Below are 56799 nucleotides of genomic sequence, written 5' to 3' on the forward strand. Positions count from 1 at the left end.
ATTCCTCTTCTACCCGTCCTGGGTCACCGCCTGGCGGCTGACGGGCGACGACAAGTGGCGCACCGGCGCACTGCGGGCGGCCGACTCGCTGATCCAGCGGTACAACCCGCGCGGCCGCTTCATCAGAGCCTGGGGCGCCCTGAACGACAGCGGAAACGCGGGCCGGGTCATCATCGACACGATGATGAACCTCGACCTGCTGGCCTTCGCGAGCGGTCAGACCGGCGACGCCAAGTACCTGGACATCGCCGTGGCGCACGCGAAGACCGCGCAGCGGGTCTTCCCGCGCGCGGACGGATCGACCCCGCACGTCTACGACTTCGACCCGGCGAGCGGCGCCCCGATCGGCCCGAACACCGTGCAGGGCTACAGCCCCACGTCGTGCTGGTCGCGCGGCCAGGCGTGGGGCTTGTACGGCTTCATGACCATGTACCGGCGCACCGGGAACGCCGAGTTCCTCGCCACGGCCCGCAAGCTCGCGGACTACGCCATCGGGGTCCTCACGCCGGACCACGTCCCCGTCTGGGACTACCTGGCCCCGCAACAGCCGTACGACATCAAGGACGCCTCCGCCGGCGCGATCATGGCATGCGGTCTGCTCGACCTGGCCGCGGCCACCGGCCGGCAGTCCTACCGTGAGGTGGCGCTGCGGCTGCTGACCGCGCTGGCGGAGACCTGTCTGACGCGTAACTCGGCCCGCGCGGACGCCGTCGTCGCCCGGTGCACGCGCAACCGGCCGAGCGAGGACGGCGTCGAGATCTCCCTCCCTTATGCCGACTACTACCTGCTGGAAGGCGTCCTGCGGGTGCTCCGCCCGCAGGACGTCGACCGGGCGATCGACCTGTCCACGGTCTGAACGGCCCTCGCGGGCGGACCGGCCGGCGCCGGTCAGCCCGCGATCGAGTCCAGCTGTTCCGCCGCCGGGCGCAGGGCCCACAGGTCACCGCCCGGCGGCTCCTGAAGCAGCGGTACGGCCCGCTGCGCCTGCCGGTCCCCGGCGTCGGCGGCGGCATGGACGACGTCGGTCGCCGCGAACCTGTGGAATTCCAGCTCGGGATGGGGCCATGCGGCGGCGCCCGTAGCTGCGGGCAGCAGATAGTCCACCGCCTTGAACAGGCTCTGTCCCTCAGGCCCTCGGTAGGCCCACAGGTTCACGCCGACGTGCCGGCCGATGGCCGCGAGCCGGGTGTAGGCGACCAGGTCGAAGGTCGAGTAGTGCCAGCTCCTGGTGCGGGTCAGCTCCTGGGGCTGGCTGCCGTCGGCGGCGATCTGCGGCGCGATGCGCCTGGTCCGGGAGTCCAGGACCGTCCGGCGGGCCAGGTCCTTGTCGCCGGTCGCGTAGGCGAGGGTGGCGAGCTGCATGTCGTAGAAGGTGCCGTGGTTGTTGGTGGCGGCGGCCTCCTGCTTGCCGAAGTCGCTGTTCTTGAGCCAGTCACGGAAGTCGGTGTTCCACTTGGCCATGGCGGTGCGGTCCCTCGCACTCCAGCCAGGGGCGCCGGTCTCCAGGAGGGCGATGGCGTCGCTGACGCTCGTGTACGACTGCGAGAAGTCGATGATGCCGATGGCCCGGCCGTCGTACTTGCACGGGATGAACTGCGCGTGGTTCAGGTGGGGGTTCATGCGGGTGGCCGGATCGAGGAACCAGGTGCGCAGCACCTGCCCCGCCTTCTCGGCGTACCGCTCGTCGCCGGTGTAGTACCAGGCGAGGGACAGGTCGTAGGCGGAGTCGAAGGTCTTCTCGACGTCCTGGCGGTCGGTGCCGGAGTCCACCTCCGGGTTGCGTTCGCCGTCGCGTTGCACATAGGGGCAGCCCCAGGGGTTGTCCTGGGTCGGCGCCTTGGAGGGCCACCAGTAGGGGGCCTGGCTGAGGTAGTCGTGGACGTCGCCGCCGGGCGCGGGCCGGGGTTTGTCGACGACGGTCCACGGTCCCTGGTTCAGCCATTTGTCCGCGCGGGCCGTCAATGCCCCCACCACACGCTGGAGTTGGGGGTCGCCCCGATCGAGGCGGATCTTGGTCTGCTGGAGCCGGGCGCCGTCCAGGACGGCGGTGTGCGGGACGCGAGGCGTGTGCCGTGACGCCGCGTCGGCCGTGGCGGCGGGGACGGCTCCCGCCGTGAACGCGGCCAGGGCCACCAGCAGGACGCCCGGTCGGGGTTGTGCTCTCATGTCCGCCCTCCATGCCGTTGTTCATGCCATGCCGTTCCGCATGATTGTCAGATATATGAACAGCATTCATATGTGCGAGCGTGCTGCGCGTGAGCATGACATGGCGGTCCGGGGAGGGGAAAGGGGTGTGCCGGATCCGGTCAATCGCGCGAACACAACGGTTAACTGATCCTCACCTTCTGGTGACCACGGGGTGAGGGGTGAATGATGGGCGCATGACGTTGGCCGCGCGAGCCTTCGCGCAATTGGCGACCTGGCCCGACCTCACCGAGGTGGAACCGAGCTGCGGAACCGGCCGGGCACTGGCCGCAGCTCACGGCGACATCGCACACTTCCATTCCGACCGGGACCTCGACCTCTGCCTCACGGCACGGGTCATCCGACGGTTCGAGGAACACCTCCGGGCCGCGACCGCGGTCCGGCTGGTGCCCGGCTCGCACTGGGTGACGGTGCGCATGGAGGTCGTGGCGGACTTCGACCTGCTGATGACCTTGGTGAGCCTCGCGCTCCGGGCCCAACAGACCTGGCCGCTTCCCGATCACGAGCCACACGCCGGATGCAATGACCTGCGCAGCGCGGTTGTAGCGCGCCAAAGTCTCGGCGCAGACTGAGATTCGGGGCTTCCCGGCAGGTCGTACAGGCTTTGGGCACGGTGCACTGTGGCTGACAACGCACGCGAAGAGGACGCCATACGCGCAGTGGTGGAACGCCTGAAGAGCGCTTTCGGCGCCACGCACAGCCCGGCCGAGGTCGAGGAGGTCGTCTCGAAGGCGCATGCGACCTTCGCGGGCCGACCGGTGCGCGAGTTCGTTCCCGTACTGGTCGAACGCAGGGCCCGGATCATCCTCAGCGAATCGGCGGGCTGACGGGGCCGGACAGGCCCGCGGCCTTCGCTACCGTTCCCAGCCGTCCGGCCCACTGCCGCGCCACTCGATCAGCGCGGACCGGCGGACCCAGTCGTCGTCGACATCCTCCAGGCCCGCCAGGCGCAGGAATTCGACGACGTCGAGCAGGCCGTACGCCATGCCCACGAACCGGTCGTCGACCCGGACGCGTCGCCCGCCGTCCGCGGCGAGTGGGTAGACGACGATCGGTTGCGCGGCGGCCATGGCACCAGGGTGCGGCCGACACCGGGCGGGCGCATGCGGAGCGCGCGCGTCACCCGGGGCGGACGGTGATCGTGCACAGCCGCTTCGTGGCCCTGGTGAGGCTCACATAGAGGTCGCGTTCCCCGCTGCCACGTGCCGCGACGATCTCGTCCGGGTCGATGACGACGACGCCGTCGAACTCCAGGCCGCGCGCCTGGGACGCCGGTATCAATTGCGCCCATCGTGTGATCCCCGCCGAGCGCAGCCCGTCGGTCCGGGCGTCGGCGCAGATCACTCCGAGCAGCTCACCGGGGTGCTCCGCCGTCTGGGTCCGGAGTTCCTCGGCCAGGGTGGCGGTGAGGCTGTCCGGGCGGGCGGTGAGGACACGAGGAGCCTCGCCGTGCCGGATCGAACGGCTGGGCGTCTGACCCGGAGCGATCCGGGCGAGAAGATCGCCGGTGGTCTCCAGGATCTCCTGCGTGGTGCGGTAGCCGACGGTCAGGGTGTGCAGGTCGAACCGCGGGCCGAGGGCCGGACCGAGCGCCTCGGACCAGGTCCGTGCGGTCGAGGCGGGGCCCGCCTGGGCGAAGTCCCCCACCAGCGTCATCGACCTGGCCGGGCACCGGCGGACGACCATCCGCCACTGCATACCGGTCAGCTCCTGCGCCTCGTCCACGACGACATGCCCGTACGTCCGCCGGGGTGGCCCCTCGACCAGGCTCGCCGCCTCGTCGAGCAGCGGCACGTCCGCGTCGGACCAGGGCGCGTCCGGTGCGCGCAGCAGCAGCGCCCGCTCCTCGCCGGTGAGGTGCGCGAGGTGCTCGGCCGGCGCCGCGGGGTCCGTCAGCAGCGCCCGTACGACGTCCTCGGGCGCGAGCCGCGGCCACAGCGCCTCCACGGCGAGGTCCACATGGGCATCGTCCAGGAGGCCGGCCCGCACGGCGTCCGCGTCGAACGCGTCCGCCGGTGCGGCGGCCGGCCCGTCGTCGAAGCCGAGGTTGCGCAGGTCCTCCGCCGCGGCCCGGTCCAGGTCGAGGCCGGTCGCCGCCGCCACTTCGGCGTCGATGCGCTCCAGGGCCTCCACGGCCCCGCGCTCCACGAGGTCGGTGACCGCGTCGATCAGGAGCCCCTTGAAGATCTGCCGGGCGCGATTGTGTCCCAGGCCCGAGGCCACGGCGCCGTCCCGGGCCCTGACGACGTCCCGCTCCGGCAGCCGCACCCATTCCTGCCCCAGCCGGACGGTGAAATCGCCGGCCGCCGCCTGCCGGCCGCGCACCAGCCGGGCCAGCGCCTCCGCCAGCACCGAACTCCCCTTGAGTCGTGCCACTTCCCCGTGCTCGACCGCCTGCGGCTCGGTCCCGGCCAGCTCCTCACAGGTCGCCAGGACGACATCGTTCTCGCCGAGCGAGGGCAGCACCTGGGAGACGTAGTCCAGGAAACGCGCGTTCGGCCCCAGCACCAGGACACCGCGCTCGGCCATGCGCGGAAAGGCGTACAGCACATACGCCGCCCGGTGCAGGGCGACCACCGTCTTGCCCGTGCCCGGTCCGCCCTGCACCACCGTCACTCCGCGGTGCGGCGACCGGACGATCGCGTGCTGTTCCGTCTGGAGCGTCGCGACCGCCGCGCCCATCCGCCCCGTCCGCCGCGCCTGGAGGACCTCCGCCAACGGGTTGTCGTCCAGGACGTCGTCGGCGGTGGCGGGGGAGGTGTCGAGCAGTTCGTCGCTCACCGCGCGGACCGTGCGGCCGTCCACCCGCAAGTGACGGCGCCGGCGCAGTCCCATGGGATGGAGCGTCGTCGCCTCGTAGAACGGCCGCGCCGCCTCCGCCCGCCAGTCGACGAGCAGCGGCAGGTCGAGGCCGTCCGTGTGCAGTCCGAGCCGGCCGATGTGCAGGGAGCTCCCCTCCGCACCGTCGATCCGGCCGAAGACCAGCCCCGTCTCGGCCGCCTCCAGCCGGCGGACCTCCGCCGTCCAACGCTCGGCGGCGAGATCACGCTCGTACACCTCCCGCCCGCTGCCGGCGCTGTCGACCGGTGACCTGAGCACAGCCGCAAGCTGTCGCCGCGCCTCGCCCACGCGTTCGTCGAGCAGGTCGTACACGGTGGTCACATGGTCCTGCTCCGCCTTCACCTGGCGCGCGGCACCGTCGCCGAACTGCGACAACAGGGGGCCTCCTCTCGGTGCGGCTCACCACTATGCGGTCGGACCGCCGCAAAGGTAAGTCTTGACTTACCTGCGGGCGTCAGCCGCCCGGAGCCGCCGGCTCCCCTCCCTCTCCAGGGTTCGGATCGTCTCCACTGTGCGGATCGGGGGCTTCCTCACCGCTCATAGGCGGCGAGGAAGCGGAGCACCTTGTCGACGTGCGGCTGCACGCGCTCGGGGACACCGCGCTCCTCGATGACGGTGCGGTCGCTGGTGCGGTAGCCGGCCGCGATCAGCGCGGGGAGGTCCTCGGCAGGCAGATGGGCCTTCTTGAACTGCTGGTCGAGCCAGCACACGTACAGGCTCATCGTGGAGATCGCGTCCGCAGGCGACCGGTAGTCCTTGTCCCCGTCGCCGTCACCGTCCACCGCCCAGGCCCGGAACACCGACGGCGTCCACATGGCGATGCCGTACTCCTCGGCCTCCGGACGGGCCGCGTTCACGTCGAACCCGCTCTCCGCCTTGACCAGGGCGGCCAGCAGCGCGGGTGTGACCTCCTCGTCGGTGCAGCGCCGGGCGGCGTCGACGAGGACGGGGCGCAGCGCCTCGGGCACGTCGGAGTCCTCCGGGATCTCCCCGGCGGCGGCGATCGGCGCGCCGGTGACGGTGGCCGGCGCCTCCCGCCTCGGGGCGTCACCGCCGTCGCCGCCGCCGAGCAGCGCGAACCCGGCCACGGCGGCGGCCGCCACCCCGACGACCGACAGCGCCGCGATCGGCAGCAGCCGGCGTCGGCCACGTGTCCCGGAGAGCTGTCCGATCCGGGTCACGAGGCTCGCGGCGGTGTGGGGGAGGCGGGTGGTGTGGTCCGGCGCCAGACAGTCCCCGATGAGCCGGCGCCAGTTCTCGTCGAGTCCGGCGTCCAGGCGCAGCGGTGCGGTGCCGCGGGCGTACGCCTGGGCGGCGAGGGAGCGGGCGCGGGCGGTGGCGCCGGGGAACGGGTGAAGGCCGCCGGTGAGCACCTGGTGGGCGAGGACGCCGAAGGCCCAGATGTCGGCGGTCGGCCGTACCACCGTGCCGTCGGCTCCGGTGCGCTGGGACCACCACTCGGGCGGCAGGTGGTCGAGCGTGCCGAGCGGGGGCAAGTGGGCGTGGGTGCCGTCGAGTTCGGTGGCGAGGCCGAAGTCGGCGAGCCAGACCTCGCCGTCCGCGCCCTGCAGCACATTGGCGGGCTTGAGATCGCCGTGCACCCACCCGGCGCCGTGCATATGGGCCAGCCCGGCGGCGACGCCGCGCAGGATCCGCACCGCCTCCGGTACCGGGCGGCCGGTCACGGCGGAGTCCAGCACCTGGCGCAGACTGGCCTCGGCACGGTCCATGACGAGCGCGAGCGCCCCGTCCAGCGCGGGCAGGTCCGGCGCCTCGACGGTGCATACGGCCCGGGTCCGTACGAGGTGCGGATGGTCCGCCTCGGCGCTGAACCGCACCTCACGCGCGACCAGTTCACCGAGCGCGGCCCGCTGACCGGGGGCCAGGGCGCCGGTCGGCAGCACCTTCACCGCGGCCGTCGTGCCGTCGGTGACCGAGCGGGCCTCGTACACGGTGCCCCAGCCGCCCGAGCCGATGACCGCGCCCAGTTCCCAGCCGTCGACCCGGAATCCCGCCGGCAGCCGCGGCGCGGTCAGGGCGCTGTCCTCGGCGCCCGGGAAGGTCATGCGCCGGTCCCCTGCGGCACGGCCCGCTTGCGGGACGGCAGCAGCGCGAGATGTTCCTCCCGCACCAGGCCGAAGCGCAGGGCGAGGGAGGCCAGCCTTGCGCGCTTGGCGCCGGTACGGCCGTTGCCCTCGGCTCCGGGGTCGTCGCCGACGTCCAGGCGCAGCTTCGCGAAGGCCAGATAGTCGATGTGGTAGTTCACGGCGGAGCGGGTCAGACCACGGCAGCTCTCCAGCGGACGCAGCCGCTCCGCGATGTCCCCGGCACCCGGCAGCGCGGCGTCCGACACCTCGCGCAGCCGCGGCTCGCACAGCGCGACCAGCACCAGGAAGTACTTGGCCGTCACGTCGAGGGCGTAGGGGTGCACGGTCTGCTCGCCTGCACCGGGCGCCGACCGCTCGTCCAGATAGGCGTGCTGCGGGGCGAACACCTTGAAGTCGACGGTCCCGTTCAGCGCGGGCAGGACGACCCGGGAGAACTCGAAGGGGACCGGCGCGCCGAGCCGCCCGGGCGCGACGGTGAGGTATTCGCCGGCGCCCTCCAGATTCTCCACCACATACGCGGTGTCACGGCTGAAGTTCGAAATCCGCCAGTAGTCCTCGGCCGCCTCCAGCCGACCCGCCCGCCGCGAGATCCCGGGATCGGGCAGGACGATGGCGACACCCCTGCCGCCCGGCAGCCCCCGCCCGAAATCGGCCATGTCGCCCGGGCCCATGTGCAGCAGTTCGGACTTGCCCGCCCCGGGGGCCGCCGGCCCCGAAGGGCCGGGCGGCTGCACAATGATCGTTTCCATGCCGGCTCTCCCCCGAAATGGTCGTCAGGTCTCCACGGGCGGCTCCGGTGGCCGCCGTCCCGGCGAATGGCGCGTGTACGGCTGCCGCGCTCCCGCCGACGGCGGATGGTCGGTCCGCCCAGGTCGCAGCAACACCGAGAGCATCACCGCTCCCGGCGGCCACCGCAACCACCTGCGCCGGTGCCGCCGCCCTGTGTCCATCTTTCCCGACGCCGATCATGTCTGTGCAGTTCCCGGCCCGCGTGCGCAGACGACCTTGCGGGCGTAGTCGGCCAGTTGGGTCCGCAGGAGCTCGCGTGGGACACCCTCCTCGCCGGCCAGGCGCTCGACGAGGTCGGCTCGGACGGCGGCGAGCAGGGCGTGGGCCGTGAAACCGGGGTCGGTGACGTCGGGGATGTGCTCCAGCGCGGACCGGAGCAGATGGTGCCATCGTTCGTAGTGCCCGGCCCGGTACGGGCTGCTGCTCCCGTGCTCCTCCAACGCCAGCACGAGACGCCGGTTGTCGAGCTTGAAGCACAGCACGGCGTCGAGCAGCGCGGGCACCCGCTCCTGCGGCGGGGTGTCGGGCCCGAGAGGCGGCGGGCCCGATTCCACGGCCTCGCGGACCGGTTCGAGCCGGGCCTCGTACAGCGCGCGCAGCAGACCGGCGCGGTCGCCGAAGGCGCGGAACACGGTCCCCTTGCCGACCCCGGCCGCCGCCGCGATGTCGGCCATCGTGAGGTCCTCCGGGCTCTCGGCGCCGGCGAAGAGAGCGTCGGCGGCCTCCAGAACGGCCTGCTGGTTGCGGGCAGCGTCCTTGCGGGCTCTGCGCTCGGGCTCGGGCACGTGCCTCCTCCAACTCCTCCGATTGAAAAACGGACCCGTAGTCCGTATCGTCGATCGAAGCGGACCCGTGGTCCGTATTGTATGAGACGGAGGATACCCATGTCCGTACCCGTAGCGATCTCTCCGGCGGAGCTGTACCGGCACAGCCTGCGGCTCCTGCTCGACAAGGACATTCCCGGCTGGACCGGCCTGTGGGCCGAGGACGGCGTCATGGAGTTCCCGTTCGCACCCCCGGGCCGGCCCGCGCAGCTGGAGGGGAGGGAGGCCATCGCCGAGTACATGCGGCCCTACCCGGACCACATCGACCTGCACGACTTCCCGGAGGCCGATCTGCGGATCCACGAGACCGTCGACCCGCGCACCGTCGTGGTCGAGATGCGCGGCGTCGGCCGGCTCGTGGCGACCGACGGTCCCTTCGACATGAAGTACATCGCCGTCGTCACCGTCGAGGGCGGGCGCTTCACCTCCTACCGCGACTACTGGAACCCGCTCGCCGTCCTCGAACCCGGCGTCGACTTCTCCGGGAGCACCCGATGACCGGGCCCGACGCCGTTCCTGCCCTCGGCATCACCCTCGTCATCGGTGCCACCGGGACCACCGGCAGCCGCACCGCGGCCCGGCTGACGGCCGCCGGCCACGCGGTCAGGGCTGCCAGCCGCAAGGCGGCACCCGTGCCCGGAGCCGAGCCGGTCCGCTTCGACTGGTACGACCCCGGCAGTCATCCCGCCGGCCTCGACGGAGTCGACCGCGTCTACGTGATCCCGCCCGTCGGCGACCCCGACCCCGCGGCGGTGGTCCTGCCCTTCCTGCGCCGGGCCCGTGCGGCCGGCGTGCGGCGCGCGGTCCTGCTCAGCGCCTCGTCCATCCCGGAAGGCGGGCCGGCCGTGGGGCAGGTGCACGCGGCGCTGCCGGGCATCTTCGACGAGTGGGCGGTGCTGCGGCCGTCCTGGTTCATGCAGAACTTCACCGGCGACCACCCGCACGCCACCGGCATCCGCACCGAGGGCCTCATCCGCACGGCCGCCGGCACCGGCCGCGTCGGCTTCGTCGACGCCGAGGACATCGCGGCCGTCGCCTTCCACGCCCTCACCGACGACCGCGCCCCCGACACCGACCTCGTCCTCACCGGACCCGAGCCGCTCGGCTACGACGACATCGCCACGGTCATCACCGAGGTCACCGGCCGGCCCGTGGCCCACCGGCCGCTGTCCTACGAGGAGTTGCGCGACCGGCTCGCCGCTCAGATGCCGGAGGAGTTCGCCGCGATGCTCGCGGACATGGACCGGGCCATCGCCGGGGGAGCGGAGGACCGAGTCACCGACTCCGTCCAACGACTCACCGGCCGCCCTGCGGGAAGCTTCCGGGCCCTCGTGGAACGGGAGTTGCGTCCCCTCGTATGACGGGGCGCCCCGGAGTCAGATCGTCCGGCACAGACGCGCGGCGTCCAGCATCGCCGCATGGACGTTCCGGCTCGTCACCGCGTCCCCGATCCGGAACAGACGGAAAGCACCCTCAGGGTTGCGCACCACCCCCTGGGGTTCGCCGGCCAGGAGGTGGGTCAGGTCGACGGCTCCCAAGTTGGTGGAGGAGCCGAGCAGTTCGTCGTAGAGCTCACGGACGGGGTCGGTGCCCATCTCGGCCACGACGGCGTCGAAGGTGCGGCGCTCCCGGAACGGGAAGCCGTCCATGCCGAGTTCGGCCTCCAGGCCGCCCCGCGCACTCCTGGTGACCCCGTGCAGTCGGCGCAGGAGCGTGACCGTGACACCGCTCTCCGCCAGCGAGTGGAAGTAACCGGACGCCGTGAGTGACCCCACATCGGGCGAGAGGGGCGCTCGGGCGTGACGATCTCGACCTTCGTGCCCTCCCGGACCAGGGCCTCCACCGCGTCGAGGGCCTGGTTGCCGCCGTGGTCGTCGTAGACCAGCACACGGCCACGCGGCCGCCGGGCCCCGGCGAGCACGTCCCAGGTGTCGTGGACCAGGTCCGCCCCGGGGATGCGAGGGGCCGCGGGCGTGCCGCCGGTCGCCACGATCACGTCGTCCCACCGCTCGTCGAGAAGCGTGTCGGCGTCGACGTAGGTGTTCAGCGTGATCGGCACGCCCAGCCGGGCGAGTTCGTCTGTCCTCCAGTCGACGATGCCCCGCAGGTCGCGGCGCCGAGGCGCCTTCGACGCCAGCAGCAACTGGCCGCCCACCTTGTCGGCGGCCTCGAAGAGGCGCACGTCGTGGCCGCGTTCGGCCAGCACACGGGAGGCCTCCAGGCCGGCCGGCCCGGCTCCGACCACCGCGATCCGCCGAGCCGTCCCGGCGGGGATGATCCGCTGCGGCACATCGAGCTCGCGTCCGGTGGACGGGTTGTGCATACAGAACGCCGCGCCGGACGCGTAGATGCCGTCGATGCACATGTTGGCGCCGACGCACGGCCGGATCCGGTCCGCGCGGCCGTCGCGGACCTTGTTCGGCAGTTCGGGGTCGGCCATCAACGCCCTGGTCATACCGACCAGATCGAGGAGCCCCTCCGCGACGGCGTACCGCGCCGTGGCCACGTCGCTGATACGGGCCGCGTGCATCACGGGAACCGACAGCTTCTGCTTGATCCGCCCCGCGAACTCCAGGTGCGGGGAGGCGGGCGTGGACATGGGTGGGATCGTGCGCGCCAGGTCCGCGTCGGTGCCGATGGAGCCCTTGATCAGGCTGATGAAGTCGACACCGGCGGCGGTGATGTCGTCGGCGATGCGCAACGCCTCACCCGTCTCCAGACCGCCCTCCCGCTCCTCGTCGAAGGTCATGCGCGCACCGATCAGGAAGTCCGGACCGACCGCTTCGCGTACGGCACGGATGACCTGGAGCGGGTAGCGCATCCGGTTCTCGTACGAGCCGCCGTACTCGTCGTCGCGGTGGTTCCAGAACGGCGTCCAGAACGAGTCGAGGAGATGGCCCCACGCCATGAGCTCGATGCCGTCGAGCCCCGCCGACCGACAGCGCTGGGCGACCTCGACGAAGTCCCGCAGCACTCGGTCGAGGTCCCACTGCTCGGCCGCCTTGGCGTACGCGCGATGTGCGGGCTCGCGGACGTCGCTCGCCGAGATCGCCGGCAGCCAGGTGTCGGTGTAGTTGCTGGTGCGATGGCCGAGGTGGGTCAGCTGGGTCATCACCGCCGCGCCCTGCTCGTGGACCTCGTCGGCGAGGCGGCGCAGCCAGGTCTCCGACTCGTCCTTCCACAGCTGGAGGTTTCCGAAAGCGGGCGCGCTGTCCCGGCTGACCAGCGCACTCCCGCCGATCATGGTCAGCGCGACCCCGCCGCGGGCCTTCTCGACGTGGTAGGCGCGATAGCGGTCCTTGGGCAGGCCGTCCTCGCTGTAGGCCGGCTCGTGGGACGTGCTGACGATGCGGTTGCGCAGCGTCAGGTGCTTCAGGACGAACGGGCTCATCAGAGGGTCGTCGGCGCTCACGGCACACCTCCTTTGGTCGGACGGGATCATCGCCCGTGGTTGTGCATGACGTGCTTGGTCCGCGAGTAGTCGTCCAGGGCGTACAGCGACAGGTCCCGGCCGTAGCCGGACCCCTTGAAGCCGCCCCAGGGCACTTCGCTCGCCAGCACCAGATGGGAGTTGACCCAGACGGTCCCGAAGTCCAGGCGCGCCGCGATGTCGTGGCTGCGGCGCGCGTTCTCGGTCCACACCGAGGCCGAAAGGCCGAGCGGTACGTCGTTGGCCCGCCGTACCGCCTCCGCCTCGTCGGTGAAGGTCTCGACCGTGACGACCGGGCCGAAGATCTCCTCGCGGGCGGCCTCGGCGCCCTCGGGGACGTCGACCAGCACGGTCGGGGCCACGAAGTAGCCGGGCCCTTCGAGGGGCCCGCCGCCCGTCGCCACGCGTAGGCCGTCCTCCTTCGCGCGCTCCAAGTAGCCCGTGACCCGGTCGAAATGGGCCTTCGAGACCATAGGGCCGACCTCGACGTCCTCACCGGCGGTCGGTTCGCCGACCACCAGGGCCCGCACCTCGCCGACGAGCCGCTCGACGAACTCCTCCGCGACCGACTCGTGCACGAGGATCCGGCAGGCGGCCCCGCACTCCTGCCCCGAGTTCCAGAAACCGGCGACGCGCAACGCCGACGCGGCGGCCGGGAGATCGGCGTCCGGGAAGATCACGACCGGGGCCTTGCCGCCGAGTTCGAGGTGCACCCGCTTGAGGCTGTCCGCCGCGGCCCGCGCCACGGCCCGACCGCTGTCGACCGAGCCGGTCAGGGCGATCATGTCGACGTCCGGGTGCTCCGTCAGCCGGGCGCCCGCGACCGGGCCGTACCCGGTCACCACGTTCAGCACGCCCGGCGGCAGGAGATCGCCGACCAGCTCCGCGAGCTTCAGGGTGGTCAGCGGGGTCTGCTCGGAGGGCTTGACGACCACGGTGTTGCCCGCGGCGAGGATCGGCGCGATCTTCCAGGCCGCCATGAGCAGGGGGTAGTTCCACGGGGTGATCACGCCGATCACTCCGAGGGGCTCCCGCAGGATGACCGAGAGATGGTTCTCGGCGTAGTCGCCGGCGGCCATCGAACCGGTCGCGCGCACCGCACCGGCCATGAAGCGGAACGTGTCGACGGTCATGGCGACGTCGTCCCGGGACACCGCGAGCGGCTTGCCGGTGTTCGCCGACTCCAGCCGGCTCAGCAGGTCGTCGTGCTCGGCCAGCCGGTCGGCGAGGGCGTGCAGCACCTCCGAGCGCTCCTTCGGCACCAGCCGTGCCCAGCTGTCCCTGGCCGCCAGGGCGGCCGCGACGGCTCGGTCGACGTCCGCAGCGGTGCCCTCGGGAATCCGGGCGAGGAGGGTTTCCGTGCTCGGGTCGACGACGTCGGTGAAACGGTCGCTCGACGCGTCGGGGGCAGCGCAGGTGCCCACGAACCGCCCGTCGACGAAGTGCCGGGCCGGCGGCAGGTCCGCCGGGGTGATCAGGGGCGGTGCGTCCGGCGTGCGGCGGACCGTGGCTGTCGTGAGGTCGGCGGAGGCGGTCATGAGGGTGACTCCCTGGATGTGGTCGGGTGGAACACCGGGAGCGGGCCCGGTGAGTTCGGGCGGCGGTCGACGACGTGCGCGTCGGCACGCCGCCGCGTGCGCGCGGCACACGCTCCGGAACGTGCCTCGGCGTCAGGCCGAAAGCCGCGGCAGCGCCCGCACCAGGGCGGCGATCCTGGCCGTCGTCTCCGCATCGAGGCCGAGCAGCGGCTCGCGCGGGCCGCCGACGGGGAACCCGGCCGCGTCCAGGGCGGCCTTGACCGCCGGGATGAACGGCGCGGACATGATCGCGTCCATCAGCGGATGGATCCGCGCCCATTCGGCCTGGGCACGGGCGAGTTCGCCGGCGCGCAACGCGCGGTCGATGGAGACGAGTTCGGCCGGCATCACGTTCGCGGTCCCCGCCATGACCCCGGCGGCGCCCTCGCAGATCGCGGTGAGCAGAAGGCTGTCCCAGCCGATGAAGGTGGAGATGACGTCGCCGTGACGGTGGATCAGCTGACCCGCCTGGGCCATGTCGGCACTGGTGTCCTTGATGTACCGGATGTTCTCGACCTCGCGGGCGAGCTCACCCACGGTGTCCGGTGAGAGGTTGACGCCGGTGGCCCCCGGCAGGTTGTAGAGCATGACCGGGATGTCCACGGCGTCGGCGACCGTACGCAGATAGCGCAGCGTCTCGTCGAGCGTGAGCGGTTCGTAGTACGGCGTGACCACCATCAGCACCGAGGCGCCGGCGGCCTGCGCGTGCCGGGACAGTTCGACGGCCTCCCTGGTGCTGAGCGCACCGGTCTGCGCGATCACCGGCACGCGCCCCGCGGTCTGGTCGATGACGGTCTCGACGAGATGCCGCCGCTCCGCGCCGGTCATCGCCGCGAACTCACCGGTGGAGCCACAGGCGACGACGCCGTCGACCCCGCCGTCGATGCTGCGGTCCACCAGGCGGCGCAGTGTCTTCTCGTCGATCTCCCCGTCCGGCGCGAACGGGGTGGCCAGGGCGGTCAGGACACCGCTCAGCTGTGACGACATTTCTTGCAACTCCTCGGATGAAGCGGGGATATGGGGTGCTCACGACGCGGCGTGCGCCGGCGTCAGACCGTGTCGCGCGCTCTGCCGGCCGGTCGCCAGCAGACTCCGCGCCTCCTGCGCGGCGGACAGACCGGTCTGGATCGCGGTCTCGGTGTAGAGGGTGCCGAGATAGTCGCCGGCCAGGAGGACGCGGCCGCTGCGGCGGGTCAGCGTCTGCTGGAGCCTGCCGCGGCCCGGGAAGCAGTACGGCGCACCCGTGGGCCAGCGCTGCACCTCGGCCTCGACGACATGGGCGGCGAAGCCGGGCAGCACCTGGTCCAGGTCGTCCAGGTAGATCCGGCGGATCGTGTCGTCGTCGTGCTCCAGCAGTTCGCGCGCCAGGCTCCCCGGCGAGAACGTCATGATGCTGCTGCCGGGCCGGCGCTCCCGCTCGTAACCGTGCACGACGTTCGACATGTTCAGCGCGACGTTGAAGGACCGCTTCGGCGTGGCGATGCCGTAGGCGTCGTCCCAGACCCGGCGCCCGGTCTCGTCGCTGAGGAACGCCGCGCTCACATAGGGTCCGTAGACGATCTTCGACAGGGCCTCGCGGACGTCGCGGTCGAGGTCGACGGCGATCCGGTGGCTGACGGTGGCCGGCGTCGCCAGGACGACGCAGCGTGCCTCGGCCTCCCGCTCCACTCCGTCCTGCCGGTAGCGGACGACGACGAAGTCCTTCTTCTGGACCACCTCGTCGACGGTCGCGTTGAGCCGCACCCGGTCCGACAGGGCCGCGGCGATGCTCTCGGTCAGGGTGGACGGACCGCCGAGGATGCTCTGCGAGAGACCGGCGCCGATGTTCCACACCAGGCTGAAGTAGCCGACGCCCGCACCGGCGGCGAGCTGGTCGATGTCCGCGGCCGAGCGGGTCACCGTGGGCTTGAACAGGGCTTCGGCGTCCTCGGGCAGATCTCCGATGAGGTCCTTGAAGGAGCGGTCGTTCATGAAGTCGTAGATCCGCTGCTGGCGCTGGGCCTCCGTCTCGCCCCGCCGCCGCTGCACGATCCGGGCGTAACGGGCCACGTGCAGGGCCACTTTGGCGCCGGCCCTGACCATGCCGACGCGTGCCGACATCGGCATCGGGATTCGGAACGGGTAGCTCTCCACCCGGCCCTTGAGCAGCAGCTTGCCGTTCATCGACAGGCCGGCCAGCGAGCCCGGCACCGCCACCGAGTCCACGCCGGTGTTGTCGAGCAGCCAGGACGTCGCCGAGTTCCCGCCGGCGTAGACGTGCCCGCCCCAGTTGAGCCAGTACGGTCCGCGGCGTTCCGAACGGATACGGCCGCCGACCCGTCCCTCGGACTCCAGCAGGAGCGTGTCCCAGTGCCGCAGTCGCCAGCCCGCGGACAGTCCCGCGATGCCGCCTCCCACGATCACTACGTCTTTCATCGGTGCCCTCCTGCGGGTTCACGGGTGAGGAACTCGGCGGCGCGCGGCGGCCGTTGTTCCCTGGACCTTCGGATGGATCGCGTCCGCCCGGGCCCCCACCGTGCGGTGAGGGCCGAGCAGGTCGTTCAGACGCTCGCGGGGCGGCCCGTCGGCTCGCTCCGAGCGGGCCTGGGGTCGAGTGCGGCGGCCTCGTGCAGGGCCATGCCGCGGGTCTCGGGCGCCCACAGGACGGAGACGACGGCACCGACGAGGCTGATGGCGGCCGCCGCGAGCATGGTGCCGCCGACACCCCAGCCGGTCAGGGCCATGGGGACGAGATAGGTACCGACGGCGGCGCCGATCCGGCTGGCCGAGGAGGCGAGACCGACGGCGGAGCCGCGTACCTCGGTCGGGAACAGCTCGTTGGGGTAGATCCACTGGAGGATCTGGGTGCCGCCGATGATGACCGCGTACAGGGCGAACAGGGTCATGATCACGCCCCAGGGGGCCTCGGGGAAGATACCGAGCAGCAGCAGGGCCAGGCCCGACCAGATGAAGCTGTGGATGACCAGCGGACGCCGGCCCACCCGGTTGACGAAGAACAGGGCGACCACACAGCCGACGAGGAACATCACGGTGATCATGGCCTCGCCGATGTTGGCCAGGCCGCCCTCCAACCGGAGCGCGTCCAGGATCTTCGGGCCGAAGGCGTAGATGGCGAAGAGCGGGACGATGGAACAGGTCCAGAAGACGGAGATGTAGAGCATCCGCCCGCCGTAGCCGGAGCGCACGATCGCCTTGATGTCGACGTTCTCGCGCTGCTCCGCCTCGTCCGGCAGGTCGGCGATCGTCACATCGGGGCCGTAGACCTGCTTGAGGACCTTCTCCGCCTCCTCGGTACGGCCCTTGTTGGCCAGCCAGCGCGGGGACTCCGGTGTGCCGTGGCGCAGCAGCACGATGATCGTGGCGGGCAGTGTGGCGCTGGCGAGCATCCACCGCCAGGCGTCGTCGCCGGTCTGGAGCAGGATCTCGCCGACGATGTACGCCACCGCGGCGCCGACGAACCACATGACGACCAGGCCGCCCAGCAGCGGTCCCCGGTACCGGCGCGGGGTGAACTCCGCCAGCAGCGAGGTGGCGATGGGATAGTCCGCGCCGACCGCCATGCCGATCAGCAGCCGCAGCACGAACAGCCACACCGGGTCGTCGGCCCAGAACTGGGCGAGAGAGCAGACGATGATGGCGATCAGGTCGATGGTGTAGAGCAGTTGCCGGCCGAACTTGTCCGTCAGCCAGCCGCCCACGAACGCGCCGAGGAAGATGCCGATGAGCGCGGACGCACCGATGAGGCCCTCGGCGGAGTCGGACAGATTCAGCTGTGGCGAGATCTGCACCATGGCGACGCCGATGATGCTCAGCACGTAGCCGTCGAGGAACGGGCCCCCGGAGGAGTACAGCGCCAGTTTCTTGTGGAAGCGCGACAGGGGCGCGTCATCCAGTCTGTTTCCTGCGTTCAGGGTCATCACAGCCTCCGGGAGCGGATCTCGGAACCGCCCTTGGAGGGCAGGCCCGGGCCGGTCGGGGTCGGGGTGCGGATTCGATGGCGCGAGTGCTGCCCGGGTGGGGGGCGGGCCGGGCTCGCCGATCGAGGCGAACTCGCGGTTTCTGGGGGACGCCGGCCACGTGGCCGCCGGATGGCAACGAAGTATGTGAAGGCGGCAGGCGGCCAACAATGCCTCCGAGTCCCGACCCGTCGCCGGGGTGTCTCCGAGTCAGAAGTTCGGCTACGGTTCCCGCCATGGCCGGCCGACCCCGCGACGCCGTCGTCCTCACCGCGGACGAACGGACCACGCTGCGAACGTGGACCCGCAGCCGCACCTGCTCCCAGGCCCGGGCCCTGCGGGCGCGGATCGTGCTGGCCTGTGAGAGCGAGCCCACCAACACGGGCGTGGCCAGGAACCTCGGCATATCCCGTGACATGGTCGCCAAGTGGCGTGCCCGCTTCCTCGCCGAACGCCTCGACGGCCTGGACGAGCAGCCCCGCCCCGGGCGGCCTCCCACGGCCGACGACGACACCGTCGCGCACGTCCTCGTCCGCACCCTCACCCCGCCGCCGACCGGTGCCAGGCAGGGCTGGTCGAGCCGTTCCATGGCCGCGGAGACCGGTCTGAGCCAGAGCACGGTGAGCCGGATCTGGCGCACCTACCGGGTCCGGCCGGCGGAGCGCGCCGTGGCGGGGCCGCGCCGGGCGTGGTCCCTGCCGGACCGGCTCGGGGAGGTCGTCGGTCTGTTCCTCGCCCCGCCGTTGTGCGTCCTCGCGGTGACGGCCCGGCCGGTGCGGGGCGCGTCCGTCCCCACCGCCGCCGTCGCCGACCGGCTCTTCGGCCAGGACCACGAGGCGGCTCATGTCCTCGCCGTGGCCTGCGCGTTCGCCGCGCTCCGGGGCGAACGACTCGGCGCGGACGCGCCCCGGACGGATCAGCCCGCCCTCCGCGCGTTCCTCGATCAGGTCAGGGCGGCGGCGGGCCCGGGGGAGACCGTGCACCTGCTCACGCACGGCGTGCCCACGGCCGCGTACGACGCCCTCGACGGGTCGGACCCGGCTGTACCCCCGCGGCTGCGCCGGTACCACGCACCCGATCCGGCGGCGTGGGCCGACGAGACCCGGCGCCTCCTCGCCGCCGACGGCCGGACCGGTCCGGACGCGGATCCCGACCCGCACCGCCTGCGTGACGCGCTGCTGACCTGGTCCACCACATGGACCCCCGTGACCACCCCGTTCACTCGGGTCGTCCCACCGCGCCCCTCCTACGACACCCCGGCCATCTGCGGGTCCGGCAACGACTCGGACGCCCGGGACGCGCGCGCACTCGGCACCTCCGCCGCTCCCGGAGCGCCGCGCATCACCCCTTCCGACGGTCCGCCGGGCGCCCCCGTCACCACCGATCCGGTCGTGGGTCTGCTGCGCGAGGCTCTCCTCGCCGGTGGCCACCGGCCGGGCGACCGCGTCCGTGAGGCGCCGCTCGCGGGCCGCCTCGGTCTCTCACGCCGGGCCGCACGCGCGGGCCTGCACGCGCTCGCGGAAGAAGGGATGCTCGACCTGCTCCCGGGAGGCGCCACCGCGATCCCCGCCGTCACGGCGAAGGACGTCCTCGACCTCTACGCCCTGCGGGCCAGCCTCGGCGCGCTGCTCATGCGCCGGATCGCCATGCTCGGCCGCGACAACCTCGCACCGGCCTCGGCGGCGCTCGCGGAGGTCCGCGCCGCCGCCCGGGACAACGACCATCTGCGCATACGGGAGGACGACCTGAGGTTCCAGGACGCGCTCGCGCGGATCGCGGACCTGCCGCAGGCCGCCCACACCTTCGAACGCCTCACGGCCCGGCTGCGCATGTTCGTCGCGGTCCTGGACATGAACTACAGCCAGGCCTGCGACACCATCGCCCATGAGGACGCCGCGGTGCACGACGCGCTGTGCGAGGCGGACGGCAACGAGGCGGCCCGGCTGTGGCGGGTGAAGATCGAACGTTGCGTCCGCTACATGATCGCCCAGCTTCCCGAGGACGACGTCGCCCCGTATCTGTGGACCACGTTGGCGGGCCGGCCCAGGATGCGCCCCGGTGAGTCGCGGGGCGTCGCGCACTGACGCGTCGCGTCAGATGGCCTCGCGGACGGCGCGCTCGAAGCCCACGACATGACGGCGGGCGAGTTCGGACGCCCGCTCGGGCTCACCGGCGACGATCGCCTCGATCAGCGGCCCGTGCTCCTCGACATGGCCGGCCATGTCGGCCAGCCGCTCGATGAACAGGCACCAGATGCGGGTGGCCAGGTTGTCGTAGCGGACGAGGGTGTCCTCCAGATACGGGTTGCGCGTGGCGGCGTAGATGGCGCGGTGGACCTGAAGGTCCAGGTGCAGCAGATCGACCGCTTCGTGCCGTGGTGAGCCCGCGCTCGTCAGCTTGTGGCGCAGCGCCGTCAGGGCCGCCCGGTCCGCCGCCGTGGCCCGCCGCGCGGCCTGGGCGGCGGCCAGCGGTTCCAGCTCCAGGCGCACCTCGGAGATATGGGCGAGGTCGGTGATGTTGACGTCCGTCGCGAAGGTGCCGCGCCGCGGATAGGTCGTGATCAGGCGCTCGTACTGCAGCCGCTTGAGCGCCTCGCGCACCGGAGTGCGGCCCACGCCCAGGGACTGCGCCAGCTGTTCCTCGTTGATCGGCGCGCCCGGACGGATCTCCAGCAGGACGAGCCGGTCACGGACGGCGCGGTAGGCGCGCTCGGCGAGGGTCGGCTCCTCGGTGCCGGGCTCGGTCGCCGTCTGCTCCATGGATGCCCCCTTGACCTGGTCGGCGAGCTCCCATACCGTACCGCAGCAGACTGATATATCAGTTGCTCTTCAGTTGGCTCCCAGGATGGTGCAGACATGGCAACCAACCCGTCGACCAGCACACTCGCCTCCCCCCTCGCACTCCCGCTCGGCGAACTCGACCCGGACGTCGCCGCAGCGGTCAACGCCGAGCTGCTGCGTCAGCAGTCGACGCTGGAGATGATCGCCTCGGAGAACTTCGCCCCGGCCGCCGTCATGGAAGCCCAGGGCTCCGTCCTGACGAACAAGTACGCCGAGGGCTACCCCGGCCGCCGCTACTACGGCGGCTGCGAACACGTCGACGTCGTCGAGCAGTTGGCCATTTCCCGGGTGAAGGAGCTCTTCGGCGCCGAGGCCGCGAACGTGCAGCCGCACTCGGGCGCCCAGGCCAACGCCGCCGCCATGTTCGCGCTGCTGGAGCCCGGCGACACGATCCTCGGCCTCGACCTGGCCCACGGCGGCCATCTGACCCACGGCATGCGCATCAACTACTCCGGCAAGCTCTACGACGTCGTGCCGTACCACGTGCGCGAGTCCGACCTGCGCATCGACATGGACGAGGTCGAGCAGCTCGCGCTCGCGCACCGGCCCAGGATGATCGTCGCGGGCTGGTCGGCGTATCCCCGGCGGCTGGACTTCGCCGCGTTCCGGCGGATCGCCGACGGGGTGGGCGCGTATCTGATGGTGGACATGGCGCACTTCGCCGGGCTGGTGGCCGCGGGGCTCCACCCGAACCCGGTGCCCTATGCCGACGTCGTCACGACCACCACCCACAAGACCCTCGGCGGCCCGCGCGGCGGGGTGATCCTCAGCCGCGCCGACCTGGCGAAGAAGATCAACTCCGCGGTCTTCCCGGGCCAGCAGGGCGGGCCGCTGGAGCATGTCGTCGCCGCCAAGGCGGTGGCGTTCAAGGTGGCGGCGGGGGAGGAGTTCAGGGAGCGCCAGCAGCGCACCCTGCACGGTGCCCGGATCCTCGCGGGCCGGCTGCTCGCCGACGACGTGGCCGAGGCAGGCATCACCGTCCTGACCGGCGGCACCGAGGTGCACCTGGTCCTGGTCGACCTGCGTGACTCCGTGCTCGACGGCAAGCAGGCCGAAGACCGGCTGCACCGCGTCGGCATCACCGTCAACCGCAACGCGGTGCCCTTCGACCCGCGCCCGCCGATGATCTCCTCCGGGCTGCGGATCGGCACCCCGGCCCTGGCCACACGGGGCTTCGGCGACGTCGAGTTCAGGGAGGTCGCCGACATCGTCGCCGAGACGCTCAAGGGCGAGCGGCCCGACGACGAACTGCGCGCCCGGGTCGGGAAACTCGCTGCCGCCTTCCCCCTCTACCCCCACCTGAACGGAGACGCGGCATGACCGGCGAGCCGCTGCCGGAGCACCCGGACTTCCTCTGGCGCAACCCCGAACCGCGCTCCTCCTACGACGTCGTCATCGTCGGCGCGGGCGGCCACGGACTCGCCACCGCCTACTACCTCGCCGAGAACCACGGCATCACGAACGTCGCCGTCCTGGAGAAGGGCTGGCTGGCCGGCGGCAACATGGCCCGTAACACCACGATCATCCGCTCCAACTACCTGTGGGACGAGAGCGCGGCGATCTACGAGCACGCCCTCAAGCTGTGGGAGGGGCTCCCCGAGGAGCTGGACTACGACTTCCTGTTCAGCCAGCGCGGGGTCCTCAACCTCGCGCACACCCTCCAGGACGTCCGCGAGGGCGTGCGCCGTGTCAACGCCAACCGGCTCAACGGAGTCGACGCGGAATGGCTGGAGCCGGACGAGGTCGCCGAGGTCTGCCCCATCCTCAATGTCTCTCCCCGCACCCGCTATCCGGTGCTAGGCGGCACCTTCCAGCCGCGGGCCGGCATCGCCAAGCACGACCACGTCGCCTGGGCGCTGGCCCGCCGGGCCGACGAACTGGGCGTCGACCTGATCCAGGGCTGCGAGGTCACCGGCTTCCTCAAGGACGGCGACCGGGTCGTGGGCGTCGAGACCAACCGGGGCCGCATCCTCGCCGGGCGGATCGGCCTCGCCGCCGCCGGGCACAGCAGCGTGCTGGCCGAAAGGGCGGGCGTACGGCTGCCGGTGCAGTCGCACCCCCTGCAGGCCCTCGTCTCCGAACTGCACGAACCGGTGCATCCGACGGTCGTCATGTCGAACCACGTGCACGTCTATGTGTCTCAGGCACACAAGGGCGAACTGGTAATGGGAGCCGGCGTCGACTCCTACAACGGCTACGGGCAGCGCGGCTCCTTCCACGTCATCGAGCAGCAGATGGCCGCCGCAGTCGAACTGTTCCCGGTCTTCGCGCGGGCCCATGTGCTGCGGACCTGGGGCGGCATCGTCGACGTCACGCCGGACGCCTCCCCGATCATCGGCACCACGCCGGTCGAGAACCTGTACGTCAACTGCGGCTGGGGAACCGGGGGTTTCAAGGCCACCCCCGCCGCCGGCTGGACCTTCGCGCACACCATCGCCACCGGCGAGCCGCATCCGCTGAACGCCCCCTTCGCCCTGGAACGCTTCCGGACGGGCGCGCTGATCGACGAACACGGCGCCGCGGCCGTGGCCCACTGAGGAGGACCCGTGCTGCTGATCGACTGCCCCTACTGCGGCCCGAGGGACGAGACCGAGTACCACTACGGCGGACAGGCCCACGTCCCCTACCCAGAGAACCCGGCGGACCTCACCGACGAACAGTGGGCCGAGTACGTCTTCTACCGCGACAACCCCAAGGGCCCGTTCGCCGAGCGGTGGGTGCACAGCACCGGCTGCCGCCGCTGGTTCAACGTCCTGCGCGACACCGCCACCCACGAGGTGCTGACCTCGTACCGGCTCGACGAGCCCCGCCCGGGAGGGACCCGATGACCGACCAGCACCACCGGCTGCCCAGCGGCGGGCGCATCGACCGTGACACGGTCGTGCGGTTCACCGTCGACGGGCGGGAGCTGACCGGCCACCCCGGCGACACCCTCGCCTCCGCGATGCTCGCGAACGGCGTCGTCCAGGTCGCCCCGTCCCTCTACCGCGGCCGGCCGCGCGGCATCGTCGCCGCGGGAGCCGAGGAGCCCAACGCCCTGGTACAGCTGGACGGTCCGTGCTCGGAGGGCATGCTGCCCGCCACGACCGTGGAACTGTACGACGGCCTGTCCGCCACCACGCTCTCCGGGATGGGCCGCCTCGACCCGACCCCCGACCCGGCCGTCTACGACAAGAAGTACGTCCACACAGACGTCCTCGTCATCGGCGCCGGGCCCGCCGGACTCGCCGCCGCCACCACGGCCGCCGGCTCCGGCGCCCGCGTGATCGTCGTCGACGACCAGCCCGAGCCCGGCGGTTCACTGCTCTCCGGCCGCCCCGCCGACTCGGAGCGCGTCGCCGAGGCCGTGGCCGCCCTCGACACCGCCCCCGAAGCCGTCGTCCTGCGTCGCACCACCGCCTTCGGTTCCTACGACGACAACTACGTCCTCGCCCTCCAGCGGCGCACCGACCACCTCGGGGCCGACGCCCCCGAGGGTGTCTCGCGGCAGCGGCTGTGGCACATCCGGGCCCGCCGCGTGGTGCTGGCGACGGGAGCACACGAGCGCCCGCTGGTCTTCGCCGGGAACGACCGGCCGGGCGTGCTGCTCGCCGGAGCCGTGCGCACCTACCTCAACCGGTATGCCGTGGCGCCCGGTTCGCGTGCCGTGGTCGCCACGACCAACGACAGCGCCTACGACACCGTGGCCGCCCTCCATACGGCCGGCGTCGACATCGCCGCCGTCGTGGACGCGCGCCCCGACCTGTCCCACCGGGCGGCCGAGGTCGCGGGGGCGACCGGGGTGCGGGTGCTGACCGGCAGCGCCGTGGTCGGCACCGAGGGGGGCGGCCGGCTCACCGGCGTCGTCGTCCGGTCCCTCGACGAGGCCGGTGCCCCGCAGTCGTACGACTGCGACCTGCTCGCCGTCTCGGGCGGCTGGAGTCCCGTCGTCCACCTGCACAGCCAGCGGCAGGGGCGGCTGCGCTGGGACACGGACCTGGTCGCCTTCGTCCCCGACGGTGACGTACGCGACCAGCAGATCGTGGGCGCGGCACGCGGGACATACGACCTCGAGGGCTGCCTGGCCGAGGGGGAGCGGGCCGGTGCGCGGGCCGCCACGGAGGCCGGTTTCCCGGTTGCCGAACCCGCGCCCCGTGACACCCCGGCCACGGGAACGGTCCGCGCGCTGTGGTTGATCCCGGCCCTCGAAGGCGAACCGGCGTCCTGGGACACCCACTTCGTCGACCTCCAGCGCGACGTCACCGTCGCCGACGTCTGGCGCTCGACCGGCGCCGGCATGCGCGGCGTGGAGCACGTCAAGCGCTACACCTCCCTCGGCACGGCGAACGACCAGGGCAAGACCTCCGGCGTCAACGCGATCGGCGTGATCGCCGAGGCACTCGGCGGCTCGTTGGGAGAGATCGGCACCACGGCCTACCGGGCCCCCTACACGCCGATCGCCTTCGCCGCCCTCGCCGGGCGCGAGCGGGGCGACCTGTTCGACCCGGAGCGGACCACCGCCGTCCACGGCTGGCACGTCGCGCACGGCGCCGAGTTCGAGGACGTCGGCCAGTGGAAGCGACCCCGGTACTACCCGCGGGCCGGCGAGGACATGGACGCGGCCGTGGCCCGGGAGTGCCGAGCTGCCCGCGAAGGGGTGGCGTTCATGGACGCCTCCACCCTCGGCAAGATCGAGATCCGGGGCGCGGACGCGGGGGAGTTCCTCAACCGCGTCTACACGAACGCCTTCAAGAAGCTCAAGCCCGGCATGGCCCGCTACGGCGTCATGTGCAAGCCCGACGGCATGATCTTCGACGACGGCGTGACCCTGCGCCTCGCCGACGACCGCTACTTCATGACCACCACGACCGGCGGTGCCGCCGGCGTGCTGGACTGGCTGGAGGAATGGCTCCAGAGCGAGTGGCCCGAACTCGACGTGCACTGCACCTCGGTGACCGAGCAGTGGACGACCATCGCCGTCGTCGGCCCGAAGTCCCGCGAGGTCGTGACCCACCTCGCCCCCGAGGTCGACCTGTCGAACGACGCGTTCCCCTTCATGGCCTTCCGCGAGACCACCCTGGCCTCCGGCGTCCCGGCCCGCCTCTGCCGGATCTCCTTCTCCGGCGAACTCGCCTACGAGATCAACGTCCCCGCCTGGTACGGCCTCGCGGTCTGGGAGGAGGTGGACGCGATCGGCCGGCCCTACGACATCACCCCGTACGGCACCGAGACCATGCATGTCCTGCGGGCCGAGAAGGGCTACATCATCGTCGGCCAGGACACCGACGGCACCGTCACCCCGCAGGACGCGGGCATGTCCTGGGTGGTCTCCCGGCAGAAGGACTTCATCGGCAAGCGGTCCTTCGCCCGCCCCGACACCGCACGCCCCGACCGCAAGCAACTGGTGGGTCTGCTGCCCGCCGACCGTACGACCCGGCTGCCCGAGGGCACCCAACTCGTCGCATCGGACGGCTCCTTGGAGTCGGTGCCCGTGCCGATGCTCGGCCACGTCACCTCCAGCTACCACAGCCAGGCCCTCGGCCGCCCCTTCGCCCTCGCGCTCGTCGCCGGCGGCCGGGCGAGGATCGGCGAGACCCTGCTGGCTCCGGTGGGCGACGACCTGGTGCGCGTCGAGGTGACCGACTTCGTCCTCTACGACCCGGAAGGGACCAAGCGAGATGGCTGAGCCGACGATCGACGCGAGCGCGGGGCCGGTGGCACTGCGCACCAGCCCCCTGGCACATCTGGAACAGCGCATGCGCGCGGCCACCGTCACCGGCACCCGGGGCGTTGCGCTGACCGAGCGGCCGTTCGTCACGATGGTGAACCTGCGGGTCGCCTCCGGCACCGAGACGGCCGAGCGCATCGAGAAGACCCTCGGAGCGCCGCTGCCGCCGCGGTGCGGCCCGACCACCTCCTTCGGGCCCCACACGGTCCTCTGGCTCGGCCCCGACGAATGGCTCGTGGTGTCCGGGGCCGAAGGCGTCACGGCCGAGCTGCGCGAGGCACTCGGCACGGACCCCGGCTCGGCCGTCGACGTCTCGGCGAACCGCACCACCCTGGAACTGCGCGGCTCGGCCGCCCGCCAGGTCCTGGAGAAGGGCTGCCCGCACGACCTGCACCCCCGGTCCTTCGGCCCCGGCACGGCCGTGTCCACCACGGTGGGCCCCGTCGCCGTACTGCTGTGGCAGCTCGACGACACACCGACCTACCGCCTGCTCCCGCGCTCGTCCTTCGCCGACTATCTGGCGCGCTGGCTCATGGACGCGATGAGCGAGTACGACGGACCTGACCTGACCTGACCTGACCTGACCTGACCTGGCCCGCCGGACGGCGGCGGGCCTCGCCGGTGGTACGAACTGCTCAGCGCTCGGGACGCTCAGGTGCTGGACCGGCCGAGGCGGACGGGGAGTTGCTGGTGGCCGTTGCTGATGAGCGAGGCCACGGGCTTCAGCTCTGAGGCGGGCACGGCCAGACGGATGTCGGGGAAGCGCTCGAAGAGGTGCTGCAGCGCGGTGACGACTTCCAGGCGGGCCAGCGGGGCACCCAGACAGAAGTGCATGCCGTGGCCGAAGGCCAGATGGTCCTTGTTCGTACGGGTGGCGTCGAAGGTGTCGGGGTCGGCGTGCCAGCCGGGATGACGGTTCGCGGCGGCGTAGGAGGCGAGGATGGCGTCGCCGCGGGCGATGGTCCGGCCGTCGGGGAGCGGGATGTCCTCGACGGCGAAGCGCAGAGGGAGGTGCTTGACGGCGGGCTCATGGCGCAGGGTCTCTTCGACGATGTCGTTCCAGGCGACGGCTCCCGTGCGGACCAGCTGGAGTTGGTCGGGGCGCGTCAGCAACGTGAAGACGCTCTGGTCGATGACGTTGACCGTGGTCTCGTACCCGGCACTGATCATCAGCAGGAGCGTGTCGCGAAGCTCCTGATGGGCGAGGCCGCTGCCGCCGTCCTCGTCGTCCCGGGCCTGGATCAGCAGCGACGTCATGTCGTCACCCGGGGCCGCGCGCTTGGCGGCGATCAGCTCGTCCAACTGCTCATACAGACGCGCGGTGTTGGCCTGAGCCTGCGACGGGTCCAGCGTGGTGTCGAAGACGCCGTCCACCAGCTGCCGGAAGCCGGCACGCCTGCCCTGCGGTACACCCATGAGATGGCCGATCACGGCGATGGGGAGGGGGTGGGCGAGGTGCTCCCGCAGGTCCACGACCTCGTGCTCGGGTAGTGCGGCGAGGCGATCGAGCAGCTCGATCACCATGCCTTGCACAGCCGCCTTCATCGTGGCCGTGCGCCGTGCGCTGAAGGCGGGCGCGATCAGCCGCCGCAGCCTGCGGTGGTCCGGGCCGTATGCCGTGAACATGTTCTCCACCGCCACCCACAGCGCAAGTGGCCAGCGAGGGACGGTCTCTTGGAAGGCCGGCCAGTGACTGCGGCCGTCCTTCGACACATCCGGGCTGGTCAGCAGGTGCTTGAGCAGATTCGGGTCGGTCACGGCCCAGGCCGTGACACCGAGGATGTCGACCTGGGCGGCCGCTCCTTCGGCGCGCAGGGAGAGGTGTTCCGCGTGGCGGTCGGCGCCGGTGGGGTCGAGGACGATCAGAGGCTGCTCGGGCACGGGGGCTCCTTGGCGGGCGGCTGGAAAACCGGACGCGGTGTGTTGTGAGGTTCGTTGGCGACGGGCGGACCTCGACAGTCTTGCCCGGAGCACGAAGGAAGCCTCACCGGTACGGGCGTATGGGGCTGGAAAGGCTTCACCGATGCCCTGATGGCGGCGCCCCGGTAGCACGTACCGTGAGCTCCCCTCAACTCGTCACTCCGTAGGAAAGGTTGGGGAAGGATGAGTGGTGAGTCCGTGCCGGTGATGCCTCGGGGGAAAGACCATGGCAGTGGAATACCGTTTACTCGGGCCGGTCGAGGCGCTGTGGGAAGGCCGTCCGCTGCGGGTGGGCGGGCCCAAGCCTCGTGCCCTGTTGGCCGCGCTGCTGCTGCGCGCCGGGCATGTCGTGCCTGCCGACGCGCTGGTGGACGTCATATGGGGCGAGGAGCCGCCGGAGACGGCCCGGGCGCTGGTCCAGACCTACGTCTCGGCCCTGCGGCGGGTCCTGCCGGAGGCGCGACCGGCGGCGATCGAGACGCGGGCACCGGGGTATCTGATCCGGCCCGACACCGGGGCCGTGGACCTCGGGCGGTTCGAGGAGATGGCCGCGGCCGGGCGGCAGGCCGCCGCGCAGGGGGACCACTTGGGTGCCGCCCGGTTGCTGCGTGACGCGCTCATGCTGTGGCGCGGTCCCGCGCTCGGCGGAGTCGGCGAGGCGCTGCGGAGCGAGGCGGTACGGCTCGAGGAGGCCCGGCAGGCCGTACTCGAAGAGCGCATCGCCGCCGAACTCGCCTGCGGAGGGCGGGAGAGTGAGCTGATCACCGAACTCAGGGGACTCGTCGGCGCCCACGCCACCAACGAGCGGCTGCGCGGGCAGCTCATGCTCGCCCTCTACCGGATGGGGCGGCAGGCCGATGCCCTCGCGGTGTTCGAAGAGGGGCGCTCCGTACTCGCCGAGGAACTCGGCATCGATCCCGGGCCGGAGCTCCGTCGACTGCATGGCGCCATCCTGCGCGCGGACCCCGCGCTGCTGCCTGCCGAAGGCGGTGCGGCGAACACCGACGTATGGACGCCGCAGGCGCCCGCCACGCCCTGGCCCGTGTGCCTGCTGCCTCCGGCCATCCAGGACTTCACCGGCCGGAAGGCCGAGATCTCCGAGGTCGTCGACGGGCTCACCGCACCCCGGGACGCGACCTCCGTCGTGGTGGTGGCGGGGCCGGCCGGCGTCGGCAAGTCCGCCCTCGCGGTCAAGGCCGCCCACTTGGCCATGGGCGCCTTCCCCGACGGGCAGCTGTACGCCGAACTGCAGGGCACCGGTGCCCCCGTGCCGCCCGGCGACGTCCTCGGGCGACTGCTGCGCGCGCTGGGTGCGGCTCCGCCCGAGTATCCCGACGAGCGTGCCGACCTCTTCCGCAGCCTCGTCGCGGGGCGCCGCCTCCTGCTGGTCCTCGACGACGCGGGCAGCGAGTCTCAGGTACGGCCGCTGCTGCCGGGCAGCGCGGGGTGCGGCGTGCTCGTCACCTCGCGAGCCCGGCTCGGCGGCCTCGACGGGGCCCGGCATACCGATCTCGCCGTCCTGGACGAGGTACGCAGTCTTGAGCTGTTGGCCCGGGTCACCGACCCCCGGGGCGCGACGGACGATCCCGCAGAGGACGCCGCGGCACGGCGCATCGTCACCCTGTGCGGGGGGCTGCCCCTGGCCCTGCGCATCGCCGGGGCGCGGCTGACCACGCGCCGGCACTGGACTCCCCGCGTCCTCGCCGACCGCCTCGAGGACGAGCGGCGGCGTCTCGACGAACTGGCTGTGGGCGATCTGGAGGTGCGGGCCAGTCTGGGGCTGGGCTACGAGTCGCTCGATCACGACGCCCGCACGGTGCTGCGCCGCCTGGCCGTGCTGGGACCGTGCGACACGGCTCCCTGGATGGCGGCGCTGCTCGTCGACGGGGCCGAGGACGATGTGGAGGAGGTGCTCGAGAGGCTCGTCGACGCGCAGCTGCTGGACTGGACCGGGACCGACTCCGCGGGGCAGTCGCGCTATCGAGCCCACGATCTGGTGCGCGTGTACGCCGCGGAGCGGGCGGAGGCCGAGGACTCGGTCGAGGTACGCGCGGCCGCGGTGGGGCGGGCGCTCGCCGCCGGACTGGGCCTGGTGGAGCGGGTCGCGGAGGAGGCTCCTTCGGGGGTGGTCGTGCTGCGGCCCTATCTCGGAGGATCGGCGAGCGTCAATCGCTCCGCCGGCGGGGCCAAGGCGGACCGGGGCGGGGCCGGTCCGCGAGACGGCGCACCGGCCGCCGAGGTGGGGGCGGCGACCACACGGCGCGCGCTCGCCGACCCGTTCGCCTGGTTCGAGGCCGAGGCGGACGCGCTCGCCACGGCCGTCGAGCGCGCGGCGGCCTTCGGGTTGCACACCCTCGCCTGCGCGGCGGCGACCGTGCTGTGCTCCTCGTCGTTCGCCGTCGGCAACCGCTTCGACGCCTGGTGGCGCAGCCACGACGCCGCCCTCGCCGCCGCCCGGCGCGCCGAGGACCGCGCCGGCGAGGCGCTGCTGCTCATCGGCCTGGGGCAACTGCGGTTCGAACAGGACCGGTACGCCGAAGCCCAGGAGTACTTCCGGCAGGCCGAGCCCTTGTGCGCCGCCATAGGGGACCTGCACGGTCAGGCCGCCGCCCTTGCGGGGCTCGGTGGCAACCTGCGTGAACTGGGCCGACTGGACGCCGCCGACGAGGCGTTGGACCGCGCCGTCGATGCCTTCCAGCGCCTGGGCGACGACGCGGGTATCGGTCTTGCCTGCCGGCTCCATGGCTCCGTACGCCTCGAACTCGGCGACCACGACGGTGCGTCAGCGCTCCTGGAAGTATCGCTACGGGCCTACCGGAGCCTGGGCAGCCGACGAGGTGAGGCACTCACGCTGCGCACACTGAGCCTGGTGCACCGGTCACTCGGAGCGTACGAGGAGGCCGAACGGCACGCCGGACTGGCGCTGGAGATCCTCGCCGGTCTCGGTGATCCGCTGATGGCGGCGTACGCCGAACGGGCCCGTGCCAAAGCGCGTTTGAGGCTGGGACGTACGCGGGAGGCGGAGGCGGAACTGCTCGGTGCGCTGGATGTCTGCCGGGCCTACCGGGACCGTTTCGGCGAGGCGTTGAGCCTGCGCACGCTCGGCGAGTGCGCCCTGGCCGACGGGCGGCACCACGAGGCGGAGAAACGGCTCGCCGCCGCCGTACGCCTGTGGGACGCACTGGAGTTGCGGCTGCCGCGGGCCCGCACGCTGCGCGGTCTTGCCACGGCCCGCGAGGCCCTGGGCGACAGGCGCGGGGCGGCGTCACTGCGTGCCGAGGCGATGTCCGTGTTCACGGAGTGCGGCGCGCTGGAGCGGAATGAACGGTAAGACGAGGAACGAACGGTAAGACGCGGACTGGACTGTAAGACGCGGTGAACCATGTTGCGGCGGACTTGCAGAAGAATTGCAGAAGCCTCGGCGAACCTCGGTGACGTCGGAGGGAAACAGCCTCCGACGCCAACGGGGAATCAACGGGGAAGGACCACATGTCCAGCACGACGAACAGCACCACGGCCGATTCGGCGCCCGCTTCGGCATCCGCCGCGGCATCCGATTCGGCATCCGAATCGACCTCTCGCTCGACGAAGACGCCGGTCTTCCGCCGCCCGGCCGTCATGCTTCTGGTCACTGCTCTCACCGGCGGCGCCGTCGTCGCGGGGTCGCTGACCACGACCGCGTCGGCAGCACCGACCCGCCTGCGCGCAGAGATCGTCAAGAACGCCACGGTCGAGAAGGACAACCCGAAGCACAACCGCGAGAAGAGGAACAACTGCAATTTCTACAGCGGGTACTGGAAGACCAGCGGCGACGACATCTGCAGCACCTCCACCGGCGGCGTGAAGTGGCGCTCCAACAACTGGTGCGCCGACTTCGCCCGCCATGCCTGGAAGAAGTCGGGTGCCAAGACCAAGAAGATCGATCCCTGGGCGGGCTCCTTCTACCGGGCCGCCAAGGCCGGCACCGGCAAGTGGCACAAGCGCGGCTCCTACGTCCCCAAGCCGGGTGACGCGGTGCTCTACGACTGGGACGGCAGCAAGCCGAGCCTCGGCAACAACGGCTGGGACATCGACCACGTCGGCATCGTCGTCAAGTACCGCAAGAGCGGGAAGAAGCTGACGACCATCGAGGGCAACACCACGAAGACGTCGAGCGGCAGCGGCAAGGAAGGCGTGTTCAAGCGCGCCCGGTCCAACACCCGGCGCGGCGACGTCGTCGGCTACGTCTCGCCCGAAAGGCGATAACGCCCACCGCCTGCCGACAGGACCACCGCCCGACGGGGGTACCCCGGGGGGAGAGCCGCACCGGCCTCCCCCCGGGGCCCGGGCGCGCACGCGCCGCTCACTCTCCCTGCACGCAGGACGACGAAAGACGTGACATGGCCCCGATCATCCTCATGGGCGCAGTCGAAGTGGCCCGCATCCCCGTCCTCGAGTGCGGTGACCCACTCGTCGACCTGCGGGAGTCCTCGCTCCTCGAAGTGGACCCGCGACAGGCGGATCCGGACGGGGCGTACGCCATGGTCCGCGAGGGTGTTGCCGTGCGCCTCGAGAGGGCGGCACGCCTGTTGCCCGACGGACTGCGACTGCTGGTCACCGAGGGGTACCGACCGCTCGCCCTGCAGACCCGGTACTTCGACGAGTACAGGGCCGAATTACGCCGGACCCACCCCGACTGGCCGGACGGCCACTTGCGCTCCCAGACCAGCCGTTCGGTGGCCCCGCCCGAGACCGCGCCGCACGTCGCCGGTGCCGCCGTCGACCTCACCCTGTGCACCACCGGCGGCGACGAACTCGACCTCGGCACACCGGTCGACGCCAGCCCGGAGGCAAGTGGCGGAGCCTGCTACACCGACGCCCCGGACATCTCCGACCAGGCGCGCCACAACCGGCGCGCGCTGTGCGCGGCGCTCACCACGGCGGGGCTGATCAACTACCCCACGGAGTGGTGGCACTGGTCGTACGGCGACCGTTACTGGGCGCTGCTGACCGGAGCCCCTGCCGCCCGGTACGGGCCCATGTGAACAGCTGTGATCGGGGGACACATGCTGCGCATACACTTCACCGCCTCGGACCTCGCCCGGACACGGGTGTCGACCGCTCCGGCTCTGATGTGGGAAACCGTGCTGAGCACTCACTGGCTCCGGGACGGCTACGCCGGCCTCCTGGGCATGTGGTGGCGCGGGCGGGTGCGGCCGAACCTGCCATGGCCGGCCCGAGCTCTGGCCGAACTGATCCCGAAGCAGGGCTACTTCCCGGACTTCCTCACACCGCACACCGCCACGCTGTGTCCGGCCGAGGCGGTGGAGCCGGTCCTCCTGACGCCCAGGAACGAGCTGCGGCAGGACATCGAACTCCTCGCCACCGGCCGGTCCCTGTCGCCGTGGGCCCGCGACCTGCATCGCGGCCTGGCCCCGGCGCTCACCCGCCTCGACCAGTCCCTCCGGGACTACCAGCGAGTCGCGATCACACCGTTCGGCAGAAGCATCGCGATGCACACCGCGCGCGAACGAGCACGGGCCGGCCGACTGCTTGCCTCCGGCGGGGTGGAGGGGTTGCTCGGCAGTCTCTCCCCGGCTGCGCGGTGGCGCGCGCCGATCCTCGACGTCGACTATCCGGTGGACCGCGACCTGCATCTGGACGGACGAGGTGTGCTGCTCGTGCCCTCCTACTTCTGCCGTGCCCACCCGGTCACCCTGGTGCGGCAGGGGGAGAACCCGGTCCTGGTGTACCCCCTCGGCCACGAACCATGGGATTCCGAGCCGGCGGACGACGCCGACGACACCCTCGCCGACCTCGTGGGCTGCAGCCGTGCCGCGGTGCTGGAGGCCGCCGGCGAATGCCGCCAGAGCAATACGACCCAACTCGCCCGCCGCACCGGACTGCTGCTGTCATCGGCCAGCCAGCACCTCACCGTGCTGCGTCGCGCCGGGCTGATCGTCAGCTCCCGCGAGGGCAACAGCGTGGTGCACGAGGTCACCCCACTGGGCGCCTGCCTGCTCCACCGGCACCTGTGACCACACGGGAATGGGCGCAACACCGGTGTGCCGTCATGCTTTTGCCCATGACGGCACACCGGGGAATTACGGATGGTCAGCCGTAAATGCTGCTGACCCTGTTGTTGAGGTTGCCCAGAGAGCCGAACTTGTAGCCCTCGGGGATCTTCTTCTGCGTTCCCTTGCCGTCACGGCCCGTCGCCACATACGCGTGGTCATTCGGCCAGCTGTTCTGGTGGTTCCGGGCCGATTCCGCCCGGTTGCTGAATCCCCAGTCGGCGAGGTTGTGCCAGTACTCGTCGTTGAACTTGAGCATGCGCCCCTTGAAGTTCTTCTTGTCCCAGAGGCACACCCAGTCCTTCTTGCAGTCGCTCGCCGCGCGGGCGTCGCGCGCGGACATCGCGTCGGTGTCGACGCAGGTGGTACGGCCGGAGGTTCCGACCGCACACACGTCGGCGCCTTGCCAGCCCTCGCTGAGGTCGATGGCCCTGCCGTCGAGGGTGGCCTTCGTGCCGGGAGAGGACTCCTGGGCCTGGGCGGCGGTGCCGCTCAGGGTCCCGACAGCCACGGTGGCCAGGGCGACGGCAAGGGTGCCGGTGGCCAGTTTCGAGGTGAGACGCATTCCGTTGTTCCCCCTACTGGATTCGAGGTCGACCGCATCAGCGATCAGGGACACCAAGGAATCTAGGTAGGGAGTGCGGGCCGCCCCAGGCATTTCAACGGAGCGTGAAACACCGCGAGTTCGCCCTCCGGGCAACCGATGTCAGGCTCTAGAAGAAACCGAGTTTCTTCGGGCTGTAGGAACAAAGAAGGTTCTTGGTCTGCTGGTAGTGCTCCAGCATCATCTTGTGCGTCTCACGCCCGATGCCCGACCCCTTGTAGCCGCCGAACGCCGCGTGCGCCGGGTACGCGTGATAGCAGTTCGTCCACACACGGCCCGCCTGGATCGCTCGGCCCGCGCGGTACGCGGTGTTGATGTCCCGAGTCCAGACACCCGCCCCGAGCCCGTACAGCGTGTCGTTGGCGATCTTGATGGCGTCGTCGAAGTCGTCGAAGGACGTCACCGAGACGACCGGGCCGAAGATCTCCTCCTGGAAGATCCGCATACGGTTGTCGCCCTCGAAGATCGTCGGCTGGACGTAGTAGCCGCCCTTCAACTCGCCGTCGTGATCGATGCGTTCGCCGCCCGTGAGGACCCTGGCGCCCTCCTGCCGGCCGATGTCGAGGTAGGAGAGGATCTTCTCCAACTGGTCGTTGGACGCCTGCGCGCCGATCATGGTGTCCGTGTCGAGCGGGTGACCGGTCTTGATCTGCTCGGTACGGGCGACCGCCGCTTCCATGAACTCGGCGTAGCTGCCCCGCTGGACCAGCGCCCGGGACGGGCACGTACACACTTCGCCCTGGTTGAGCGCGAACATCGTGAAGCCTTCGAGCGCCTTGTCCCGGAAGTCGTCGTTCGCCGCCCAGACGTCGTCGAAGAAGATGTTCGGGGACTTGCCACCGAGTTCGAGGGTGACCGGAGTGATGTTCTCCGAGGCGTACTGCATGATCAGCCGGCCGGTCGTGGTCTCCCCGGTGAACGCCACTTTGGCCACCCGGGGGCTGGACGCCAGCGGCTTGCCCGCCTCCACGCCGAAGCCGTTGACGATGTTGAGAACGCCCGGCGGCAGCAGGTCGGAGACCAGGCTCAGCCAGTAGTGGATGGACGCCGGCGTCTGCTCGGCCGGCTTGAGGACGACCGCGTTGCCCGCGGCCAGCGCCGGCGCGAGCTTCCACGTCGCCATGAGGATCGGGAAGTTCCACGGGATGATCTGCGCCACCACGCCCAACGGCTCGTGGAAGTGATACGCCACCGTGTCGTCGTCGACCTCGCCGAGCGAACCCTCCTGCGCCCTGATCGCGCCCGCGAAGTAGCGGAAGTGGTCGATGGCCAGCGGGATGTCCGCCGCCAGCGTCTCCCGCACCGGCTTGCCGTTCTCCCAGCTCTCGGCGACCGCCAGCTTGTCCAGGTTCGCCTCCATCCGGTCGGCGATCTTCAGCAGGATGTCGGCCCGCGCGGTCACCGACGTCCGGCCCCACGCGGGGGCGGCCGCGTGCGCCGCGTCCAACGCACGCTCCACGTCCTCCGCCGTGCCCCGCGCGATCTCGGTGAACGGCTGCCCGTTCACCGGCGTCGGGTTCTCGAAGTACTGCCCCCGGATCGGCGGCACGTACTCACCGCCGATGAAGTGGTCGTAGCGCGCCTGGTAGGAGACGATCGCGCCCTCGGTGCCGGGCGCCGCGTAACGGGTCATGCTGCTCTGCCTCCCGAAGAAGCGCTGCCCGCCGTTGGGCAGCTCTCCGCGCGAGGCTAGGGACCGCGAGGTTGCAAGTACGTTGCGCGCGGGCCGGGGGTCATAAAGGCAACACGAGGATATACAGGAGCATATGGGAACACTCGAGGACGCACGAGGACGCACGAGGACGCACGAGGACACGCGAGGACGCACGAGGACACGCGAGGACACGCGAGGACACGCGAGGACACGCGAGGACACGCGAGGACACGCGAGGACACGCGAGGACGCACGAGGGCGACACGGGGACAAGTGGTCTCCGGGGTCAGCGTGCCGTGCGGCGCTCCCGGGCGGGCTGTGCCGTGAGCTCGCACTCCAGCGCGGCCAGCCTCGACCGCACCGCCGACGTCGGACGCACCGCGGCGAGCGCCCGCCATACGTCCAGGTCGTCCTCGCCCCATGGCGCGTGCGCCCAGTCCGCCAGCAGATCGGGATCCCGGCGGGCGATCAACGCCGTACGCAGACCGTCGGCCAAGAGCCGTCTGAGCCGCACCACCGCCGGCGCCTGGGAGCCGGGCAGCAGCGGACCCGCGTACGCGGCGGCCGCGGCCGTGATCGCACCCGTCTCCAGACGGCGCTCCACGACCGACACGTCCGACTCGACCGGCACCGTCAGCCGGTACGGCCTCGACCCGAGCAGTCCGGGGCCGAGCGTCCGGCGCAGACGCGCCAGTTCGGCTCGCAGGGTCACCGGTGTCACCGACTCGTCCTCGTACAACGCGCACAGCAACTCGTCACCGGTCAGCCCCTCAGGATGACGGGCCAGCAGCACGAGGATCTCGCTGTGCCGACGACTGAGCCTGACCCTACGGCCACCGATGAGCAGCATCGCCTCGTCACGGCCCAGCGCGGACAGCTCGGGCGTGTCCGCGGCGGGCAACTGCGGGGCGAGCAGAGCCAGATGGGACTCCGCCGCACGTGCCACCGCCTGCACGAACCCCAGGCTGTGCGGATGCGCGAGCCCGTCACCACCGGTGATGTCCACCGCCCCGAGCACCCGCCCGGTCCGCGGATCGTGCACCGGCGCAGCCGCACAGGTCCAGGGCTGCACCCGGCGGATGAAGTGCTCGGCCGCGAACACCTGCACCGGCCGGTCCACGGCGACCGCCGTCCCCGGCGCGTTCGTCCCGACCGCGCTCTCCGCCCACCTGGCACCGGGCACGAAGTTCATCCGCCCCGCGCTGCGCCGCGTCATCGGATGGCCTTCGACCCAGAGCAGTCTGCCGTGCTCGTCGCACACCGCGAGCAGATGCTCCCCGTCGGCGGCGAACGTGCCCATCAGTTCCCGGAACAGCGGCATCACCCGCGCCAACGGATGCTCCGCGCGATACGCGCCGAGGTCGCCGTCCGCCAGCTCCACGGACGCCGTCCCGTCCGGACCGACACCGGCTCGCGCGGAACGCCGCCACGAGTCGGCCACCACGGCACGCACCGGCTGCGGCACGGTGCCCACCTCGGTGAACGTCTCATGCGCACGGCGCAACGCCCGTACGCGCTCGGCGGGGTCGGCCCCCGGTTCGAGAGCCACCCACGGATCGGTCAAGTCGGCCTCCCCGGAAAGCAATGCGGCTGGGGACATCGTCACTCCGGGTACGCGAACGGACAACCTTTTCGACCGGGGTCACCCGAACGATGGGTCCATCCCTCCGGCACGACGTGGTTCCTCCGAGGCCCGCCGGGCCGCACAGGTCCGAGCCTGCCCGCGTCGGGCCGCATAAGGCCGGAGCCTGCCCGCCGTCAGGCCGCACCAGGCTGAGTCAGCCGCGTGACGCCGCGACGAGGCCAGGGAGTGGCCGGGGGGCAGGCGGTGTAGGGGATCGGTGGCCCGGATGCCGTCTCAGGCCGAGTTGACCATGCGTATGTAGCGCGACCAGTCCCAGTGCGGCCCGGGATCGGTGTGGTCCGTGCCCGGCACCTCGTAGTGCCCGATGATGTGCCGACGGTCCATCGGAATCCCGTACTTGGCGCAGATCGCCGCCGTGAGCCCGGCCGACTCCTCGTACAGGGCGTCGGTGAAGTATTCGGGCCGGTCCACCCAGCCCTCGTGCTCGATGCCGACGCTGCGCGTGTTGTGCTCCCAGCCGCCCGCATGCCAGGCGATGTCGGCTTCACGCACGCACTGCGCGATGTGCCCGTCGGCCGACCGCACGACGTAGTGGGCGGACACCTGCTTGGCCGGGTTCTGGAAGACGGACAGGGTCTTCGTGAACGCGGTCTGTGTCACGTGGATGATCACCTGCTCGACGGAGTGGGTCGTGGGGCGGTTCGCCACCGTGTAGTTGGCGGTGCTCGCCGGCTGCCACTCGGCACCGTGATGGTCGGGTGCCGGCACCTGCGTACCGGATCGCGGGCGTGGGAGCAGGGCGTACGGGACGGCGGCGAGGGCGGTGCCCTGGAGGAGCCGGCGTCGGCTGGGGCGGGGCCGTGCGAGTTCCAAGGAGAGAGGTGCCTTTCAGAGGTGAGGTCGGCCGGGAGGTCAGCGCAGAGCCGCCGCCGTCTCCCGCAGTTGCGCATGCACGCCGCGGTGCGTCTCGCGCCCGGGCAGCCACTCCTTGCGGATCTTGGCCACGCACGTGTAGTTGGTGTCGCACACGTTGGCCAGCGGTGACTCGACGGCCTGGGTCGCGAACTGGTACGCGTCCAGATCACTGAACCCGTAGTCGCGCACCAGCCACTGCACCAGGTCGAGCTGGGATATCCGGAACGCGTCCTCCAGCGGCCGCGCCGAACCCGTCGAGATGATGTGGGTGTCCGACTCGATACGAGGCCATGGTGTGGCGAGCCCCTTGAGCAGCTCGACGATCACCACGGTGTTCATCGCGCACTCGACCGCGACCCCGCAGGTCTCGCCCTCTCCCTGCCGGGCGTGCCCGTCGCCGAGGCTGAGCAGCGCGCCCTCGACGTTCACCCCGAGGTAGCAGGTGACGCCCGCCCGCATCTCCGGGGTGTCCATGTTTCCGCCGTGTGCGTCGGGCACCAGCGCCGAACGCACCTCCAGATTGGCGGGCGCGACTCCGACGGTGCCGTGCATCGGGTCCATGGGCAGCTCGACCTCGATGTCGTTGTCGTGCGCCCGGAACTGCGCCGTACGCCGGGTCCGGTCGAGCTGCCAGATCCAGACGGTCTCCGGCAGGGGAGGCTGGAGCGTGGCCGTGGTGTGCGTCGAGGTGAGCGCGCCGAACAGAGGGACCGTGGTCGACGCGGCCCAGTCCCGGGCCGGTTCGATCGACACGAAGTGCACGGCGACCGTGTCACCCGGCTCCGCGCCCTCGATGTGGAAGGGCCCCGTCTGCGGGTTGAGGTAGGGGAATTCGCATACCTCCGACACCAAGTCCTTCTCCGAGCGCACTCGCCCGGCGAAGCAGTCCTCCGTGTACAGGTCGAGGACCGTACCGGGCACGATGTGCGCCACCGGCGGTGCGCCACCGAACGTCCAGGCGTACTCGCCGGGCTCGGGTCGCACGGTCAGGATCCGCGGGGTGCTCATCGCTGCGTTGCTCCGTTCTGGGGAAGGGCGGTGGGGAAGGGGTAGCGGTGACCGACGTCATGTGCTGGTCGTGCTGATGCGGCGGCACCCCAGGCGAATGGCCGAGACCACCTGTGCGTATCTCGACGCCTCCTCGATCCCCTCATTCACGCTGATGCGCCCCGCGTCGTCGTGACACGATGCTGCGCCTCGCGTGAATCACGGTACGGCGCCGCCGGGTTGGGCAGAAGAGCGCGCCGGGAACCCGTGGACAACCGCGGGATTGTGGATAACTCGCTCCCTCACATGAGTGAACTCGCCCTGGAATCAGTCCCGTTCGATGGTGGAAACGGGAACCGAAACGGGAACCTGCCGCGGCCACACGTCCGGCCCCCTGGGCTCAGCCCGCACCCCTATGGGGCGCACCCGGCTTCCGCGGGATCAGGCCCGCTCCGCCACCACCACCGGATCGTCCAGCACCCCTCGCACCACGGAATGCGCCGCCCCCAGCAACGGCCCCTCGGGACCCAGCCGGGACACGGACACCGGACACGCCGGCCCCGCCGTGCGCCGGTCCAACTCGGCCTCCAGAGACGGCAGCAACCAGGGCGCGAGCCCGGCCAGCGCTCCGCCCAGCACCACGCTCTCGGGGTCCAGCAGATTGACCGCGCCGGTCAGCGCGATTCCGAGCGCCGTTCCCGCGTCCCGCAGCGCGCGCCGTACGTCCTCGTCGCCCTCCGCGGCACGCCCGGCCAGCAGCCCGACGCGGTCCTCACCGGGTTCCAGCCCGGCCGCGCGCAGCACCGCCTCCTCACCGGCGTACTGCTCCAGACAACCGCGTCCTCCGCACGGGCACTCGGGGCCGTACGGCTCGACCGGCACATGGCCCAGCTCGCCCGCGAAACCACGCGTTCCACGCAGCAGGCCTCCGTCCACCACGACCGCCGCACCGATGCCGATCTCCGCCGACACATGCAGGAAGTCACGCGGGGTGCCGTCGCCGAGCCAGAGCTCGGCGAGCGCGCCGAAGTCGGCCTCGTTGCCCACGGTCAGCGGAAAGTCCGCCGGGAGCAGATCGGCCAGGTCCGTGTCGCGCCAGTCGAGGTTGGGGGCGCGGACGACCGTGCGGGTGTCGCGCGCCACCAGACCCGGCACGGCGACCGCCAGTCCGGCGGGCCACAGCCCTTCGCGTTCGGCCTCGGCGACGACCTTGCGCACGAGCGCGGCGAGTTCTTCCGTCACGGGTTCGGGCGCACGGCCCCGGTTCGCGCCGTGCCGTATCGCCCTGGCCCGCACCTCGCCCCGCAGATCGACCGCGCACACGGCGAGATGGTCGACGCCGATCTCCGCGCCTATCCCCGCCGGGCCGTGCCCGCTGACGGCGAGCGCCGACCCGGGACGGCCCACCCGGCCGGGCCGCTCGGGACCGAGCTCCTCCAGCAGCCCCGAGCGGATCAGTTCGTCGACGAGGGTGGACACCGCAGCACGCGTCAGCCCGATGCGGGAGGCGACGGCGGCGCGGGACAGCGGCCCCTCGGCGCTGACGGTGTGCATCACCCGGGCGAGATTGCGGCGGCGCATGCCCTGCTGCGTGTTGGGCAGTGCGCGCCCGGCACCGGTCGGGTGGGCCTCGTGCAGCGGTGCGGTCATGCCTCCGTCAGTCCTCAATGAGCCTCGGCACCCCGCTCCAGCAACGGGGCCGCGTCGGAGAGTACCCCGCTGATCCTGGCCAGCGTGTCCTCGTCCCGCTCCACCGCGTCGAGCACCGGCCCGCGCGTGGTGTTCCAGCGCCGGGCCACCGAGGCCGGATCCTCACCGGTCAGCAGGCCGGCCGCCTGGGCGGCGGCACCGAGCGCGACCAGTTCCTTCGCCTCGGGAACCTGTACCGGGCGCCCCGACAACCGTCGTACGGTCTGCTGCCAGGCCGTGCCGCGGGCGCCGCCGCCGATCAGCAGCAGCGGGGCCGAGCGGTCCGCGTCCTCGTCCAGGACCAGGTCGAGCGCGCCGAGCAGGGCGTGCACGGCACCGTCGTAGGCGGCCTGGAGGAGCTGACCCGCGGTCGTGTCGTGACGCAGGCCGTGCAGGATGCCGGTGGCGTTCGGCAGGTTCGGTGTGCGCTCGCCGTCCAGGTAAGGCAGGAGTGTGAGGCCGGTGGTGGGTTCCACGGCCTCGCGGTCGAGGCCCAGCAGGGTCGCCAGGCGATCGACGGCGAGCGTGCAGTTCAGGGTGCAGGCCAGCGGCAGCCAGTCGCCGTGCGCGTCGGCGAAGCCCGCCACGGTGCCGGTCGGGTCGGCCGGGCGCCGCCGGGACACCGCGTAAACCGTGCCCGACGTGCCCAGACTCAGCACGGGCGTGCCGGGACGCAGCCCGAGGCCGAGCGCGGCGGCCGCGTTGTCCCCGGTGCCGGGTGCGACGAGGGTGCCCTTGGAGAACGGCAGGTCATGGCTGTCGCGCACCGTGCCCGCGACTTCACCGGGCCGGACCACCCGGGGCAGGATCGCCGGGTCGAGCCCCACATGGGCGAGGATCTCCTCGTCGTACGCCTCCGTCCCGGACGCCCACCAGCCCGTACCGGAGGCGTCGCCGCGGTCGGTGGTGCCCTGCCCGGTGAGGCGTTCGGTGAGGTAGTCGTGGGGGAGACGTACGGCCTTGGTGGCGAGGACCGCGTCCGGCTCGTTCTCCGCCAGCCAGGCCCACTTCGTGACGGTGAAGGAGGCGGCAGGAACCGAGCCCGTGCGCTCGGCCCAGAACTTCGCGCCGCCCAGTTCCTCCGTCAGCCGACGGGCCTGCGGCGCCGAGCGCACGTCGTTCCAGAGCAGCGCGGGGCGCACCGGCTCGCCCCGGTCGTCCAATGTGACCAGGCCGTGCTGCTGACCGCCGATCGACACCGCGGCGGCCTCGCGCGCGGCGTCGCCGCACTGGCGCAGTGCCTCGCACAGGGCGTCCCACCACTGACGCGGATCGCTCTCCCGGCCGGCCCCGGAGGACACCGTGTGCGCTGCCTGGCCGCCGGCGACGACCTGACCGGTCGATGCGTCGACGACCAGCGCCTTTGTGGACTGGGTGGACGTGTCCACGCCGACGACGAGCGGACCCTCGGCTGCTGACATCGGGTTCTCCCTTTTCCGCGGGCTCTGCGGGACGTAGCGATCATGCGACAGGGCGTGAGTGACGAAGACATCGAGTGACAAGGACATCTTGTCTCTTCCCAGAGATGCGACCGCATACTAATTTGTAAACGGCCATGACGAAATAGTCGGATGCAGCAAGGAGCCGCGGCATGAGCTACCAGCCCACCCCCGAGGACAGGTTCACCTTCGGCCTGTGGACCGTCGGCTGGCAGGGACGGGACCCCTTCGGCGACGCCACCCGCCGTGCCCTCGACCCGGTCGAGACGGTGCAGCGCCTGGCGGAGCTCGGCGCCCACGGCGTCACGTTCCACGACGACGATCTGATCCCCTTCGGGTCCTCCGACACCGAGCGCGAGGCGCACATCAAGCGCTTCCGTGAGGCGCTCGACGCGACCGGCATGACCGTGCCGATGGCCACCACCAACCTCTTCACGCACCCCGTCTTCAAGGACGGCGCGTTCACCGCCAACGACCGCGACGTGCGCCGCTACGCCCTGCGCAAGACCATCCGCAACATCGACCTGGCGGCCGAGCTGGGGGCCAGGACATACGTCGCCTGGGGCGGCCGCGAGGGCGCGGAGTCAGGCGCCGCCAAGGACGTGCGCTCGGCTCTCGACCGCATGAAGGAGGCCTTCGACCTCCTCGGCGAGTACGTCGTCTCCCAGGGCTACGACCTGCGCTTCGCCATCGAGCCCAAGCCGAACGAGCCGCGCGGCGACATCCTGCTGCCCACGGTCGGCCACGCGCTGGCGTTCATCGAGCGCCTGGAGCGCCCCGAGCTGTACGGCGTCAACCCGGAGGTCGGTCACGAGCAGATGGCGGGACTCAACTTCCCGCACGGCATCGCACAGGCGCTGTGGGCGGGCAAGCTCTTCCACATCGACCTCAATGGCCAGTCCGGCATCAAGTACGACCAGGACCTGCGCTTCGGCGCCGGCGACCTGCGTGCCGCCTTCTGGCTGGTCGACCTGCTGGAGAGCGCCGGATACGCCGGCCCGCGTCACTTCGACTTCAAGCCGCCGCGGACCGAGGACCTCGACGGCGTGTGGGCCTCGGCCGCGGGCTGCATGCGCAACTACCTTATCCTGAAGGAGCGCGCGGCCGCGTTCCGTGCGGACCGTGAGGTCCAGGAGGCCCTGCTGGCGTCGCGGCTGAGCGAGCTGGTGCAGCCGACCGCGGCCGACGGCCTCAAGGCGCTGCTCGCGGACCGCACGGCCTTCGAGGAGTTCGACGTCGAGGCCGCCGCCGCGCGCGGGATGGCCTTCGAGCGCCTCGACCAGCTGGCGATGGACCACCTGCTGGGCGCCCGCGGCTGAGCGGACGTAGGCGTGACCACCCGCGGCTGAGTCGACGTACGAGTGCCCGGCCGCGGCTGAGCCGATGTACGCGTGCCCCGGCTGCGGCTGCGGCTGCCCACGCACGCGTGCTCGCCAGCGGCCGGGATGACGTGGTTGCCCGACCGTGTGTGACCGGAGGTCGTCAGACCCGGTCACACACGGAACGGCACGAAGATCGGCCTCCGTGTGGAATGTTTCGGAATCATGCCGTCCATGGCATGGACCGGTATTAACTCCCGCGTGGGGGTCGCGTCCTGACCCCTGCGACGGGACGCTGGTCGTTATGGCCATGCCGCCCGTACCCCCTCAGCCGCCAGGACCGCCGGGTGACACGCCGCCTCAGGGCGGCGGCTACGGACCACCGTCCGCCGGCTACGGACCACCCCCTCCCGGCGGCTACGGCCCCCCTCCCGGAAACGGTGGCCCGCCTTCATACGACGGCTGGCCGCCTCCCGAACCACCTTACGGGGGCGGCGGACCGGGGCGGCGGCGCAATCCCCTCTTCATCCTGATCGCCGCGATCGTGGCTGTAGGAGTCGTCGTGGCCGTGGTCCTGGTGGCCTCGGGCAGCGACGACTCGCCCGACGGCAATCCGCCTGCCGGGAGCAGCACGAGCGGCTCGCCCAAGCCCTCCTTCAGCATCCCGACCGAACTGCCCACCAAGCTGCCGAGCGAACTGCCGACGTCACTGCCGTCGGGCTTCCCCACCGACCTCCCGAGCGATTTCCCGAGCGACCTTCCGAGTGGTCTGGAGTCGCTGCTTCCATCGCTGGCGGACGGCCTGACGTAGGGCATGGAAAGGGGAGCGGCACGCGTGCGTACCGCTCCCCGACGGCCACGCACGCGTGCCGCTTCCCACCAGGTGCCCCTGAGCCGGCCGTCAGATGCCGGCCGTCAGCTGCCGGCCTTCAATTGCGGACCCTTCAGATGCCGTGCGGCAGGCGCACGTAGATCACGGACGTCTCGATGCCGCTGTCGACCAGCCGGCCCTGAGCGTCGAACGCACCCGTGCCGTCCGTCATCCCGAAGTCGTTGTCGTTGATCAGGGCGAGCGTGTCGCGGTCCACGCGCGCGATGCCCTCGATCTTCCCGGGCACACCGGAGACCTTGCCCAGGTCGACGACCAGCCGCTTGGACAGGACCGGCACGCCCGAGGCCGCCGGGTCGTCGAGCTGCTCGAGGGACGGTGACGTCGTGTCGTCGTCCCAGCGGCCGCCGAGGATGTCTGCCGCACGGTCCAGACGCACCAGCTGGAGCCGCGCGGCCTTGTCGGTGCGCTCTTCGACCAGCAGCCGGTTCCCGCCGACGGCCACGACCGACGAGATCTTCAGCTCGGAGGTGTCGTCCTCGCTCGGGTCCACCACGTTCACCGGGTCGAAGCGGTACACGTACTCCGCGGTGACGGCCTGCTTCTTCGGCGAGAAACGCAGCAGCCGCGTGGTGCGGGACGTCTCACCGGCATCCGTGTCCGGCAGCGAGAGGGGGCTCTGCACGGCCATCACCAGGTCGCCGCACGGCAGTTGGGCGAGCCCCTCGAAGCCGCGGTTGCTCTTCCGGTGCAGCAGCACGGAGGGCAACGCCTCCACGACCCGGTAGCCCGCGCCGGTGAGGCCGAGCCCCTTCGGCACATACCGCGTGAGGACCTTCCCACGCGCGGACACGTGCACGAGGGAGGGCCCGTACTCGTCGACGAGCCAGAAACTCCCGTCGGCGGCCCGGACGATGCCTTCGGTGTCCAGACCGCTCGGGTTGTACGTCAGAGGATTCCTCGCGTCATAGGTGTACGGCGCCTCGTCGCGCCCCTCCTGGTTCGACAGCCCGGTGACGGGCTTCCCGGAAGCCGTCGTGATCGGTATCGCGCCCAGCACCTTCACGGTGTCGCCCGTCACCCGGATCTTCACGATCGCCGGGTCGAAGCCCGGCACGGGGAAGGTACGACGCTTGGTGCCGTCCACCTTGATCTGGCCGTTCGGGCCGCGGTCGGTGACCGTCCAGAACTCACCCTTGCGGCCTGCCGGGTAGATGTCACTGCCTATGCCACCCAGGTTCACGCCCCGGTCGTTGTCCACGCTGCCGGGCAGCAGAGCGTTGCTGAACGTGCCGAGCGGGATGCCGCCGAGCGTCGCCGTACGCACGACATGCGCGTCGCCGTGCCTGTCCCCGGCACCGACGGCGGGTCCGGCGGCCACGAGCGCCGCGATCACGGCCAGAGGTACGCCTCCGGCGACGAAACGGTGGGCGCGGCTCCGGACTGTGGCGTGCGGGGACATTCGGGCCTCCTGAGGACCAAGTTCGCTGACAGCGGCCAGATTTGGAGCCCGCGCGGAACGCCGTACGACCAAAGGGTGAACGCGGAACGACGGGCACTCGTCGAGCCGATGCCGCCACCCGTCAGGCGAACTTGGCCCCATACAGGCCCGTTCGCCCGACGCGACGGCGCAGGCAGGGTGCGGGCGATGGTCGCGGCTGCCCCGCCCCGGGGATTGCCCGCTCTGTGTCCCTCCGCAGGCCCGCAGCCGGCCAGGTCGGCGGGTTGTGGCGCCCGCCTGCCAAGGGCGACGGCGACGCGCTGCTGCCCTACGCCTGCTCCTCGTCCGCGAGCCGCACCGAGGCCAGCGCCGTGGCCGGATCCTGCGCCGGACCTCCTGCGGGCGCCCAGCGGCCCCGTTCCTTGCGGTACGGCCACCAGCGTCCGTCCCGGGCGAGGCGCAGTTGCCCGGGAGCACCCACGACCGTCCACCGGTTGCCCTTCGCTCGCAGGGGCGGCCGTTCTTCCTCGTCCCAGGCCGATTCCAGGGCGGCACGCGCGCGTGCCAGCGTTTCGCCCTCCACGGCCCACTCCTCGTCGAGCACGGACAGTGCGGCGACACCTCCGAGCCGCCAGGCTCGGACGGCGATCGCCAGCCCCTCCCGGCTGCGTCCCGAACCGTCGGCCAGCCGCTCTGCCACGCTCGCCATGGGAGCTCCGGAAACGAGGCGCACCACGTCCTCGCTATGCCTCAACTCGGCTTCGGCGAGGTGCGGTTCAGTATCCGTCCGCACGGCCTCCGCGAGCAGACGGTGTGCTTCTACGGCCGTGCAGGCAGCCAGGAATTCCAGCGCGCCCGGGTCGACGCCGGGTTCGGCGGGCGTCTCGGTGTCCAGGGACGGCGGCGTTCCCGGCCCGGCGGGCAGCTCGGGGAGTGCGGGCAACGGCGGCAGGATGTCGCCCATCGCATACGCCTCCGCGGCATCCACGCCGTCCGGGTCGGACCGTACGGATCGATCGGCCGGCTCGGGTCGGCCGGTGACGGTCGCGGCGCTGCGTGCCTGGAGGCCGTCCAGGAGGTCGCGTTCACCTCGTCCGCGCATCAGCAGCAGGACGAAGGGGTCCTGGTCCAACAGCCGTGCCACCTGGTAGCAGAGGGCCGCTGTGTGCCCGCAGTGGTCCCAGGCATCGCAACCGCACTCCGGCTCCAGATCGCCCAGCCCGGGCAGCAGTTCGATGCCGGTGGCCGCCGCGTCCTCCACCAGGTGCGTCGGCATTTCGCGGTCCAGCAGGGCGGCGACGTGCCCGGCCCGCTCCACGGCCATGCTCAGGAAGCGGTCCCACTGGTCCGCGGTCAACTCCTCCAGCAGCACGTCGGCCCGGTGCGCCGTACGGTCACGACCCTGCACCACGGCCGTGATGCGTCCCGGGCGCACGGACACCGCCCCGACCGCTCCGGCGCGCGCGAGACCGCGGCCGGCCTTGAGCTGGCCGGAGTCCAGCGCGGTGTCCTCCAGTGCCTTCAGCCAGGCCTGTCCCCACCACGTCTGCGCGAAACCCCTCCCGCGCGCGGGCGGCAACGCGGCGAACGTCCGCTCCGAGTCACCGTCGTACCGAGTCATCGAGTGCCCCCTCGCAGTTCCACCAGATCGGCCAGTTCCGCGTCCGTCAGCTCCGTGAGCGCGGCCTCGCCCGCGCCGAGCACCGCGTCGGCCAGTTCCCGCTTGCGGTTCAGCATGTCGGCGATGCGGTCCTCGATCGTTCCCTCCGCGATCAGCCGGTGCACCTGCACGGGCCGGGTCTGGCCGATGCGGTACGCGCGGTCGGTGGCCTGCGCCTCCACGGCGGGGTTCCACCAGCGGTCGTAGTGCACGACGTGTTCCGCGCGGGTGAGGTTGAGACCCGTGCCCGCCGCCTTCAACGACAGCAGGAAGACGGGCACTTCACCGTCCTGAAAACGCCGCACGAGGGCCTCGCGTTCGGCCACGGGTGTGCCTCCGTGCAAGAACTGCGAGGGTACGCCCCGGGCCGCCAGGTGCTGTTCGATGAGGCGTCCCATCTGCACGTACTGCGTGAAGACCAACACGCTCGCCTCCTCGGCGAGGATGGTGTCGAGCAGTTCGTCCAGCAGTTCCAGCTTCCCCGAGCGGTCGGCGATTCTCGGCCGCTCCTCCTTGAGGTACTGCGCCGGGTGGTTGCAGATCTGCTTCAGGCCCGTCAGGAGCTTCACGATCAGACCGCGCCGGGCCATGCTGTCCGCTTCGGCGATCTCGGCGAGCGTCTCGCGGACCACCGCCTCGTACAGACCCGCCTGTTCCACGGTGAGGGACACGGCGCGGTCGGTCTCCGTCTTCGGCGGCAGCTCCGGCGCGATGCCCGGGTCCGACTTGCGCCGTCGCAGCAGGAACGGGCGTACGAGCCGGGCGAGCCGCTCGCCGGCGGCCGGGTCCTGCCCGCCCTCGACCGCCTGGGCGTAGCGCGTTCGGAAGGTGCCGAGGCGGCCCAGCAGACCCGGGGTCGTCCAGTCGAGGATCGCCCACAGTTCGGACAGGTTGTTCTCGACCGGAGTGCCGGTGAGCGCCACGCGTGCGCGTGCGCCGATCGAACGCAGCTCCCGGGCAGTCGAGGAGTAGGGGTTCTTCACATGCTGGGCCTCGTCCGCCACCACCATGCCCCACGGCACTTCCGCCAGCCGGGGCGCGTCCAGGCGCATCGTGCCGTACGTCGTGAGCACGAACTCCCCGTCAGCCACGGAGTCCAGGTCGCGCCGAGATCCGTGGAAGCGGCGCACGCGCGTGCCGGGCGCGAACTTCTCGATCTCGCGCTGCCAGTTGCCCATCAGGGACGTCGGACACACCACCAGCGTGGGACCGGCGGACGAGGCGTCGGACTGCCGGTGGAGGTGCAGGGCGATCAACGTGATCGTCTTGCCGAGGCCCATGTCGTCGGCCAGACAGCAGCCCAGGCCCAGGGACGTCATCCGGGCCAGCCAGCTCAGACCCCGTCGCTGGTAGTCGCGCAACGTGGCCGCGAGCGCGGCCGGCTGGTCCACCGGCTCCTGCCCCTCGGGGTCGTCCAGGCGCTCGCGCAGAGCCGCCAGCCAGCCCGTGGGCCGGACCTCGACCTGATGGCCGTCCACCTCGGTGGAGCCCGTCAGCGCGGCGCCTAGCGCGTCGATGGGCGTCACCTTCTGGTCCTGCTGCGCGCGGGCCCGACGCACCTCCTGTGGGTCGACGACGACCCACTGATCCCGCAGCCGCACGACGGGCCGGTTCGCTTCCGCCAGCCGGTCCAGCTCGTCGCGGGTGAGTCGCTGGTCACCCAGCGCGAACCACCAGTCGAAGGCGAGGAGCGCGTCGGCGGACAGGAAGGACGGCGTGTCCGAGGAAAGCTTGCCCGGCGCCGACTCCTCGTCCGGCGGACCGATCACCGCGCGGGCGGTCAGATTGCGTGCCAGCTGCTTCGGCCAGTGCACGTCCACGCCTGCCGCGGTGAGAGCTCGGGCGCCCGCACCCAAGAGGTCGGTCACCTCCTCATCGGCGAGTTCCACGGAATCCGGCACGGCCGCCGAGAGCAGTGGCGTCAGCGGAACCCAGGCGCGTGCCGCGCGGCGCAGCGCCAGCAAGGCGTCCATCTGTGCCCGTGGGCCGAAGGCGTCGGATTCCGCCCACACGTCGGCGGCGTCCGCGACCAGCGTCGGGTCACTCACGCTGTGCACCTGGAGCACCGCCCGGAACGACAGAGCGGTGTCCTCATGTGTCGCCTCGGCGAGCCCGGGGACCTCGAGCCGCAGGGAGAGCCGTACGCCCGCGTCGTGGCCGGCGGCGACGTCGGCGGCCCACGCGCGCAGCGCGGGCGCGTGCTGCGGCTCCTGTGCCGCGTAGGCGGGCCCACCCGTCACGAGCTCGGCCGCGGGGGAGCGGGGGAGTGCGTCGGCGACCGCGTCCAGGAAGGCCCGCAGCAGCCGCTCCGGATCAGGCAGCCTCAAGGGCTCCGCGCCCTCCAGCGGCACCGCGTGCGCTTCGGGCGGCATGGCGGCGGCGAGAGCGCGGACGCGTTCCACGTCCTCCGGCCGCAAGGGACCGGCCCGCCAGGCGTCGAGGTCACCCGGCGAGAGGCCCGGCAACAGCAGCCCACGCGCCACGAATTGCAGGGCCAGCACAGTGGCGGAGCCCCAGAAGAGCCCCGCCCGGGGCGCCTGCGCCGCGGTACGCGCACGCGTGAGGACCGGCAGCGCGGCACGCACCGGCAGCAGAACGGCCGGCACGCTCACCAGCTCCACGCCGTCCTCACGGGGCAGGACGACGTCCAGCTCCTCGACGGATCCCGACGCGACGAGTGGAACAGCGCCGCCGTCGGCCCGCCAGAAGGCGACCCGGCCGGTGCGCGCCGGATCGCCGGGTACGAAGACTGCACAACAACAGGCCAGTTCGGAGAGCTCGGACGATGTCGCCTCGGGAAGCCTGGGCACAGTTCTGCTGTACTCCTCAAATTTGACTACTCGGATTGGAGTGGTCGAGGGTACAGCACTCGACGCTCCACACGGAGCGCAGATCGTGTGACCTGGGTCATGCTTGTTCGGCTGGGTATTTCTCCTGTGCGGAGTCCGAGGTGCCGGCCGAGCGTGGTCCTGGGCGTCGGCCGTGTGCAGCACGGCTCGTCGACCGTGTGCCGACCGCATCTCGGCCGTCCCGGGACCTCGGCGACCAGTAGGGGCCACACCTCAGGGTCGTCTCAGGGTCGCGGCTCGGAACTGCCGGGAGCGCGGACCCGTTTTCAGGACAGAGAGCGGCAGTGGCCGCGAAGGAGGCGACGCTATGTCGAAGAACGCGAAGATCGCCGCGGGAGGTGTGGCGGCCGGCCTGATCCTGCTGATCTGGCTGCCGTGGTGGGCCGCGCTCCTGATAGTCCTGGGAGTCCCGGCCGCCGCTTACCTCACGCTCGACCCGTCACAGCGGCGCAGGCTGCGCCGAGTCTCGCGCAAGGAGCTGGGCCGCTGACGATCACCCGGCCGCCGGCGTGACAGGGGCGGACAGTGTGCATGAGTTGAGTACATCGCCGCTCGCGGGCCTGCCTACGGTGTGGTCCGCGGGCGGTCGCGTACCTCGCTCCACCCAGGAGACCAGCGTGTCGAACGCCGACCGGTAGCAGGGCAGGATCGGCCGGAGCCGGTCCGGGTAGGTCTCGTACAGCCCGTCGATGTGCGTGCCGCCCGCGATCGTGTAGTACCGGTGCAGCGGGCCCCGCGCGCTCGCGTCGATCATGCGCGCGTACACGTCCGAGTCACCCGCTTTCGGCAGCAGTGTGTCCAGATCGCCGTGCAGCGTGATGAGCGGTCGGCCGATACGCCCGGTCAGCGCGACACGGTCCACGGCACGGTGGACGGACGCGGGGCGCGACGTGTAGTCGTACGCGGCGTCGGTTGCGCACGGCGCCAGGATCTGGGCCGGGGTGGTTCCGGCAGTCGGGCCGGGGCAGCCGGGGTCGTACGAGGGGTCGAATTCGGCGCGGTAGATCTTCTGCGTGACTCCCCAGTAGGCCTGCTCGTGGTACGGCCACAGGAACTCGGAGCCACGCGCGAAGCCGACCGCATACAGGTCCTCGTCCCGAGCGGAGCCGAGCATGCGAGCCACTGCCGTCGGCAGGGAGGTGAGCAGGCTGGGGCCGTCCGCTGTCCACAGGGCGCCCTCCCAGTCCACCCCGCCGTCGTACAGCTCGGGATGGTTCTCGAGCTGCCAGCGCGTCAGGTACCCGCCGTTGGAGATGCCGGTCATGTAGGTGCGACGGGGGGCGTGCCCGTAGCGCTGGGCCACCGCCTTGCGAGCGGCACGGGTGAGCTGGGTGGTCCTCGCGTTCCACTCGGCGACCGCGTCACCGGGCAGTTTGCCGTCCCGGTAGAAGTCGGCGCCGCTGTTGCCCTTGTCCGTCGCGGCGTAGGCGTAGCCCAGGGCGAGCACCTGGTCGGAGATCGCCGAGTCCGTGGAGTACTGCTTGCGGGTGCCGGGGGCCCCGGTGACGACCAGCCCGCCGTTCCACCGGTCCGGCAGCCGGATCACGAACTGCGCGTCGTGCCGCCAGCCGTGGGTGGCGTTGAACCGAGAGGAGTCGGGGAAGTAGCCGTCGATCTGGATCCCGGGAACCCCCGTCGGGGTTTGGGTGCCCCGCGCCGTCAGCCCGGCCTGGTCGGTCATATCGGTGTAGGAGGTGCCGGCCAGTGCGGTTGTCGTCAGATCCGGGAGACAGGCGCTCTGCTGGAGGGCCGCGCCGGGCACCCGCACCCGGTCCTGATGCGTGCAGTGCTGCCCGCCAACTGCCTTGGCCAATGCGGGAGTCGGCCCGCTGACGGCGGCGGCGAGCAGCGTGGCGGCGACGAACGGAACAGCCCGGGACAGGCGCATGGGGCCTCCTGGCAGAAGGGAGACGGACATCGGAGACAGCGAAACCGCGAAAGCTGCCTCATGGTGCGTGTCCGTCTCCGCGTCAGCCATGGGTTGGGCCCACATGGAACACGGCCTTCAGGTGGGGTCTCGGGACAGGGGGCCGAGAACGCTCGCTGGGCGCTCTGATGCTCGCCGGGCGCCGAGGTTGCCGCGGTCGTCGCCGGATGTCGCCGGGACCGCCGGGTCGTCGGCGACGCCCGCGTCGCTGCTGTTCCTCAAGGGCCTTCAAGCCGAGGGGCACGCACCCGCCCCTGGGTGCGTGCCCCATGCACGGGTTGAGTGCGGGCTCAGAGCGGGCGTACGGCCATCTTGTCGAGAGCTTCCAAGAGGCCGGGCAGCTCCGGTCCGCGGCCGACAGGGAGGACCTCGCCGGGTTCGTCGTCCAGGAGCACGAACGCGATGTCGTCGGTCCTGGCGACGAGCGACCAGCCGGGGCCGTCCGCACGCAGTGTCCGCGCATCGCCCGGGGCGAAGGAGGACCGGACACGGCCGAGGGGCGGCGGGGACTCGACGTAGGCGCGTGCCTCTGCGAGGACCCGCAGGATGCCGCTGTGGCCGCCTTGCCTCTCGGCCTGCCCGCTCCCGGTGCGTTCGTCCGGTTCGCCTGCTTCGGCGCCGGCGGGATGCTCGCCCGCGCTGACGCTGTCGCTGTCGCCCGGGCCCGTGCCGGCGTCCTTGCTCGTGCTCTCGCTCTCGTCCTTGGCCCCGGCGGCACCGGATGCACCGTCCGCCGCTGGCGAACCACCCGCCTCCGACGAATCACCTGCCGCCGACACATCACCGGCCGTCGCCGCACCGCCCGGCGTGGCGAACTCGGTGTCGTCGATCTGCTCGCGCCAGGTCGCCCATTGCAGCGCGATCTCGTCGGCGCCCAGGCGTCGCTGTGCCGGCCCCCACACGCTCGTGTCCGGCGGGGTGAGCGGCGGACCCTCCGCGATCTCGGGGTCGGGGTCGTGCGGCGGCGGCACATTGGGCGCGGCGACGGCCACGGCGAGGGGCCAGCCGGGCAGGGCGGCGACGACCGTACGTTCGTCGGGTGACAGGTCGTATTCCATGCCGCAGTCCCAGGACGCGATGGCGACGGCAACCAGGGAGACGTCGTCGATGACGACGGTCCACCGGGCACCGTCGCCGTCCTGACCGAGGACCAGGCCGTAGCCGTCGGCGAGCGGCGCGAGGTCGAGCGCCGCGCAGGCCTCCGGATAGTCGTCGCCCAGCACGCTCGGGAACTTCGCCGGCGTCAGCAGCACCGCCGTGAGCACGTAGAGCGCATCGTCCGCGGCGGCGACGGCCTCCTCATCCGTCCCGGCCATCCCAGCCTCCCCATCGGTTCGTCCATCGGCGCGCACCCTAGTGCGACCGGAAGCCCCTTGTCACGACTCCCAGGCACACCCGGAGCTGCAGTTTTCCGTCCGGACGGGGCGAAACGACCGTGATTTTGCCAACGCTGTCAGGCCGCCGGGAGCCCGAGAAGGGACCGGGCCACGGTCTGCGGTGACTCGTCGCGCTCCCGGGCGAGCGCGATGACGGCCCGGCACGCCAGCTCGTTCACCCCGAACGACAGTGCCTCCGGGGACACCCAGCCGGCCGCCTCGTCGATCTGATCCTGGTCGTCCTCCGCGCAGGCCGACACGTAGACGGCGGCGGCCTCGAACAGGTTGTGCGGTTGCCTGCGAGGTTGCCTGCGCGGTTCCCTGTCCTGGCCCGTGTCCGGCTCCGCGCGAAAGGCGTGAAGGAATCTCACCCATGACTTGCGCACCCTGCCCCACATATTGACCACCTTCCCCCTCTTCGTGGTGCCATCGTTGATCGTTCATCTCATGCTATTCAACGTAGAGTTGGAGTCTCGACGGCAGAAGGGGGACGACGCGGTTAAGGGCTCGCAGCGGCTCGAATGCCGCGCGCGGGTGTCCGCCCCGATGGCCCTTCCGCGCTCGTGCGCCCCCGCGCGCCGCTGCGGTCCATCTCGCGCTCAGCCGTCGAGTGAGGCGATCGTTTCGCGCAGCCAAGTGAGCTCGGCCTGGGAAGTGGCCCGGGCGATGGTCAGAATGCCGCGCCGGAAGGGGTCGTCCAGCTCCTCGGCGCCCAGCGGTCGGTCGCCGTCGTAGAAGAAGCTCGCGGGCTCTTCCAGGAATGCCAGCCGGCGCCGCAGTACCGCGGACTGGGCGCCCGGGTCCTCCAGGTGCCGCAGGAAGGCGAGCACGGTGAACCAGCGGTTCTCGTCGCTGATGTCGCGAGGGCCGGGCTCGGCGAGCCTGCGGCGCAGTTCCCGTCGGCCGTCCTCCGTCGGCGTCAGCACATGACGCGGGGCGGCCACTGATCCGGGCTCCGTGGTCCGTGCCAGCAGGTCCGCCTTCTCCAGCCGCTTGATCGCGGGGTACAGCGTGCTCTCGGCGACCGGCTTCACGTGCCCGGTCAGCGCTGCGATGCGTTTGCGCAGCTCGTAGCCGTGCAGTGGGGTGTCGTAGAGGAAGCCGAGGATGGCGAGTTCAAGCATGCCCACATTGTGTCCCGGATCCGCTGTACATCTGGGGCCCGAGTACATCGAATCACTGATACATCGAGTACTTAATGCATCGCACTCTTGATACCTCGGACTCTTCATGCCTCGGACCCTTGATACCTCGATACCGATGTATATAGTCGTGTCTCGACAACGACTCCGAGGGGGCGCCATGAGGCAGGCCGATTTCGACGGCAAGGGCAGCTGTGTCCGGTGGACGGAGACGGAGGCGCCGGAGGAGGGGCCCGCGCGTGTCTACGTGCACGGACTGGGCTCGGTTTCCTCCGTGTACCACGCCCACATCGCGGCAAGGCCCGAACTGGCGCTCCGCCGGAGCCTGTTCGTCGACCTGCCTGGGCACGGCATCAGTGACCGGCCGCAGGACTTCGGTTACACCCTGGAGGACCACGCCGCTGCCCTGGCGGTGGCCCTGGACGCGGCGGGGGTGACGGATGCCGAGCTGATCGCGCACAGCATGGGCGGTTCCGTGGCCATCGTGCTCGCCGACCGCCGGCCCGACCTCGTCTCCCGGCTGGTCCTGACCGAGGCCAATCTCGACGCCTCGCCCCTGCCCGCCCCGGGAAGCGCATGGATCACTGCCTACGGCGAGGACGACTTCGTCGGCGGGGCCTACGCGCGCGTGCTGGAAGCGGTCGGGCCCCTGTGGGCGGCGACCATGCGGCTCACCGACCCGCGCGCCCTGTACCGCAGCGCCGTCGGGCTGAGGCTCGGTTCCGAGCCGATCATGCGCGACATCCTCGAAGGACTGTCGATCGACCGCCTCTACCTCCAGGGCGAGCTCAGCGGTGAACTCCCGGGCAGGGAGGCCCTGCAAACGGCAGGCGTGCGCGTGGTGACCGTGCCCGGCGCCGGCCACAACGTCATGTTCGACAACCCCGCCGCCTTCACTGCAGCCGTCGCCGGATGATCCCGAGCCGTCACGCCTCCCGGACGGCCAGTGCCAGGAAGCGGTCGTCCTCGTCGACGTACGACGTCATGCGCCACCCCGAACCGGCGAGCAGCGGCCGGAGATTGGGCTCCGCGCGCAGGTCCTCGGGCGTGATCTGCCGGCCCTGGCGTGCCGCGAGCGCTGCCCTGCCGATCGGGTGGAAGAGCGCGAGCGTGCCGCCGGGGCGCACCACGCG

48 protein-coding genes (2 of these 48 only partly in view) are annotated in these 56799 nt (G+C 71.5%); 19 read left to right on the forward strand and 29 right to left on the reverse strand.

The genetic code is table 11. The features are described from left to right. A protein-coding gene (locus ACFPQ9_RS30525; protein ID WP_380860460.1) for a glycoside hydrolase family 88 protein crosses the window boundary here: on the forward strand, positions 1-856 show its 3' portion. 377 nt of this gene lie to the left of the window's left edge; the window shows 856 of its 1233 coding nt (coding positions 378-1233); the start codon falls outside the window, past its left edge; it ends in the stop codon at positions 854-856. A 32-nt stretch (positions 857-888) separates the two neighbouring features. Here the strand turns inward: ACFPQ9_RS30525 and ACFPQ9_RS30530 are convergent, their stop codons facing one another. Beyond that, a complete protein-coding gene (locus ACFPQ9_RS30530; protein ID WP_380860463.1) occupies positions 889-2166 on the reverse strand; it encodes an alginate lyase family protein in 1278 nt (425 codons plus the stop codon). A 215-nt stretch (positions 2167-2381) separates the two neighbouring features. On the opposite strand from ACFPQ9_RS30530, the gene ACFPQ9_RS30535 reads away from it, so the two are divergent. Together ACFPQ9_RS30535 and ACFPQ9_RS30540 are read left to right on the forward strand one after the other, a co-directional pair. Continuing rightward, a complete protein-coding gene (locus ACFPQ9_RS30535) occupies positions 2382-2777 on the forward strand; it encodes a luciferase domain-containing protein (RefSeq protein WP_380860466.1) in 396 nt (131 codons plus the stop codon). A 48-nt stretch (positions 2778-2825) separates the two neighbouring features. Beyond that, a complete protein-coding gene (locus tag ACFPQ9_RS30540; protein WP_380860469.1) occupies positions 2826-3032 on the forward strand; it encodes a three-helix bundle dimerization domain-containing protein in 207 nt (68 codons plus the stop codon). Positions 3033-3059: 27 nt separating this feature from the next. Here ACFPQ9_RS30540 and ACFPQ9_RS30545 read toward each other — a convergent pair whose 3' ends face one another. From ACFPQ9_RS30545 to ACFPQ9_RS30565, 5 genes are all read right to left on the reverse strand, one after another. Beyond that, on the reverse strand, positions 3060-3275 hold the full coding sequence (locus ACFPQ9_RS30545; protein WP_380860472.1) for a hypothetical protein: 216 nt from the start codon (positions 3273-3275) through the stop codon (positions 3060-3062). A 49-nt stretch (positions 3276-3324) separates the two neighbouring features. Next, positions 3325-5421 (reverse strand): HelD family protein, encoded by a 2097-nt coding sequence (locus ACFPQ9_RS30550; RefSeq protein ID WP_380860475.1) that lies wholly within the window; start codon positions 5419-5421, stop codon positions 3325-3327. A 155-nt stretch (positions 5422-5576) separates the two neighbouring features. Further along, entirely contained in the window at positions 5577-7112 is a 1536-nt protein-coding gene (locus tag ACFPQ9_RS30555) for a serine/threonine-protein kinase (protein WP_380860477.1), read from the reverse strand. Continuing rightward, positions 7109-7903, reverse strand: coding sequence for a serine/threonine protein kinase (locus ACFPQ9_RS30560; RefSeq protein ID WP_380860480.1), 795 nt, complete (start codon positions 7901-7903; stop codon positions 7109-7111). Before ACFPQ9_RS30560 ends, ACFPQ9_RS30555 begins: the two co-directional genes overlap by 4 nt. 216 nt (positions 7904-8119) lie before the next feature. After that, positions 8120-8728 carry a TetR/AcrR family transcriptional regulator gene (locus tag ACFPQ9_RS30565; protein WP_380860483.1) on the reverse strand — a complete coding sequence of 203 codons (609 nt, stop codon included), beginning with the start codon at positions 8726-8728 and terminating at the stop codon, positions 8120-8122. Positions 8729-8827: 99 nt separating this feature from the next. Between ACFPQ9_RS30565 and ACFPQ9_RS30570 the strand changes: the two genes are divergently transcribed. Both ACFPQ9_RS30570 and ACFPQ9_RS30575 read left to right on the forward strand, forming a co-directional pair. Continuing rightward, entirely contained in the window at positions 8828-9265 is a 438-nt protein-coding gene (locus ACFPQ9_RS30570; RefSeq protein WP_380860486.1) for a nuclear transport factor 2 family protein, read from the forward strand. Further along, positions 9262-10128, forward strand: a complete 867-nt coding sequence (locus tag ACFPQ9_RS30575; RefSeq protein ID WP_380860489.1) for an NAD(P)H-binding protein — start codon at positions 9262-9264, stop codon at positions 10126-10128. Before ACFPQ9_RS30570 ends, ACFPQ9_RS30575 begins: the two co-directional genes overlap by 4 nt. A gap of 15 nt (positions 10129-10143) precedes the next feature. Here ACFPQ9_RS30575 and ACFPQ9_RS30580 read toward each other — a convergent pair whose 3' ends face one another. From ACFPQ9_RS30580 to ACFPQ9_RS30605, 6 genes are all read right to left on the reverse strand, one after another. Then, the gene (locus ACFPQ9_RS30580; RefSeq protein WP_380860492.1) at positions 10144-10362 is read right to left on the reverse strand and encodes a hypothetical protein; all 219 of its coding nucleotides are present in this window, start codon (positions 10360-10362) and stop codon (positions 10144-10146) included. Next, complete coding sequence (locus tag ACFPQ9_RS30585) at positions 10287-12179, reverse strand: oxidoreductase (protein WP_380860495.1); 1893 nt, start codon at positions 12177-12179, stop codon at positions 10287-10289. The genes ACFPQ9_RS30580 and ACFPQ9_RS30585 overlap by 76 nt, the downstream gene beginning before the upstream one ends. A 26-nt stretch (positions 12180-12205) precedes the next feature. Beyond that, on the reverse strand, positions 12206-13735 hold the full coding sequence (locus tag ACFPQ9_RS30590; RefSeq protein ID WP_380860498.1) for an aldehyde dehydrogenase family protein: 1530 nt from the start codon (positions 13733-13735) through the stop codon (positions 12206-12208). Positions 13736-13867: 132 nt separating this feature from the next. Then, positions 13868-14761, reverse strand: a complete 894-nt coding sequence (gene dapA / locus ACFPQ9_RS30595; protein ID WP_380860501.1) for a 4-hydroxy-tetrahydrodipicolinate synthase — start codon at positions 14759-14761, stop codon at positions 13868-13870. Positions 14762-14800: 39 nt separating this feature from the next. Beyond that, complete coding sequence (locus ACFPQ9_RS30600) at positions 14801-16189, reverse strand: flavin monoamine oxidase family protein (protein ID WP_380860504.1); 1389 nt, start codon at positions 16187-16189, stop codon at positions 14801-14803. Positions 16190-16314: 125 nt separating this feature from the next. Continuing rightward, entirely contained in the window at positions 16315-17691 is a 1377-nt protein-coding gene (locus ACFPQ9_RS30605; protein ID WP_380860507.1) for an MFS transporter, read from the reverse strand. A 275-nt stretch (positions 17692-17966) separates the two neighbouring features. Here ACFPQ9_RS30605 and ACFPQ9_RS30610 point away from each other — a divergent pair, with 275 nt between their 5' ends. Then, a complete protein-coding gene (locus ACFPQ9_RS30610; protein WP_380860510.1) occupies positions 17967-19814 on the forward strand; it encodes a helix-turn-helix domain-containing protein in 1848 nt (615 codons plus the stop codon). Positions 19815-19823: 9 nt separating this feature from the next. Here the strand turns inward: ACFPQ9_RS30610 and ACFPQ9_RS30615 are convergent, their stop codons facing one another. Next, entirely contained in the window at positions 19824-20489 is a 666-nt protein-coding gene (locus ACFPQ9_RS30615; protein WP_380860513.1) for a GntR family transcriptional regulator, read from the reverse strand. Between the two features lie 96 nt (positions 20490-20585). On the opposite strand from ACFPQ9_RS30615, the gene glyA reads away from it, so the two are divergent. Genes glyA through ACFPQ9_RS30640 form a run of 5 tightly spaced genes read left to right on the forward strand, consistent with a single transcriptional unit; the run spans position 20586 to position 26851 of the window. Further along, complete coding sequence (gene glyA, locus ACFPQ9_RS30620) at positions 20586-21890, forward strand: serine hydroxymethyltransferase (protein WP_380860516.1); 1305 nt, start codon at positions 20586-20588, stop codon at positions 21888-21890. Beyond that, positions 21887-23107, forward strand: a complete 1221-nt coding sequence (locus tag ACFPQ9_RS30625; protein WP_380860519.1) for a sarcosine oxidase subunit beta family protein — start codon at positions 21887-21889, stop codon at positions 23105-23107. The genes glyA and ACFPQ9_RS30625 overlap by 4 nt, the downstream gene beginning before the upstream one ends. Before the next feature lie 9 nt (positions 23108-23116). Beyond that, positions 23117-23398: a sarcosine oxidase subunit delta gene (locus ACFPQ9_RS30630; protein WP_380860522.1), complete on the forward strand. Its 282-nt coding sequence runs from the start codon at positions 23117-23119 to the stop codon at positions 23396-23398. Beyond that, positions 23395-26235, forward strand: coding sequence for a sarcosine oxidase subunit alpha family protein (locus tag ACFPQ9_RS30635; RefSeq protein WP_380860525.1), 2841 nt, complete (start codon positions 23395-23397; stop codon positions 26233-26235). Before ACFPQ9_RS30630 ends, ACFPQ9_RS30635 begins: the two co-directional genes overlap by 4 nt. Then, positions 26228-26851, forward strand: a complete 624-nt coding sequence (locus tag ACFPQ9_RS30640; RefSeq protein ID WP_380860528.1) for a sarcosine oxidase subunit gamma — start codon at positions 26228-26230, stop codon at positions 26849-26851. The genes ACFPQ9_RS30635 and ACFPQ9_RS30640 overlap by 8 nt, the downstream gene beginning before the upstream one ends. A 77-nt stretch (positions 26852-26928) precedes the next feature. Here ACFPQ9_RS30640 and ACFPQ9_RS30645 read toward each other — a convergent pair whose 3' ends face one another. Beyond that, positions 26929-28158: a cytochrome P450 family protein gene (locus ACFPQ9_RS30645; protein WP_380860531.1), complete on the reverse strand. Its 1230-nt coding sequence runs from the start codon at positions 28156-28158 to the stop codon at positions 26929-26931. Positions 28159-28423: 265 nt separating this feature from the next. Here ACFPQ9_RS30645 and ACFPQ9_RS30650 point away from each other — a divergent pair, with 265 nt between their 5' ends. The 4 genes from ACFPQ9_RS30650 to ACFPQ9_RS30665 all read left to right on the forward strand — a co-directional run bounded on the left by ACFPQ9_RS30650 (position 28424) and on the right by ACFPQ9_RS30665 (position 34214). Continuing rightward, complete coding sequence (locus ACFPQ9_RS30650; RefSeq protein WP_380860534.1) at positions 28424-31528, forward strand: AfsR/SARP family transcriptional regulator; 3105 nt, start codon at positions 28424-28426, stop codon at positions 31526-31528. 158 nt (positions 31529-31686) lie between these two features. Then, positions 31687-32442 carry a CHAP domain-containing protein gene (locus ACFPQ9_RS30655; RefSeq protein WP_380860537.1) on the forward strand — a complete coding sequence of 252 codons (756 nt, stop codon included), beginning with the start codon at positions 31687-31689 and terminating at the stop codon, positions 32440-32442. Between the two features lie 134 nt (positions 32443-32576). After that, complete coding sequence (locus ACFPQ9_RS30660) at positions 32577-33221, forward strand: M15 family metallopeptidase (protein WP_380860540.1); 645 nt, start codon at positions 32577-32579, stop codon at positions 33219-33221. A 21-nt stretch (positions 33222-33242) separates the two neighbouring features. Continuing rightward, on the forward strand, positions 33243-34214 hold the full coding sequence (locus ACFPQ9_RS30665; protein WP_380860543.1) for an ArsR/SmtB family transcription factor: 972 nt from the start codon (positions 33243-33245) through the stop codon (positions 34212-34214). Between the two features lie 76 nt (positions 34215-34290). On the opposite strand, the gene ACFPQ9_RS30670 is transcribed toward ACFPQ9_RS30665, so the two are convergent. The 7 genes from ACFPQ9_RS30670 to xylB form a co-directional block, all read right to left on the reverse strand. Then, positions 34291-34815: a peptidase inhibitor family I36 protein gene (locus tag ACFPQ9_RS30670; protein WP_380860546.1), complete on the reverse strand. Its 525-nt coding sequence runs from the start codon at positions 34813-34815 to the stop codon at positions 34291-34293. A 148-nt stretch (positions 34816-34963) separates the two neighbouring features. Then, complete coding sequence (gene adh, locus ACFPQ9_RS30675; RefSeq protein ID WP_380860549.1) at positions 34964-36487, reverse strand: aldehyde dehydrogenase; 1524 nt, start codon at positions 36485-36487, stop codon at positions 34964-34966. A gap of 307 nt (positions 36488-36794) precedes the next feature. Further along, positions 36795-38072, reverse strand: coding sequence for a GAF domain-containing protein (locus ACFPQ9_RS30680; protein WP_380860552.1), 1278 nt, complete (start codon positions 38070-38072; stop codon positions 36795-36797). A 294-nt stretch (positions 38073-38366) separates the two neighbouring features. Then, positions 38367-38966, reverse strand: coding sequence for an N-acetylmuramoyl-L-alanine amidase (locus ACFPQ9_RS30685; protein ID WP_380860555.1), 600 nt, complete (start codon positions 38964-38966; stop codon positions 38367-38369). 39 nt (positions 38967-39005) lie between these two features. Further along, positions 39006-40016, reverse strand: a complete 1011-nt coding sequence (locus ACFPQ9_RS30690) for an acetamidase/formamidase family protein (RefSeq protein WP_380860558.1) — start codon at positions 40014-40016, stop codon at positions 39006-39008. A 420-nt stretch (positions 40017-40436) separates the two neighbouring features. After that, positions 40437-41645 carry an ROK family protein gene (locus tag ACFPQ9_RS30695; RefSeq protein WP_380860562.1) on the reverse strand — a complete coding sequence of 403 codons (1209 nt, stop codon included), beginning with the start codon at positions 41643-41645 and terminating at the stop codon, positions 40437-40439. Positions 41646-41659: 14 nt separating this feature from the next. Continuing rightward, positions 41660-43105 (reverse strand): xylulokinase, encoded by a 1446-nt coding sequence (xylB, locus tag ACFPQ9_RS30700; protein ID WP_380860565.1) that lies wholly within the window; start codon positions 43103-43105, stop codon positions 41660-41662. 170 nt (positions 43106-43275) lie between these two features. Here xylB and xylA point away from each other — a divergent pair, with 170 nt between their 5' ends. Both xylA and ACFPQ9_RS30710 read left to right on the forward strand, forming a co-directional pair. Next, positions 43276-44442, forward strand: a complete 1167-nt coding sequence (gene xylA, locus ACFPQ9_RS30705) for a xylose isomerase (RefSeq protein WP_380860568.1) — start codon at positions 43276-43278, stop codon at positions 44440-44442. A 544-nt stretch (positions 44443-44986) separates the two neighbouring features. Beyond that, positions 44987-45253 (forward strand): hypothetical protein, encoded by a 267-nt coding sequence (locus tag ACFPQ9_RS30710; RefSeq protein WP_380860571.1) that lies wholly within the window; start codon positions 44987-44989, stop codon positions 45251-45253. A 133-nt stretch (positions 45254-45386) separates the two neighbouring features. Here the strand turns inward: ACFPQ9_RS30710 and ACFPQ9_RS30715 are convergent, their stop codons facing one another. The 3 genes from ACFPQ9_RS30715 to ACFPQ9_RS30725 all read right to left on the reverse strand — a co-directional run bounded on the left by ACFPQ9_RS30715 (position 45387) and on the right by ACFPQ9_RS30725 (position 51182). Further along, positions 45387-46733 (reverse strand): esterase-like activity of phytase family protein, encoded by a 1347-nt coding sequence (locus tag ACFPQ9_RS30715; protein ID WP_380860574.1) that lies wholly within the window; start codon positions 46731-46733, stop codon positions 45387-45389. 307 nt (positions 46734-47040) lie between these two features. After that, complete coding sequence (locus ACFPQ9_RS30720; protein WP_380860577.1) at positions 47041-48333, reverse strand: SWIM zinc finger family protein; 1293 nt, start codon at positions 48331-48333, stop codon at positions 47041-47043. After that, the gene (locus ACFPQ9_RS30725) at positions 48330-51182 is read right to left on the reverse strand and encodes a DEAD/DEAH box helicase (RefSeq protein ID WP_380860580.1); all 2853 of its coding nucleotides are present in this window, start codon (positions 51180-51182) and stop codon (positions 48330-48332) included. The genes ACFPQ9_RS30720 and ACFPQ9_RS30725 overlap by 4 nt, the downstream gene beginning before the upstream one ends. A gap of 346 nt (positions 51183-51528) precedes the next feature. On the opposite strand from ACFPQ9_RS30725, the gene ACFPQ9_RS30730 reads away from it, so the two are divergent. Next, positions 51529-51711 carry a hypothetical protein gene (locus ACFPQ9_RS30730; protein WP_030047209.1) on the forward strand — a complete coding sequence of 61 codons (183 nt, stop codon included), beginning with the start codon at positions 51529-51531 and terminating at the stop codon, positions 51709-51711. Positions 51712-51714: 3 nt separating this feature from the next. Here ACFPQ9_RS30730 and ACFPQ9_RS30735 read toward each other — a convergent pair whose 3' ends face one another. The 4 genes from ACFPQ9_RS30735 to ACFPQ9_RS30750 all read right to left on the reverse strand — a co-directional run bounded on the left by ACFPQ9_RS30735 (position 51715) and on the right by ACFPQ9_RS30750 (position 55648). Then, a complete protein-coding gene (locus tag ACFPQ9_RS30735) occupies positions 51715-53109 on the reverse strand; it encodes a tannase/feruloyl esterase family alpha/beta hydrolase (RefSeq protein ID WP_380860584.1) in 1395 nt (464 codons plus the stop codon). A gap of 329 nt (positions 53110-53438) precedes the next feature. Then, positions 53439-54464 (reverse strand): hypothetical protein, encoded by a 1026-nt coding sequence (locus ACFPQ9_RS30740; protein WP_380860587.1) that lies wholly within the window; start codon positions 54462-54464, stop codon positions 53439-53441. A gap of 137 nt (positions 54465-54601) precedes the next feature. Next, positions 54602-54922 carry a hypothetical protein gene (locus ACFPQ9_RS30745; RefSeq protein ID WP_380860590.1) on the reverse strand — a complete coding sequence of 107 codons (321 nt, stop codon included), beginning with the start codon at positions 54920-54922 and terminating at the stop codon, positions 54602-54604. 201 nt (positions 54923-55123) lie between these two features. Beyond that, positions 55124-55648 carry a PadR family transcriptional regulator gene (locus ACFPQ9_RS30750; protein WP_380860592.1) on the reverse strand — a complete coding sequence of 175 codons (525 nt, stop codon included), beginning with the start codon at positions 55646-55648 and terminating at the stop codon, positions 55124-55126. Between the two features lie 178 nt (positions 55649-55826). Between ACFPQ9_RS30750 and ACFPQ9_RS30755 the strand changes: the two genes are divergently transcribed. Beyond that, a complete protein-coding gene (locus ACFPQ9_RS30755; protein ID WP_380860595.1) occupies positions 55827-56582 on the forward strand; it encodes an alpha/beta fold hydrolase in 756 nt (251 codons plus the stop codon). Positions 56583-56592: 10 nt separating this feature from the next. On the opposite strand, the gene ACFPQ9_RS30760 is transcribed toward ACFPQ9_RS30755, so the two are convergent. Further along, positions 56593-56799 carry the 3' portion of a class I SAM-dependent methyltransferase gene (locus ACFPQ9_RS30760; protein WP_380860598.1) on the reverse strand. The gene runs 402 nt beyond the window's last position, so only the last 207 of its 609 coding nucleotides appear in the window; its start codon lies off the right edge, out of view — the gene reads right to left on this strand; it ends in the stop codon at positions 56593-56595.

The sequence above is a fragment of the Streptomyces coerulescens genome (genome assembly GCF_042657965.1).
Classification (GTDB): domain Bacteria; phylum Actinomycetota; class Actinomycetes; order Streptomycetales; family Streptomycetaceae; genus Streptomyces; species Streptomyces coerulescens.

Excerpts from the sequence above, each read along its gene's own strand:
- ACFPQ9_RS30730 (WP_030047209.1), top strand. The coding sequence starts at position 51,529 with ATGTCGAAGAACGCGAAGATCGCCGCGGGAGGTGTGGCGGCCGGCCTG.
- ACFPQ9_RS30740 (WP_380860587.1), bottom strand. The coding sequence starts at position 54,464 with ATGGCCGGGACGGATGAGGAGGCCGTCGCCGCCGCGGACGATGCGCTC.
- ACFPQ9_RS30610 (WP_380860510.1), top strand. The coding sequence starts at position 17,967 with ATGGCCGGCCGACCCCGCGACGCCGTCGTCCTCACCGCGGACGAACGG.
- ACFPQ9_RS30750 (WP_380860592.1), bottom strand. The coding sequence starts at position 55,648 with ATGCTTGAACTCGCCATCCTCGGCTTCCTCTACGACACCCCACTGCAC.
- ACFPQ9_RS30655 (WP_380860537.1), top strand. The coding sequence starts at position 31,687 with ATGTCCAGCACGACGAACAGCACCACGGCCGATTCGGCGCCCGCTTCG.
- ACFPQ9_RS30635 (WP_380860525.1), top strand. The coding sequence starts at position 23,395 with ATGACCGACCAGCACCACCGGCTGCCCAGCGGCGGGCGCATCGACCGT.
- ACFPQ9_RS30695 (WP_380860562.1), bottom strand. The coding sequence starts at position 41,645 with ATGACCGCACCGCTGCACGAGGCCCACCCGACCGGTGCCGGGCGCGCA.
- ACFPQ9_RS30590 (WP_380860498.1), bottom strand. The coding sequence starts at position 13,735 with ATGACCGCCTCCGCCGACCTCACGACAGCCACGGTCCGCCGCACGCCG.
- ACFPQ9_RS30570 (WP_380860486.1), top strand. The coding sequence starts at position 8,828 with ATGTCCGTACCCGTAGCGATCTCTCCGGCGGAGCTGTACCGGCACAGC.
- ACFPQ9_RS30745 (WP_380860590.1), bottom strand. The coding sequence starts at position 54,922 with ATGTGGGGCAGGGTGCGCAAGTCATGGGTGAGATTCCTTCACGCCTTT.
- ACFPQ9_RS30735 (WP_380860584.1), bottom strand. The coding sequence starts at position 53,109 with ATGCGCCTGTCCCGGGCTGTTCCGTTCGTCGCCGCCACGCTGCTCGCC.
- ACFPQ9_RS30690 (WP_380860558.1), bottom strand. The coding sequence starts at position 40,016 with ATGAGCACCCCGCGGATCCTGACCGTGCGACCCGAGCCCGGCGAGTAC.
- ACFPQ9_RS30625 (WP_380860519.1), top strand. The coding sequence starts at position 21,887 with ATGACCGGCGAGCCGCTGCCGGAGCACCCGGACTTCCTCTGGCGCAAC.
- ACFPQ9_RS30580 (WP_380860492.1), bottom strand. The coding sequence starts at position 10,362 with ATGGGCACCGACCCCGTCCGTGAGCTCTACGACGAACTGCTCGGCTCC.
- ACFPQ9_RS30720 (WP_380860577.1), bottom strand. The coding sequence starts at position 48,333 with ATGACTCGGTACGACGGTGACTCGGAGCGGACGTTCGCCGCGTTGCCG.
- ACFPQ9_RS30665 (WP_380860543.1), top strand. The coding sequence starts at position 33,243 with ATGCTGCGCATACACTTCACCGCCTCGGACCTCGCCCGGACACGGGTG.
- ACFPQ9_RS30530 (WP_380860463.1), bottom strand. The coding sequence starts at position 2,166 with ATGAGAGCACAACCCCGACCGGGCGTCCTGCTGGTGGCCCTGGCCGCG.
- ACFPQ9_RS30575 (WP_380860489.1), top strand. The coding sequence starts at position 9,262 with ATGACCGGGCCCGACGCCGTTCCTGCCCTCGGCATCACCCTCGTCATC.
- ACFPQ9_RS30650 (WP_380860534.1), top strand. The coding sequence starts at position 28,424 with ATGGCAGTGGAATACCGTTTACTCGGGCCGGTCGAGGCGCTGTGGGAA.
- ACFPQ9_RS30755 (WP_380860595.1), top strand. The coding sequence starts at position 55,827 with ATGAGGCAGGCCGATTTCGACGGCAAGGGCAGCTGTGTCCGGTGGACG.
- xylA (WP_380860568.1), top strand. The coding sequence starts at position 43,276 with ATGAGCTACCAGCCCACCCCCGAGGACAGGTTCACCTTCGGCCTGTGG.
- dapA (WP_380860501.1), bottom strand. The coding sequence starts at position 14,761 with ATGTCGTCACAGCTGAGCGGTGTCCTGACCGCCCTGGCCACCCCGTTC.
- ACFPQ9_RS30535 (WP_380860466.1), top strand. The coding sequence starts at position 2,382 with ATGACGTTGGCCGCGCGAGCCTTCGCGCAATTGGCGACCTGGCCCGAC.
- ACFPQ9_RS30670 (WP_380860546.1), bottom strand. The coding sequence starts at position 34,815 with ATGCGTCTCACCTCGAAACTGGCCACCGGCACCCTTGCCGTCGCCCTG.
- ACFPQ9_RS30640 (WP_380860528.1), top strand. The coding sequence starts at position 26,228 with ATGGCTGAGCCGACGATCGACGCGAGCGCGGGGCCGGTGGCACTGCGC.
- ACFPQ9_RS30605 (WP_380860507.1), bottom strand. The coding sequence starts at position 17,691 with ATGACCCTGAACGCAGGAAACAGACTGGATGACGCGCCCCTGTCGCGC.
- adh (WP_380860549.1), bottom strand. The coding sequence starts at position 36,487 with ATGACCCGTTACGCGGCGCCCGGCACCGAGGGCGCGATCGTCTCCTAC.
- ACFPQ9_RS30615 (WP_380860513.1), bottom strand. The coding sequence starts at position 20,489 with ATGGAGCAGACGGCGACCGAGCCCGGCACCGAGGAGCCGACCCTCGCC.
- glyA (WP_380860516.1), top strand. The coding sequence starts at position 20,586 with ATGGCAACCAACCCGTCGACCAGCACACTCGCCTCCCCCCTCGCACTC.
- ACFPQ9_RS30660 (WP_380860540.1), top strand. The coding sequence starts at position 32,577 with ATGGCCCCGATCATCCTCATGGGCGCAGTCGAAGTGGCCCGCATCCCC.
- ACFPQ9_RS30560 (WP_380860480.1), bottom strand. The coding sequence starts at position 7,903 with ATGGAAACGATCATTGTGCAGCCGCCCGGCCCTTCGGGGCCGGCGGCC.
- xylB (WP_380860565.1), bottom strand. The coding sequence starts at position 43,105 with ATGTCAGCAGCCGAGGGTCCGCTCGTCGTCGGCGTGGACACGTCCACC.
- ACFPQ9_RS30600 (WP_380860504.1), bottom strand. The coding sequence starts at position 16,189 with ATGAAAGACGTAGTGATCGTGGGAGGCGGCATCGCGGGACTGTCCGCG.
- ACFPQ9_RS30715 (WP_380860574.1), bottom strand. The coding sequence starts at position 46,733 with ATGTCCCCGCACGCCACAGTCCGGAGCCGCGCCCACCGTTTCGTCGCC.
- ACFPQ9_RS30555 (WP_380860477.1), bottom strand. The coding sequence starts at position 7,112 with ATGACCTTCCCGGGCGCCGAGGACAGCGCCCTGACCGCGCCGCGGCTG.
- ACFPQ9_RS30545 (WP_380860472.1), bottom strand. The coding sequence starts at position 3,275 with ATGGCCGCCGCGCAACCGATCGTCGTCTACCCACTCGCCGCGGACGGC.